The 57,671-nt window shown below is 46.7% G+C and carries 45 protein-coding genes, 1 pseudogene and 1 CRISPR repeat array (1 of these 47 running past the window's edge); of the genes and pseudogenes, 14 read left to right on the forward strand and 32 right to left on the reverse strand.

Translation table 11 applies throughout. The annotated features are described in order from the left end of the window. The 15 genes from WMO65_RS21725 to WMO65_RS21795 form a co-directional block, all read right to left on the reverse strand. Positions 1-607, reverse strand: a 607-nt coding sequence (locus WMO65_RS21725) for an ATP-binding protein (protein WP_349064665.1), incomplete at its 3' end; no start/stop codon positions are given. Further along, the gene (locus tag WMO65_RS21730; protein ID WP_187370722.1) at positions 513-1,205 is read right to left on the reverse strand and encodes a DUF6291 domain-containing protein; all 693 of its coding nucleotides are present in this window, start codon (positions 1,203-1,205) and stop codon (positions 513-515) included. The genes WMO65_RS21730 and WMO65_RS21725, both read right to left, overlap by 95 nt. Further along, on the reverse strand, positions 1,195-1,533 hold the full coding sequence (locus WMO65_RS21735) for a PDDEXK family nuclease (RefSeq protein ID WP_148394030.1): 339 nt from the start codon (positions 1,531-1,533) through the stop codon (positions 1,195-1,197). The genes WMO65_RS21730 and WMO65_RS21735 overlap by 11 nt, the downstream gene beginning before the upstream one ends. Then, entirely contained in the window at positions 1,490-1,867 is a 378-nt protein-coding gene (locus WMO65_RS21740) for a hypothetical protein (protein ID WP_148394031.1), read from the reverse strand. Before WMO65_RS21740 ends, WMO65_RS21735 begins: the two co-directional genes overlap by 44 nt. A gap of 94 nt (positions 1,868-1,961) precedes the next feature. Then, positions 1,962-3,509 (reverse strand): ATP-binding protein, encoded by a 1,548-nt coding sequence (locus WMO65_RS21745; protein ID WP_349064666.1) that lies wholly within the window; start codon positions 3,507-3,509, stop codon positions 1,962-1,964. Beyond that, entirely contained in the window at positions 3,506-4,258 is a 753-nt protein-coding gene (locus WMO65_RS21750) for a PD-(D/E)XK nuclease-like domain-containing protein (protein ID WP_148394033.1), read from the reverse strand. Before WMO65_RS21750 ends, WMO65_RS21745 begins: the two co-directional genes overlap by 4 nt. Then, positions 4,203-5,138, reverse strand: coding sequence for a hypothetical protein (locus WMO65_RS21755; protein WP_243128902.1), 936 nt, complete (start codon positions 5,136-5,138; stop codon positions 4,203-4,205). The genes WMO65_RS21750 and WMO65_RS21755 overlap by 56 nt, the downstream gene beginning before the upstream one ends. Before the next feature lie 33 nt (positions 5,139-5,171). Continuing rightward, positions 5,172-5,372 (reverse strand): hypothetical protein, encoded by a 201-nt coding sequence (locus WMO65_RS21760; protein WP_148394034.1) that lies wholly within the window; start codon positions 5,370-5,372, stop codon positions 5,172-5,174. Positions 5,373-5,420: 48 nt separating this feature from the next. Continuing rightward, positions 5,421-5,609, reverse strand: coding sequence for a hypothetical protein (locus WMO65_RS21765; RefSeq protein ID WP_148394035.1), 189 nt, complete (start codon positions 5,607-5,609; stop codon positions 5,421-5,423). Then, positions 5,606-5,779, reverse strand: coding sequence for a hypothetical protein (locus WMO65_RS21770; RefSeq protein WP_187370723.1), 174 nt, complete (start codon positions 5,777-5,779; stop codon positions 5,606-5,608). The genes WMO65_RS21765 and WMO65_RS21770 overlap by 4 nt, the downstream gene beginning before the upstream one ends. Continuing rightward, the gene (locus tag WMO65_RS21775; RefSeq protein WP_148394036.1) at positions 5,769-5,951 is read right to left on the reverse strand and encodes a hypothetical protein; all 183 of its coding nucleotides are present in this window, start codon (positions 5,949-5,951) and stop codon (positions 5,769-5,771) included. Before WMO65_RS21775 ends, WMO65_RS21770 begins: the two co-directional genes overlap by 11 nt. 23 nt (positions 5,952-5,974) lie before the next feature. Then, entirely contained in the window at positions 5,975-6,127 is a 153-nt protein-coding gene (locus tag WMO65_RS21780; protein ID WP_187370724.1) for a hypothetical protein, read from the reverse strand. 84 nt (positions 6,128-6,211) lie between these two features. Then, positions 6,212-7,072 carry an SPFH domain-containing protein gene (locus WMO65_RS21785; protein WP_148394037.1) on the reverse strand — a complete coding sequence of 287 codons (861 nt, stop codon included), beginning with the start codon at positions 7,070-7,072 and terminating at the stop codon, positions 6,212-6,214. Continuing rightward, positions 7,069-7,239, reverse strand: coding sequence for a hypothetical protein (locus WMO65_RS21790; RefSeq protein WP_187370725.1), 171 nt, complete (start codon positions 7,237-7,239; stop codon positions 7,069-7,071). Before WMO65_RS21790 ends, WMO65_RS21785 begins: the two co-directional genes overlap by 4 nt. Positions 7,240-7,511: 272 nt before the next feature. Beyond that, positions 7,512-7,646, reverse strand: a complete 135-nt coding sequence (locus WMO65_RS21795) for a hypothetical protein (protein WP_255611214.1) — start codon at positions 7,644-7,646, stop codon at positions 7,512-7,514. A 462-nt stretch (positions 7,647-8,108) separates the two neighbouring features. Between WMO65_RS21795 and WMO65_RS21800 the strand changes: the two genes are divergently transcribed. From WMO65_RS21800 to WMO65_RS21840, 9 genes and pseudogenes are all read left to right on the forward strand, one after another. Further along, entirely contained in the window at positions 8,109-8,435 is a 327-nt protein-coding gene (locus tag WMO65_RS21800) for a helix-turn-helix domain-containing protein (RefSeq protein WP_148394039.1), read from the forward strand. A gap of 14 nt (positions 8,436-8,449) precedes the next feature. After that, the gene (locus tag WMO65_RS21805; protein ID WP_148394040.1) at positions 8,450-9,046 is read left to right on the forward strand and encodes an ImmA/IrrE family metallo-endopeptidase; all 597 of its coding nucleotides are present in this window, start codon (positions 8,450-8,452) and stop codon (positions 9,044-9,046) included. 16 nt (positions 9,047-9,062) lie between these two features. After that, positions 9,063-9,374, forward strand: coding sequence for a hypothetical protein (locus WMO65_RS21810; protein WP_148394041.1), 312 nt, complete (start codon positions 9,063-9,065; stop codon positions 9,372-9,374). A gap of 44 nt (positions 9,375-9,418) precedes the next feature. Further along, entirely contained in the window at positions 9,419-9,829 is a 411-nt protein-coding gene (locus tag WMO65_RS21815) for a hypothetical protein (protein ID WP_148394042.1), read from the forward strand. Positions 9,830-9,883: 54 nt separating this feature from the next. Then, positions 9,884-11,035, forward strand: a complete 1,152-nt coding sequence (locus tag WMO65_RS21820) for an FxLYD domain-containing protein (RefSeq protein ID WP_187370726.1) — start codon at positions 9,884-9,886, stop codon at positions 11,033-11,035. A gap of 411 nt (positions 11,036-11,446) precedes the next feature. Continuing rightward, a complete protein-coding gene (locus WMO65_RS21825) occupies positions 11,447-12,643 on the forward strand; it encodes an IS110 family RNA-guided transposase (RefSeq protein WP_148394101.1) in 1,197 nt (398 codons plus the stop codon). A 167-nt stretch (positions 12,644-12,810) separates the two neighbouring features. Then, positions 12,811-14,379: a recombinase family protein gene (locus WMO65_RS21830; RefSeq protein WP_187370654.1), complete on the forward strand. Its 1,569-nt coding sequence runs from the start codon at positions 12,811-12,813 to the stop codon at positions 14,377-14,379. Between the two features lie 24 nt (positions 14,380-14,403). Further along, positions 14,404-14,850, forward strand: a pseudogene (locus WMO65_RS21835) (manganese catalase family protein); the annotation flags it as partial. Further along, the gene (locus WMO65_RS21840; protein WP_103732449.1) at positions 14,847-15,356 is read left to right on the forward strand and encodes a superoxide dismutase family protein; all 510 of its coding nucleotides are present in this window, start codon (positions 14,847-14,849) and stop codon (positions 15,354-15,356) included. The pseudogene WMO65_RS21835 and the gene WMO65_RS21840, both read left to right, overlap by 4 nt. Before the next feature lie 85 nt (positions 15,357-15,441). On the opposite strand, the gene WMO65_RS21845 is transcribed toward WMO65_RS21840, so the two are convergent. Beyond that, a complete protein-coding gene (locus WMO65_RS21845) occupies positions 15,442-16,191 on the reverse strand; it encodes a NifB/NifX family molybdenum-iron cluster-binding protein (protein WP_033139328.1) in 750 nt (249 codons plus the stop codon). A 130-nt stretch (positions 16,192-16,321) separates the two neighbouring features. After that, positions 16,322-17,506, reverse strand: coding sequence for an iron-containing alcohol dehydrogenase (locus WMO65_RS21850; RefSeq protein WP_148393266.1), 1,185 nt, complete (start codon positions 17,504-17,506; stop codon positions 16,322-16,324). Positions 17,507-17,763: 257 nt separating this feature from the next. On the opposite strand from WMO65_RS21850, the gene WMO65_RS21855 reads away from it, so the two are divergent. After that, on the forward strand, positions 17,764-18,888 hold the full coding sequence (locus WMO65_RS21855; protein WP_033139327.1) for an aldo/keto reductase: 1,125 nt from the start codon (positions 17,764-17,766) through the stop codon (positions 18,886-18,888). Between the two features lie 98 nt (positions 18,889-18,986). Next, positions 18,987-19,943, forward strand: a complete 957-nt coding sequence (locus WMO65_RS21860) for an alpha/beta hydrolase (RefSeq protein ID WP_033139326.1) — start codon at positions 18,987-18,989, stop codon at positions 19,941-19,943. Positions 19,944-20,009: 66 nt separating this feature from the next. On the opposite strand, the gene WMO65_RS21865 is transcribed toward WMO65_RS21860, so the two are convergent. Beyond that, positions 20,010-22,385: a glycoside hydrolase family 31 protein gene (locus WMO65_RS21865; RefSeq protein WP_148393267.1), complete on the reverse strand. Its 2,376-nt coding sequence runs from the start codon at positions 22,383-22,385 to the stop codon at positions 20,010-20,012. Between the two features lie 348 nt (positions 22,386-22,733). Between WMO65_RS21865 and WMO65_RS21870 the strand changes: the two genes are divergently transcribed. Together WMO65_RS21870 and WMO65_RS21875 are read left to right on the forward strand one after the other, a co-directional pair. After that, complete coding sequence (locus WMO65_RS21870) at positions 22,734-24,323, forward strand: DEAD/DEAH box helicase (RefSeq protein ID WP_033139333.1); 1,590 nt, start codon at positions 22,734-22,736, stop codon at positions 24,321-24,323. A gap of 158 nt (positions 24,324-24,481) precedes the next feature. Beyond that, on the forward strand, positions 24,482-25,357 hold the full coding sequence (locus tag WMO65_RS21875) for a hypothetical protein (RefSeq protein WP_148393268.1): 876 nt from the start codon (positions 24,482-24,484) through the stop codon (positions 25,355-25,357). Between the two features lie 74 nt (positions 25,358-25,431). Here the strand turns inward: WMO65_RS21875 and WMO65_RS21880 are convergent, their stop codons facing one another. The 4 genes from WMO65_RS21880 to WMO65_RS21895 all read right to left on the reverse strand — a co-directional run bounded on the left by WMO65_RS21880 (position 25,432) and on the right by WMO65_RS21895 (position 28,496). After that, a complete protein-coding gene (locus tag WMO65_RS21880; RefSeq protein ID WP_148393269.1) occupies positions 25,432-26,034 on the reverse strand; it encodes a peptidylprolyl isomerase in 603 nt (200 codons plus the stop codon). Between the two features lie 153 nt (positions 26,035-26,187). Beyond that, positions 26,188-26,643 carry a GyrI-like domain-containing protein gene (locus WMO65_RS21885; RefSeq protein WP_148393270.1) on the reverse strand — a complete coding sequence of 152 codons (456 nt, stop codon included), beginning with the start codon at positions 26,641-26,643 and terminating at the stop codon, positions 26,188-26,190. A gap of 121 nt (positions 26,644-26,764) precedes the next feature. Beyond that, positions 26,765-27,682, reverse strand: a complete 918-nt coding sequence (locus WMO65_RS21890) for a helix-turn-helix transcriptional regulator (protein ID WP_148393271.1) — start codon at positions 27,680-27,682, stop codon at positions 26,765-26,767. Between the two features lie 22 nt (positions 27,683-27,704). After that, positions 27,705-28,496: a nitroreductase family protein gene (locus WMO65_RS21895; RefSeq protein ID WP_033139321.1), complete on the reverse strand. Its 792-nt coding sequence runs from the start codon at positions 28,494-28,496 to the stop codon at positions 27,705-27,707. 75 nt (positions 28,497-28,571) lie between these two features. Here WMO65_RS21895 and WMO65_RS21900 point away from each other — a divergent pair, with 75 nt between their 5' ends. After that, positions 28,572-29,240, forward strand: a complete 669-nt coding sequence (locus WMO65_RS21900; RefSeq protein ID WP_033139320.1) for an MgtC/SapB family protein — start codon at positions 28,572-28,574, stop codon at positions 29,238-29,240. Between the two features lie 42 nt (positions 29,241-29,282). Here WMO65_RS21900 and WMO65_RS21905 read toward each other — a convergent pair whose 3' ends face one another. The 10 genes from WMO65_RS21905 to ppdK form a co-directional block, all read right to left on the reverse strand. Beyond that, positions 29,283-30,095, reverse strand: coding sequence for a DNA-3-methyladenine glycosylase family protein (locus WMO65_RS21905; protein WP_148393273.1), 813 nt, complete (start codon positions 30,093-30,095; stop codon positions 29,283-29,285). Then, positions 30,092-30,964, reverse strand: a complete 873-nt coding sequence (locus WMO65_RS21910) for a phosphatidylserine decarboxylase (RefSeq protein ID WP_148393274.1) — start codon at positions 30,962-30,964, stop codon at positions 30,092-30,094. Before WMO65_RS21910 ends, WMO65_RS21905 begins: the two co-directional genes overlap by 4 nt. A gap of 19 nt (positions 30,965-30,983) precedes the next feature. Continuing rightward, positions 30,984-31,661 (reverse strand): CDP-alcohol phosphatidyltransferase family protein, encoded by a 678-nt coding sequence (locus WMO65_RS21915; RefSeq protein WP_033139332.1) that lies wholly within the window; start codon positions 31,659-31,661, stop codon positions 30,984-30,986. A gap of 61 nt (positions 31,662-31,722) precedes the next feature. Then, positions 31,723-32,760 (reverse strand): lysylphosphatidylglycerol synthase transmembrane domain-containing protein, encoded by a 1,038-nt coding sequence (locus WMO65_RS21920; protein ID WP_033139317.1) that lies wholly within the window; start codon positions 32,758-32,760, stop codon positions 31,723-31,725. Then, the gene (locus WMO65_RS21925; protein WP_349064667.1) at positions 32,757-33,470 is read right to left on the reverse strand and encodes a phosphatase PAP2 family protein; all 714 of its coding nucleotides are present in this window, start codon (positions 33,468-33,470) and stop codon (positions 32,757-32,759) included. The genes WMO65_RS21920 and WMO65_RS21925 overlap by 4 nt, the downstream gene beginning before the upstream one ends. A gap of 175 nt (positions 33,471-33,645) precedes the next feature. Further along, the gene (locus tag WMO65_RS21930; RefSeq protein WP_148393275.1) at positions 33,646-41,553 is read right to left on the reverse strand and encodes a DUF5695 domain-containing protein; all 7,908 of its coding nucleotides are present in this window, start codon (positions 41,551-41,553) and stop codon (positions 33,646-33,648) included. 476 nt (positions 41,554-42,029) lie between these two features. Then, positions 42,030-43,067, reverse strand: coding sequence for a LacI family DNA-binding transcriptional regulator (locus WMO65_RS21935; protein WP_033139315.1), 1,038 nt, complete (start codon positions 43,065-43,067; stop codon positions 42,030-42,032). A 372-nt stretch (positions 43,068-43,439) separates the two neighbouring features. Next, positions 43,440-47,169: a CRISPR direct-repeat array (repeat unit 33 nt; unit sequence ATTTCAATCCACACCCTCCTCGCGGAGAGTGAC). Positions 47,170-47,460: 291 nt separating this feature from the next. After that, complete coding sequence (locus tag WMO65_RS21940) at positions 47,461-55,014, reverse strand: Ig-like domain-containing protein (protein WP_349064668.1); 7,554 nt, start codon at positions 55,012-55,014, stop codon at positions 47,461-47,463. A 142-nt stretch (positions 55,015-55,156) separates the two neighbouring features. Then, positions 55,157-56,383, reverse strand: coding sequence for a helix-turn-helix domain-containing protein (locus WMO65_RS21945; protein ID WP_148393277.1), 1,227 nt, complete (start codon positions 56,381-56,383; stop codon positions 55,157-55,159). A 131-nt stretch (positions 56,384-56,514) separates the two neighbouring features. Further along, positions 56,515-57,671, reverse strand: the final stretch of a protein-coding gene (gene ppdK / locus WMO65_RS21950; RefSeq protein ID WP_033139312.1) for a pyruvate, phosphate dikinase. It continues 1,468 nt past the right edge of the window; 1,157 of the gene's 2,625 nt are visible here — the last part of the coding sequence; its start codon lies off the right edge, out of view — the gene reads right to left on this strand; its stop codon occupies positions 56,515-56,517.

Raw genomic sequence — 57,671 nt, forward strand, 5'->3', positions numbered from 1 at the left:
TTGCTTCCTCCGTCCCGAAATCATCGATCACAAGGACCTTGACGGTCTGCAGCGCATCCAGAAGATAACCTTCTTGCTGCTTATTTCCATCCTGCCCCCAGGTATTCTTGATTTCCTGCAGGATGTTCAGTGATGTGGCAAACTTGACCTGTATACCATGTTCCAGCATGAGTGCATTAGCAATACTGGCTGCCATACGGGTTTTACCTGACCCCTTTTCCTCGCTCCATAGATACATGCCCATGCCCTTTTCCAGCATAGCATCCAGATTCTCGAGATAGAATTTAACGCCCCTACACGCCACGGCAGCTATTTGCTTTGCTTCCGGGCTTATGTATCTCCCCAGGCTGAATGTATTGAGCCGTATCGTTTTAAGGCTGTCAGGCAGTTCAGCAAATCGCAGCCGCCTGTCCATAACCTTTCGCTCCCGGCACTTACAAGGCGCAGCGTACTCAACTCCGTTCTCATCACGCTCATACACCCATTCTTCTCCGTGGCAAATTGGGCAGGTATCACCATTCAAATCCTTCTGCTCCGGCTCCCTGCTCAATTGCCCTTCGCACAATGTCTGTTTCATCCGGTTCAGTGTTTCTTCCAGGTTTCCCAACTGTTACATCTCCTCTCAGATAATCTTCAAATGGTGTGTTAGGGCCCAGGAATGTGGCTCCCTGTTTGATATATCTTTGTTCGGTCTTGTTCTTCCGGCACTCCTCTGCGTATCTTTTAACTGCTGTCATCAGCTCGTCCTCTGAAAAGCCATTATTAAGCCTTGCCAAATATTGCTTATATGCCATAGCTTTCTCTTTTTTTCTCGGGTACGCATCCCAGAGCGTTTCAAACGCACACGTATATGTTTTTTTATCCTTTACATTATCCTTTACCTTTTCCTTATCCTTTTCCTTAGGTTCGGTTTTGGTTTCAGGATGGTTTTGATTAGGTTTAATTTCGGTTACATCTTGGTTATCACTTGGTTTATCTTTGGTTTTTGGCCTACCACCTTTGGTTCCATTTTGGTATCTGCGATTATTGGCATCTATTTGTGGCTTTACCAGCAAGTAGATGGTCTTCTCAATCCCAGTGGATTCCGGCGCTTTTTCATCCAGTCCGTATTCCATGATTGCCTTAATAGAAGCTTTAAATTGCTCAGGTGGAAGGTCTTTAACTGCCTCGTAAAAACTGCGGTAAAATACCACGCTATCCCTCATTACCACCACCTGCCTCATACTCTCTGTACATCTCTATCCAGTCATCCAGGTACATGGTTACGAGCCAGTCACAGTTGTTTTTACGATGCATCACCACAGGTAACTCTCCTGCTCGCGCATCCCGCCTTGACTGCTCTGCGGCTCCATACAGATCCAGCCGCTCCACTCTCTTGCACTCAATATGTACCCCCGGGAGGCCGACTACATCAGCATCACCATTTGCGCCGCAGAACTGCTGTCCTCTGCGGCAGTCATATCCATGCCCCCGGAGCACTCCGGTAAGCTCACGCTCCCCTCTGGCTCCTTTCTCTCTGCTTTTCTTCCCCATGCTGCCCCTCCTTCCTCCAGTTACTAAACGTTGTCTTCATGCTGTATATTTTGTCCCAGAGCTTGCCTGCCCTGGAATCATCCTTACTTGTGTATTCCTTAAACTCCAATTCGTCCACCGGGTCCCCCGGTATGGGCCTGTAATAGCCGTTTCCGACGTTTATAATACAGTCACCGTTGTGGTTTGCCTCCTCCACTAAAATCCTTAACTGACGGTCAATAGATTCGTTTCCAGGCAGGCTCAGGTCTGGTCTGCTCACTGTATTTTTATGACCGGATGTGATCCGGTTGAAATATCCCCGCGCAATCTCACGAGAATCTGTCTGCTTACTCATTTGCCCTCCCTTCTCCCCGGCCGTAACCGGGGAAATCATGGCTTACAAAGTTTCAAATTGTGATATATTATTCAGGCACAAAGCCGGAACTTCATTAAATCTCCATATACTCCTTGATCTGCTCTGTATAATCCGTAGACCTTTTTTTCTTCCATTCATCCCAGAAATCTATGGTCCGGGACTGCGGGCGCTCCTTTGCAAGCTGTACATGGATTTTCAGTGGTATGGGGGATGCATCTCCAACAATCAGCACATCACCAGGTGAGAACATTGTGGTACTGTCAATCACGCTCTCATTGCCATCCGGCAGCATACCTTTTATCATCGTTTTGTCATTCTCGTTATTGAGCTTTCCAACAATAAAGTTCGCGCACTGGGCCATGATGGTCCTGTTAAGTTCAGACGGCCTCTGGCTGGCGACAAAAAGCGTGATGCCAAACTTCCTGCCTTCCTTTGCGATGTCCTCGAAGATTTCCACCATGCGCCGCTCTGATGCGGAAAGCTGAAAATTATCCGGGATATACACATGGGCCTCGTCACAGACAAGAGTGATAGGATTATATGTGCTGCCGGTCCTCTGGATATCATAGATGAGCTTGGTCAACGCACCTATGACTGGGATTGCCACATCATGCGGGATACCGGACAGGTCGATGTTCTTGACTGGTTTGTTCCCGCCCATGATCTCCTGCATGAGCTGATATAGATATTCCTGGCCATATGGTGCGAACAGGAAGGAATACCGCTTGTCACTGAGTTTGGCCTCCATAGCATTTACAGTTCCTGTCAGTTTGCCATTAAGCTCTCCTTTCACAGTCTTATACATCCCGGCTTTATCACCAGATTTGTACACGTCTCCGGTATTTACCTCCTGTGTATTTAACTCTTGCATCTTTGCCAGTAATGCATTGTAATCAAACCAGACCGGCTTGCCCTCATTTCCATCCGGACAGATCATATGGTAGCTCTTACGCAAAGCCGACATGGCTACTGTGGCGGAATCCTCTTTTATCTTTAAAATGTTCGCCGCCATGTCCCGTAGGCCGAACATCCAAATTGGGAAATCTATGTCTTCGCCAAATTTAATATTGTCCACGTATGAAATATGTCCATACTCTCCGTGGATATCAAAAACTATAATATTTGCCCCAGGAAGCTTCGCTGTCTCTTCCAGTATCCTGGCCACTGTCTCTGATTTACCGGATCCAGTATTTCCTACAATGCAGGCGTGCCGCTGGTAAAATTTATTTCCATCCACCATTGCCGGGCAATCATAGGCACAATAATTCCCAATCTGGAAGCCAGACTTCTTGCCACCTATCATAGCGACGAACTGTTTCGGGGTGATGCCTTCTGCCTTAATATCCGTAACCGGGTACTCGTCTATCGCTTTATTAAACCTTCCATTTTTCAAACTGCCGATAATGGAGCACTCGATCACCTTAACACTTTCTGACTGCACGATATAGTCATCATCCCCCAGTCCCGGGGATGCATCGGTATCTGTCAGGGATGTGACCGTGGTCACAAGGGTTACTTTCCCGTCAGAGACAGATATCAGGTCGTTAATACGGACGTCAGAAAACTCAAACTCGTCCGTCTTTATCTGTATCCGGTCACTTAAAATCTTTATCAGTTTCATTCTCTATCCTCCAACAATTCATTGTAATTTCGTATCCTGGCAGCCTTTATGCTCTTACAGTAATCGCACTTACCACAATATCTGGGCGGCTCCATACCTGCTTTAACAGCCAGGAAACGGGGCATGTTCTCTTCCATCTCTTTCAGCGCCAGATCCAGTGTGGATTGAGGCATCTGGAATATATCCAGATCAGGTACCCGCTCTTTCGTAGCCACCGCTAAATAAAACGGCAATATCTGACCCGTTACAATCTCCACACCTTTCTGGTACAGAGCTCCCTGCAGGTCGTACCGCCAGAATGGCATAGTACGGAAATTTGCAACCACTTTCAGATCTGTGATACATATCTCCTCCAGATAGCTGTCCATCTTCATTTTCCACGGGGTTCCAAACAGCTCAAATGTCATTATCCGTTGTTTTTCACCGCTCATGAACCTCATAAAGAGGGAGTCTGACTTAATCCTGAAAATAATCTCATTAGCCTTGCGGAACTCGCTGCGAAGTTCATTTTTACGAGTAAATACCGCAGGATTATCCCGGATAAACGCATCCAGTGTCCCCTCGAAATAAGAATCTACGAAAGAGCCTACCAGGAGTGCTTTTGTGACCGGCTGTTTGTAGGCGCCTCTGATCTTTGCCATTGCTGCAGCCTCGCACTTCATAAAATCTTTGTACTGCGATACCGAAAAGAATCTACTGTTCTGTTCCGGGGAGTAATAATTGTCCGCTGTCAGCTTCCTCTGCTCCATCTGTCACCGCTCCTTCACTGTTTTCTTCCTGTGACCCCTTCTCCGATTTTTTCTTCTTTTCCTGTGTCTTCCCTTCAAAGGGATTCTGAACATCTTTTTCATCAACAGGTGGTGTGATCTCGAAATAATCTTCACGCTTCGCCATTCCATCACGGAGGGAACGGTATACATTATTTAAGCGGAGCATATCGTTCTCACTGAATGCTTCTGTCTTACAGCCTATGTATTTCTCTATCATCTCTTTAGTGACTGAGAACTTATCCTCGAACAATTTGATACCTTTACGTACTCTGTCAATGAGCGGTTCCTTGTTTCCACTCACAAGGGTTTTATGGCATTCCTCCACTGCCGCGTCCACCACATCACCGGGAATGACACCCAGGATGCAGGCCCTCAGTCTTCTGGCTCCCTGGTTGGCGACCATTTCATAGATGTCACGAGGGTCAGTAAGCGGAACGTTGCCTCTTTTAGTTCCTCTCATATGTGGCACGCTGAATACTTTCGTCTGCCTGGTGTTCGTCTCCAGGTCCCAGGCGTAGGCCATCACCTGGCTCTCACCACTCTTCTGTTCCAGCTCCAGTATGCCGAAATCAATGTTTCCCCAGTTCTGGGCCATAGCCTCTGCAAGCCGGATGGAAGGGCCAGTGACCTTTGTGCCGCCCCTGGGATACTCATACATAGCTCCCTCGGCCAGTCCTTTACGCTGGCAGGCTCTCAATATCCGGTTGAAGCTCTCAACCTCATCCCGGGGAAACTTCTTGGCGATTACCATAGCAGCCTGTACCTCCTGTGCCTGACGGCTTATCATCATCTCGGTTTGAGTATTTCGGGTTTGAGGCTGTACCTGTGTAAAATCATTTGCATTTGTCATGTAATCCATTACGATTCCTCCTGTCTGTGGATATCATCTTTTTCATGCTTCTGGCAGCACCAGCATCTCTTCCTCCGGGCGGAGCACAAAGGTCTCATTCCCTACTTTTGATTCTGCAGTGAGCACAACCTTAGATTCAGTCGCATATACTGCCCTCACCTTAAATGGGACGTAATTATCTGGTACACCGTATTCCACTAAAACTGTGCTGCCTGCCATAATCTCAATTGCTTTTTTATTCATCTTGACTTTCCTCCGTTCTCATCCTATAATGAGGATGAATTGATATTTTCAAGTCCCTGAATGCTTCCCGGCGCCAGGGGCTTTTCCAGTTTTAATGAGTTCGTACAATTCTTTGATGTCTTCATCACCTGTCAGGTAAGCAAGAGCATATTTCAGGCGGCTGTCAGCATCCTCTAAATCATTGTCCCACGTGTCCTTTAACATACTGTCAATACATTCTCTTGTTGTCTTTTTCATGATTTTCCCTTCTCCGGCATTTCCCGGTCCCAACACGCTTTACATTCATCACAAGCAAAATCCGCACAATCCGAATAATCCTCATAACCAAAGCTGTCTGGGCAATGATGCAGCCAGTAAGCCTCCATTTGGTCAGGATGTTCTGCTTGTAACTTTTCTCTAAACGTCATAGTGTTTTCTCCTTTCTGTCCAATCTCTGGCGACCTCAAAGGCCACCACCAGCAGGATAAATATAACTATGTAGCACATAACTGCCTGCGGTGCGTCCCGTGGCTGCCACCATCCGGTCAGGGCGGCAAGAGCAGTGCATATGGCTGCGTCTTTTATTGTGGTGTAATGCATGGGCTTGTCCCTCCTCTCCCGCCTTATCCGGCGGCTTCTCTTCTGTAAAAATCTATTACCAGCCTTGATACCTCATCAACAATATGCTGCGTCTCTTCGGCTGTTTTGTCTTTTGAGTAGTCATCATGTATCCGAATCTCTCCGGAACCATATTTAATTGTTTTTATCAATGCCAAACAACCACCTCCCTTGATAGTATGGTATGTAATGCCGCTTGTACCTGTTCTTTGAGGACCTATCACGGGGACAAGCCCCGTATACTACTCCTCTTTGATTACAGTATCTGCCCCTTGAACAGTGACCCATCCATGCTCCTTACGGGCTTCCATCTCCATCATCTGTATAAGTTCCGGCGTAATACTTTCTGATTTAAGTCTATTCGCTTCTGCTTCGCCACGGGCTTTTTCAATTTCAACCGCAGCGGCTGATTCTGCTCTCACCTTATCTGTCTCTGCCTGCGCTATTGCGGTCTGCTTATCCAGCTCTGCTTTTTCAGCATCCTGCTTTGCCTGTTCCTTTGCCTGGACCTTTTCTTTCAGTGCATCATCTAACTGCACATCAATGATAAGAGCCGATGCAACGTTGATTCCGTATTCTGGTTCCAGTTTCTCATTCAGGTATTCTGTAATCGCCTTGCTCACCTCTGAACGTTTTGTGCTGTATATGTCCATAACGGAAAATTGAGGCGTGACTTCTTTTATGTAGGCGATGATGGAGTTCTGTACCATACTGTCCACAATGGCGTCCCCGTCCATGCCATTAAATTTTTCATACAGCCCCGTCACCCTGTCGGGAATGAAATTGTAGTTCATGGTCATGTTAAGTTTGACCATTCCTCCATCTGCAGGGGCATCCACATGCCAGTCAGCATGTTCCTTCTCGCCATAATCCGACGGATTATTACTGAGTACAAGCTGCTGCTGTGACACCGGATAATCTTTCACCTTATCGGTTGGGCCGACAAAATGAAAACCCGGTCCCAGTGTCTTGTCCTTTACGCCGCCTTTCATGGAGTAGACAACTCCTATTTCGCCCTGTCCTACGTGTGTCATGGACATGACCGTGTATCCTCCACCAATCAATGCCGCCGCGATAATAATTCCTACAATCACTTTTTTCATTCTGATTCCTCCTGAATCTCTTTTTTTATTTTTTCATAAGCCTTTTTCTCTACATCGAATACTTCTTTGTCTCTTTGCATCCGTATGTATATTTTGTGGCCTATAAACAAGATTAATAATGCCGCCAGCCCAAATGTTGCAGCAGATAACAAAAATATGACCCACATGTCTTTAACAACCTTTCTTCATTTACATTTTCTTCCATATCTCCTATAATCTAAGTTACAGGCCCCGCCAGGCCGAGTACATCAGAAAGGAGAATGCCCATGAATTTAAATGATACGACAAAGTACCAGCTTGCAAAATCTCTCACGGAACTCGCCATCCAAAACAACTTATTCTATAAGTATGAAGATTCAGTGGAGACTGCAAAGAGTATAACCGTCTTTTTTGATACCATCGTTAACACGGTCGGTAAATCAGACAAAAACGAGTAATGTCATAGGGACCTGGCGGACACCAGTTCTGCCAGGGCTCTAACCATGTTCGCTACCATATCATTGTTTACATCATTATCTAACTCTTTTTGTATCCAATCACAGATATCTTCGATTGTTTCGTCTACCTTTTTCATCTTCTCACCTCCTCATTTCTCATTGACACAAACGTATGTTCATGCTATATTTATTTTATCGAACATAAGTTTGTATCATTGGCGTTTAAACAGATATTCCATATCGTATTTCGGAAAAAATACCTTATGGATTTTGCACGCATCATCAAAGTAAAAACCTTTTTTAGTTACCCCATTGACTATGTCACTTACGGTTTGGTACCTACACTCCAGTAACTCTCCCATTTGTGCGAAAGTCACTTTTTCCGTTTTCATTAACTCAAGTAAATGAAAATACATAAATTATCACCTCCCTGTAATTCGTAATTCCGAATTTTATAATTGGATTATATTCTTAATTCGGTATTTTGTCAACTAAAAACATACTGAATTACGAATTTATTCGGTTTAACGAATATTTTATATTTACAAAATATTATTTTTCGTATATAATGTAAATATACGGAAATGAGGTGATGACGCATGGAAAAAGCCAAAATACTTGAACAATTAATTAAAGAACAGGGATATAGTTTAAAAGCATTTGCTGAAAAATGTGGGATACCATATACTACGTTATATGGTATTTTAAAAAAAGGTGTTGGACGCGCAAGCGTTGATAATGTTATACAAATATGTCAGCATCTTGGTATCACAATTGAAGAGCTTGAAGAAATGGCTACTGGTGAAAAGCAAAAACATGAACCGTCATATGATGATGTTGAACGCCTCATTGCCAGAAATGGTAAACAAATGTCAAAAGAACAGAAATTACGCCTGATACAACTTTTGTCCGAAATAATTGAATAATTCTGGAGGACAAAATGAATCCTGAAAAACTACATCAAAAGGTCTGGGAGGTCTGTACAGAGTGCGGAATTAAAGACTTCCCCTTTGATTGCATCGTAGTCCTGAAGCACTATGGGTTTAAAGTATTTACATACGAACAAGCAAAATACCGATGTCCCGAGTTATATACCTTGTGCCGGGATTTGTCAGATGATGCATTTTCGGATAAAATTTTAAAGGCCGTGTTTTATAATGATAAACTATGTATACAGCGTATCCGCTTTTCATTAATGCATGAATTAGGTCACTTTTTATTGGGGCATGAAAATGAAAGCAGAGAAAATGAATCGGAAGCGGATGCCTTTGCTGCCAACCTTTTAGCACCTGAAGCACTGATAAAGTACCAAAATTTCCACAGTGCCCCGTCCATCAGTAGTTATTTTGGCATTTCAATAGCTGCTGCCAACCATATAATAATGCGGACAAAATACCGCTCTTTCTGGAGCACGGATAAGTATGAGGCAAAGCTTTTGGCTTACCTATACCCAAATTCTTCGAGGATACATTTGAATGATGACGGTATGGTAACGTCCGTTAAATTTGATAACATATATTATCTGGTTAATAGTTGAAAGGGAGGACGAATATATGACATATAAAGAATTTTTAAATTACCTGGAAGAAAACTTTGATGGATACATGGTCTTTATGGAAAAGGCCACGGAATTTCAAGAAACTAAAAATCAGAAAAGGCCAGCTAAAAGCCGTTGGAAAGAAGCCAAGGTACAAAAAGCGGTCCGTGAGATGTGGACCAAAGCCATGCAGCCACTCTATGACAACCTGAAACGAGAAATAAAATCAGGTATCCCTTATAAGTGGATAGAGTACATAGAGCAGCACGAGGTGCTGGAAGGTCTGCGTGATGCAATGGCCGATCTGAGCTTTGGTGATGTGGATTAATTTGCTTCGGCATTTTAATATATTATTATAAGGGGGTCTCATCTATGAAGAGCCAATGTAAGATCATAGCAATTGTGGAACTAATTTTAGGTATTCTGGGAAGTTTTATCCTGGCAAAAAGTGGTGGATTGAATGCATATACAGGAGAACGTAACTGGACTACTACCATTTTCATTTTTTTAATAGGCGTTATAGTTTCTTATGTGTTCTTTGTTGTTCTTTATTCTATTTCAGAAATAATGGATAATCAGGAGTATATCATGAAACAATTAGAGCAAACAGATGCTACACCAGAAAGTCGTTCAGTTAAGAGCGTTGGCTCCAATAGTTCAGCTTCCCTGTTAAGTGGAACAAAGTCGAGCACAATGGATGAGGAAGGGTGGCTATGTACCAAATGCGGCAGATTAAACCCAAACAGTTCTTCCATATGTAGCTGCGGAAAGCACAGATTTTAAAACACCAACAGATTCGCTTCGGCGTTTTAATGAATTATAAAAGGGGGATATTTTATGAATAAAAAGATTGTAACACTATTTCTAACAGCTCTTTTATGTGCATTTGCTACAAGCTGCGGAAATAATGCAAGCGAACCAAAGTCTAATGACACGACAGCAAAGGAGGAAGTAAAAGAGCCTACTGATTTGACTGGTACTTGGGCCTCAGAAGAAAATGATGGGTCTTATCAGGAGGCAATAATTACAGAAAACACTATTGAAGTAAACTGGGTATCAGATGGAGGTAAAACAAAATCAATTTATTGGATTGGATCATATGATGCTCCCACTGATTCAATAGACAAATATACTTGGACGTCAGAAAGAGATAAAGAAAAAACAGATTCAGCATTATTAGCATCGCAGGATGACACGAAAAGTTTTACATATGAAAATAAGAAGATAAGCTATGAAGTTTCGGTCATGGGGACTACCAGCACAATGGAACTTTCACAAGTCTCAAAAGATATTCCTGAAAATCCAGTATCAGAAGAAGAACCACAGGCCGAAACAGCCGGTAATGAGACGCCTGACTCTCAAAGCCAACAGTCTGAAGCATCATACGAGGTTACATACCAAAACATTTCATTCCACCAGGATATTATTGGAAATATATGGTCTCAGGCAATCGTCGAGGTGGCAAATACCGGAAATAACGATTTGTACTTAGACCGCAGCTCCTACGAACTTGTGTCTGAGGATGGTACTATTATCCACACAACAAGTAATACATTTACTCCATATCCGCAAATATTAGCACCCGGTGAAAAAGGCTATTATTATGAAGAGGCTATGATGGACGCTGGTACTCCTACAGAAGGGATATCTATTACTCCGCATATCAGTGCTCAATCATCAAAAAATCAAATTGTCCGTTTAGAGGTAAGTGCCACCGAAATATACGATAAAGAAATGGGTGGTATTGATCTACACGGTAAAATCAAAAATACTACAGGCACGGAGCAGAGCAATATAAATGTTGTTGCTATTCTTTTTGATGGAAATGGGCAGCCCATAGGGCAGCTTTGGACCATACTTATGAATCCTATTCAATCCGATGAAGAAATAGGATTTGAATTAGAGCCCATGAGTTTACCAGATGATATAACAAAGGCATCTATAGCAGATTATAAAGTTTATGCCTATCCAGAACAGTACCAGTTTTAATCGTAACCCCAAAAATTAAGCTACAAAAAACCGCCCCGGTGTTACCAGCACCAGGACGGCATATACCTCCGAAGAGATATGTCATCGCAAATACATTGTATCATCTTCGGAGCAGCCATGCAAGCGGAACAAAAGTTCGCTGGCTGTTATTTGGTACTATAAAAGTGTAATTGTTGTACCGATACAAATATTGGTCACGCAGTTGCACTTATTCTGTATAATAAGGGTGTAATTGGCCAGACGGGGTGTTATTTGGGTTATCGCATCCGTTACAAAAACTGTCTGCCATCCCCTTATTATATGCATTCGGTTAGGCAGGTTGAGACTCTTGGAGCTTTCGTGTAACGAACCAAAATGAATGGTAATAAGTGTTGGTGGAAACAATTACAAAATTCATTGAGGAGGTCACATATGATAAGTGTTGGGATTGATGTTTCTAAGGGAAAGAGTACGATATGTATTTTAAAGCCATATGGGGAGATTGTCAGTTCACCATTCGATGTTGAACATACGGACAACTCATTATTGGAATTATCCAAAATGCTTCTGAGACTTGACGGCGAAACAAAAGTTGTAATGGAAGCAACCGGTGCCTACCACATGCCGATTCTGTCATATTTAAAGGATCAAGGACTCTTCGTATCTGTAATTAATCCTCTGGTTATGAAAGAATACAGGTGCAAGGGACTAAGAAAGGCGAAGACAGATCAATTAGACGCCAAGATGATTGCCAACTATGGAATTGACCATTGGTTTCATTTAGTTGATTATACTCCTGATTCTGAAGTTTATCAGACACTGCGGCTACTTGGTCGTCAGTATGCACATTACATGAGAATGAAAATAGAAAGTATTCAGGTATTGTCAAATATGATGGATTACACAATGCCGGGTATACGAACCCTTCTAAAAGGCTACAGCGATTGTAACGGAAAAAATAAGGTTGCCGATTTCATGGAGTATTATTGGCATTATGACAACATTACTAAAAAAACAGAAAGCCAGTTTGTAAAAAGTTATATTTCATGGGCGAAAAAAAGAGGATACCATCAAAGTGAATCTAAAGCCTTAAAGATTTATGCCTTAGCTAAAAATGGTGTTCCCACGTTGCGTTCTACTTCTCCATCGACCAAAATGTTAGTAGTAGAAGCGGCAAGAGTTTTAAAAGAGATAGAAAACACTCTCAGAACAATTCTAACACAAATGCAGGAATTAGCAAGAGACTTGCCTGAGTATCCAGTAGTGCGCGCTATGAACGGTGTAGGAGATGTTATTGCTCCTCGCTTGATAGCCGAAATCGGGGATGTACGACGGTTTTATAGCCGAAAGGCTTTGATTGCTTATGCTGGAATTGATGCTCCTCCATATCAATCAGGTCAGTTTACCGGAAGTAACCGTCATATAACAAAACGAGGATCTGCTACATTAAGAAAAATAGGATATGAAATCATGCAATGCCTGAAATCTTTTAAACCACCTGAAGACGCAGTATACCTATTCATGATGAAAAAGGAATCGGAAGGTAAGGCGCCAAAGGTCGCAAAAATGGCAGCATTAAATAAGTTTTTAAGAATTTATTATGCTAGAGTAACTGAAGTCTATACATAATTTCCAAACGACAAACATATTTATTTCTGATGCCAGTAGAAATAGTGGTCTAGTTAAAGTTTGTCTATTTTAACACTTGTATAGATGTGAACTTATAAATTTACCTGTTGATTTTTGTTAGCAGGTTTTTGTACCTATTTTTACATATTTTACAGAGAGGTGATACAATGAACACACTTGAAAGAGACTGTATCTATTTAAGAAAGTCCCGTGCAGACCGGGAAGCCGAAGCACGCGGCGAGGAGGAAACCCTGGCCCGGCATGAAAGAATCCTGCTTGACCTTGCCAAACGCCGCGGCTGCCACATTGGAGCCATTTACCGGGAAGTAGTATCTGGTGAAACAATATCTGCCCGGCCCGTGATGCAGCGCCTCCTGCAGGAAGTGGAATCTGGTATGTGGGACGGTGTTCTTGTTGTGGAGGTGGAGCGTCTGGCCCGTGGTGATTCCATAGATCAGGGTGTTGTTGCCAGGGCGTTCCAGTATTCTGATACCAAGATCATAACCCCCACAAAAACATATGACCCGAACAATGAGTTTGACGAGGAATATTTTGAGTTCGGGCTATTTATGTCCAGAAGGGAGTATAAGACCATAAAGCGCCGCCTCAATGCAGGCCGGGTATCGTCTGTACAGGAGGGCAAATATTGCGGTAACAAGCCTCCGTACGGATACCGCAGGGTGAAACTGGAACACACAAAAGGTTACTCTCTCGAGCCTATCCCTGAGCAGGCAGAAATTGTAAAACTGATTTATAACTGGTATACATACGGGATAGATGGCGAGCGCATCGGCATGTGCAAGATAACCCGTAAGCTGATTGATATGGGCGTCCCATCTCTATCCGGAAAATCATGGTCAACCGCCACAGTAGCAAATATACTGGAAAATCCGGTCTATACCGGAAAAATAAGGTGGAACAGAAGGAAGGGCATGAATAAGATTGAGAATGGAAATGTGGTAAAATCCCGTCCGCGTTGCGATGATTACATATTAACAGACGGTCTCCACGAGGCAATCATATCGCAGGAGATCTATGATCTTGCCCAGTATTACCGGAGCATGAATCCACCCAGACCGATAGGCGCATCAAACACCGTAAAGAATCCTCTGTCCGGTATAATAAAATGCGGGAAATGCGGTCATAACATGGTCAGGCGGCCGTATAACAGTCGGAAACAGGAAGACACGCTCCTATGCTCTTACACTGGATGTAATAATGTGAGCAGCCGGCTGAGTCTGGTAGAAAAAGCCCTCATTGCCGGCCTTGCAGATCTGGTACAGAGTTACAAAATCAATGACACACTAAATGATACCAACGGAGTAGACATCATAGCTGCAAAGGAAAAAATCCTTTTGGATAAGCGCGCCGAGCTGGAGAATCTTAACACCCAGAAGAACAGGCAGTATGAACTACTGGAACAAGGTATATACACCACAGAGGTTTTCCTGGAGCGATCAGGCGCTACGGCAAAGCAGATAGATGACTGCGCTGCTGCCATCGAGCGTATTGCCGCAGATCTGGCACATGACCGGGAACTCCTGGAACAAAAATTTAATTTTATCCCAAAATGCGAACACCTCTTATCCAATTACTGGGACTGGGACGCACCTACCCGGAACTCCGTGCTGAAAGAGCTACTCGAAAGAGTTGACTACTTTAAAGATAACAAAAATGACTTTAAGCGCGGGGATGAAATCACCTTTACCCTGGATATCTACCCCAAAATCCAATAGTAATATCATTGATAACCTCAATATACCAACGAACTGGCACACATGGAAATGGTAGCCACCATTGTACACCAGCTTACACGCAACCTTTCCATGGAAGAAATCGAGAAATCCGGCCTCGGTCCCTACTATATTGACCATACAGTAGGCATCTGGCCTCAGGCTGCCGGGGGTGTCCCCTTTAACGCCTGTGAGTTCCAGTCAAAGGGTGATCCTATCACGGATTTGTTTGAGGATATGGCAGCAGAACAGAAAGCGCGCACCACTTATGACAACATTCTGCGTGTCATCAGAGATCCGGATGTTGTGGACCCCATCCGTTTCCTGCGTGAAAGAGAAGTTGTGCATTTCCAGCGTTTCGGTGAAACCCTCCGTTCCGTTCAGGAAGAACTGGATTTCAAAAACTTCTATGCATTCAATCCCAGCTTTGACATGCCTGCCAAATGCAGCTGCGATTCAGGCTGCAGCAAATGACATTCATGCGCCGGGAATTATTGGAAGCCATGCAAAAGGTGATCACCACTGCACCGGAAGCTTACGCCTTTGTTTACGGTGGAAAAAAATATCCTCATATCAAAGGTTTCGTATACTTTTTCCCGCTGTGGGGAGGTACGGTTGTCCTTGCTGATGTTGCCGGACTTCCCACATCGGAAGCTGCCTGCCGGGAAAAAATCTTCGCCTTTCACATTCATGAAGGTTCTTCCTGCGAAGAAAATGCAGAAGGGGATTTCCCACTGACCGGCAGCCATTTAAATCCAAAGGATTGTCCGCACCCGGAACACGCCGGAGATCTGCCTCCGCTCTTTGAAAATGACGGCTATGCCCTTTCCATGTTTTATACCAACCGGTTCGTCCCGGAGGAAATCATTGGCCGGACGGTTGTGATCCACGAAAACCCTGACGACTTCAAAACCCAGCCCTCAGGGGATTCCGGCAGCAAAATAGCGTGCGGGGAAATAAAAAGCAATCTGGAAGATTAAAGCACCGCATTTCATTCCATGAAAATAGGCATCCGCAGATGAACCTTCACCTGCCGATGCCTTTTTCCTGACTTTGAGTATAAAATTAATTTCCGCAGTGATGGCCGCACTCATGGGAATGCTCACCGCAGCTGCCGCTTCCGTGCTCATGCTCATGATGTGCACAGACTGTATCCGGATCATAATTCAGGCTTCCTGCCAGAAATGCCTCCACCTGGGCATCCGCATCTCCGCATGCTCCGGGATAAAGCTGGATCCCTGCCTCTGCCAGCGCATTCCTTGCACCGCCGCCGATACCTCCGCAGATCAGCACCTGAGCACCGCACTGATTCAGAAATCCGGCCAGGGCACCATGTCCGCTGCCATTGGTATCTATCACTTCAGAGGATACGATCTTACCGTCCTCCACCTCATATACCTTGAACTGTTCTGTGTGTCCAAAATGCTGAAATACCTCTCCATTGTCATATGTCACTGCAATCTTCATGTTTGAATCTCCTCTCCTGAATGATTGAACGCACGCATTCTGCCGGTGTTCTCTCTGCCCGCAGATTCTGTAGCTCCCGCCGCTGATTTCCAGAGATGACGCCTCCACCAGAAAACGCGCCAGCTTCTTCCTGGCTTCCGTATAGACCGCCTGGACAGTGGCTCTTCCCACTTCCATCTGCACCGCACACTCTTCCTGGGTATATCCCATATAATCAATCAGCCGAATCGTCTCATACTCCTCGACTGTCATCCGTATCCGATGCGTAGGCTGACCGCCCTCACCCGGCACAAAAAAACCGCACCCCGGCAGCCTGCATATCCTCTTTTCCTTACTCGGCCTCGGCATCTCTCCACCTCCCGCAGCCTCTCACTTCTCATGCATTCATTATTAACATATGCTTATTATACTCATGTTATTAGCATATGTCAACTATGTATTCAAAAGTTTTTTCTCCCGGCCCGTCCGCATTTTCAACTCACAAATGATTTGCCCCTTTCAATATTTCATACACATCCCTCTGATGCAGCTCCCTAAACTTCGCCACCGTAAACGTATCCTTCCCCGTTGCCCTCTCAGCCATATCCACCAGTTCTTCTTCCGTCAGCACCCCGGCCTCCAGTTTTCCCAAACAAACCGGCATTCCCAGTTCCCTGAAATATTCCACCGTTTTTCTTATCCCTTCTCTCGCAGCAGCCACATCATCTTCCGCCTGCACACCCCACACCTTTCTTCCATACTGCGCAAACCGCCCCGGCTCCTCCATATACACATACAGTGCCCAGGACTCCCAGACAGCAGACAGGCTAGCTCCGTGTGCCACATCGTATTTTGCGCTGAGCTCATGTCCGATCTTATGGGGTGCAAAATCTTTTTCCGCTCCAAGCCCCGTAATTCCATTATGGGACAGACTGCTGCACCACATCAGCTCACTCATGGCCTCGTAATCCGTCTGGTCCTTCCACGCCTTTCTCCCGTTTTCAATGACAGTCCGCAACAGCGCCTCCGCAATCTCGTCTGTCATCTGATTTCCCTTTGTATGGGTAAAATACCGGTCCAGGGTATGCATCATAATATCCACGATTCCGCATGTCACCTGATATTTTGGCAGCGTGTAGGTAAGCTCCGGATTCATAATGGCAAATTTCACCCGGTTAAAATCCGTGCTCAGTCCCTGCTTCCTTCCAATGGCCTCATTTGTCAGCACCGCGGAATCACTCATCTCACTTCCCGCTGCCGCAATGGTCAGAACCACTCCCACAGGAAGGCTCTTTGTCAGAGGCACTTTCTGTGTCCAGATATCCCAGAGCGCAGTTCCCGGATTCGCCGTCCCGTGTGCGATCCCTTTTGCCGTGTCAATGGAGCTTCCCCCGCCCACAGCCAGAATAAAGTCTGCTCCAAAGGAAACCGCAGCCTCCACACCTGCCTGTGCAAAGGACAGCCGCGGGTTTGGTTTCACCCCGCCCCACTCTTTGAAGGCGATCCCCGCCCTCTCAAGTTCCGCTTCGATCCTGTCAAGCAGCCCGCTTCTTTTCACACTGCCTCCGCCATAGACAAGGAGTACCCTGTTCCCGCCCCATTTTTTTACTTCCTCTGCTGTTTTCTTCTCCGCGTCTTTTCCAAACACTACTTCTGTAGGTGCGTAATAAATAAATTCCTGCATAATTTCTCTCCTTTTCTCCCGTAATTCCTGTTCTTCCATGCGCTTTCCCAGGCGGTACGTGCCTGGGCTGCCCCTCCTTTTTGGGACATTCCTGCGCATTCTGGCCATTAAGTTCAGTATACTTTATTTTTTCACACATTTCCACGAAAAACCCCTAATAATTCAGGAAATCTCTTGTCATTCCCCTGCATAGAATGATAAAATAGATATCAGCTACTAATGAAACCATTTTGACTGAAACGAGGAGGTTTTACACTATGGAATACCGTAAATTTGAAAATCTGGGCGTATCTCCGTCCCTTCTGGGCTTTGGCTGCATGCGCTTTCCGCAGACACCTGACGGAAATATCGACGAGGCGGAAGCTGAGAGAATGCTGGACCGCGCACTTAAGGCCGGAGTCACCTACATAGACACAGCCTATCCATACCACAACGGCGACAGCGAACCCTTTGTAGGAAAAGTCCTGAAAAAATACGACCGCAAAAGCTTCTATCTGGCAACCAAACTGCCCGTATGGAATGTAAAAACCCTGGATGACGCAAAACGTATTTTCCAGGAACAGCTTGACCGTCTGGATGTGGATTATGTGGACTTCTACCTGCTTCACTGCCTGGACAAAGAAAAATGGCAGAATGTCCTGAATCTGGGTATCATCCCTTATATGGAAGAGCTGAAAAAAGAAGGAAAGATCAAGTTTTTCGGCTTCTCCTTCCACGATGATTTTGAAACCTTTAAAACCATAGCCACTTACCGCAAATGGGACTTCTGTCAGATCCAGTACAACTACGTGGACACAGACATACAGGCCGGTGACAAAGGCTACGAGCTGACACAGGAGCTGGGTATCCCTCTGGTGATCATGGAGCCTGTCAAGGGCGGCTCTCTCGCCACTCTGCCGGATTCCGTCACAGAACCATTCAAGGATTACAAACCAAATGCCAGCATTTCCTCCTGGGCGCTTCGCTGGGTGGCAAGCAAACCCAATGTAAAAGTAGTTTTAAGCGGTATGACCACTATGGAACAGGTGGAGGACAACCTGAGCACATTTGAGAACTTTACGCCGCTTTCCCTGCAGGAAAAGGAAATCGTAGCTGATGTTGCCACTGCTATCAAACAGCGCACCAAAAACGGCTGTACCGGATGTGCATACTGTATGCCATGTCCCTTTGGCGTGAACATCCCCCAGAATTTCCGCATCTGGAATGATTTGTCCATGTATGAAAATAAAGAACAGGCCAAACGTGCCTACTTTAATGACCTGGAAGAAGATGCCCGGGCTGACCACTGCCAGAAATGCGGCAAATGTGAGGAAGTCTGTCCCCAGGCCATGTCCATCCGCGACGATCTGGAGCGCGTTAAGGAAGCCATGGAGAATCTTTGATTTTTTATACAGTCAATGCACAGACCTGACCGAATAATCACCTCCTGATTTTCATATACTGTAAACGCCGGAAAGAGAAAAGGAGTATTGATAATACTATGAAGGAAAAATTATCTTCCAAAACTTTAAAACATGCCGCGGTCGCAGGGGCAGGTGTCTGTATAGGGGCCTCCTATGTGCTCACCAGTTTTCTGAGGCGTTTTGCCCTCTCCCGCACATTTCCCATGTACCGGACGGAGCGGAAAAATACAGACAAGCCTGATCCGCTGGGCGATTTCCTGCGTCCAGGCAAGGAATGGATCCGGAAAGAAGCTTCCTCAGTCACTCTGATCAACCGGGACGGCATGAAGCTGAACGGGCTATTTCTCCCCTCCATCCAGGCGGGAAGCACACGCTATGTGATTCTATGCCACGGCTACCGCAACAACTGCTGTGAGCTGGGCATGTATGCCAGACACTTCTGGCACAGAGGATATTCCGTGCTTCTTCCCGATGCCAGAGGACACGGGGACAGCGAAGGCAAATACATCGGTATGGGATGGCAGGAGAGAAAAGATGTGCTGGAGTGGATTGACTTTCTCCGCCAAAAGGACCCCAAGGCCCAGATAGTCCTGATGGGCATTTCCATGGGCGCAGCAACAGTAATGATGACTTCCGGCGAAAATCTTCCGTCCAATGTAAAGGCTGTGATCGAGGACTGCGGATACACCAGTGTCTGGGAAGAATTCAGCGTGCAGATCCACAATTATTTCCACCTGCCGCCCTTCCCCTTTTTGTACCTGTCCTCCCTGGCCTCCAGAATTCGTTACGGTTTTTCCTTCAAGGAAGCCAGTGCCATACGGCAGGTGGCAAAATGCAACCGCCCCATCCTCTTCATTCACGGCTCAAAGGACACCTTTGTTCCCTTCTACATGCTGAACAAGCTGTACCACGCGGCCAAATGCGAAAAGGAAAAGCTGGTTGTGGACGGTGCCGGACATGCGCTGTCCTGTGCCACTGACCCCAAACTGTATTTCCGTACCGTAGACAGATTTCTGGACAAATATATCATATAAAGAAGAGCTGCCGTACAGGATAAATTCCTGCACAGCAGCTCTTCTGTCTTTTTAAAAAATTTCTTCTCAGCAGGCGGTCAGCACTTCTGTAACCGCACACAGCAGCGGTTCCTCCAGCTCCATGGCAAAAAGGGCCGGAACTGCTCTCTCACCCAGCTCCTCCACAGTTTTCAGCACAGCCTCTTTTACATCATAGGCAATCTGCGCACGCTCCAGGATCTCATATACACTTCCTGTCATATCCTTTTCAGCCATCATGAGCCCTTTTATAAACCGAACTTTAATCTCACTTGTCACCGGTACTTCCTCTGCCCTGACCGTAAGGGTTCGTGTATCGGCATCATAGGACTGCACTGCTTCCATGGCCTGTCCGTCTGCCAGCACCTCTGCAGCAGCATTTTCCACGCCTTTAAAGCACAGTGTCCATGTCCTTCTCTCAGGCAGCACGGAAATATTTCCTTTCGCGGCAGAGATCAGGAAACTCTCCCCGTTTTTCTGTGTCAGCTCTGTGCAGACCCAGTTTTCATCTGCATCCTCCGGTGAATCCCCCTCATCCTCCCAGAGGGAAAAGCTGCCGTCAGCTCCCGGGAAGATACAGATTTCCAGATTCTGCGGATTACTCAGATCATTCATCTGCTCCGGAAGCTCCTGCATGGGCACAATGCCTCCGGCACGGACAAATACCGGCATCTCCTCCACACATCTATAGACAGAAAGCAGACGTCCGCCTTCATATCGGCGCCCGTTAAAGAAATCAAACCAGGTGCCTTTTGGAAGCCATGCCTTCGCGCATCCCATACAGGTGCAGGTATCTGCCGGATCTGTGATAGGTGCTGCGATCAGCTCTGTTCCGAAATAATATTCATTCGGCACATGGTAAGTCTCCTCCCTCTCCGGCTCCAGCCAGTACATAGGCCGCACCAAAGGCTGGCCGTCCCTGCTGGCGTAACGGTTCATGGTGTACAGATACGGCACTAATTTATGGCGCAGGCGAAGAAATTCTTCCATGACGCTCTGCGTAATCTTGTTATATTTCCATGGTTCCTTGCCATTGAAAGGATTATCCGTGCTGTGCAGGCGGTTCAGCGGTGAAAATACACCTAACTGCACCCATCGGGCAGTCATCTCATCATCGCGAACCCCGTGCATATGGCCTCCGATGTCGTGGCTCCACCACCCATATCCTGCATTGCTGGCAGTTGCGGTAAAGTAGGGCTGGAATCTCAGGCTCTCCCAGGAAATAACCGTATCACCGGAAAATCCGATGGGGTATCTGTGGCTTCCGATTCCGGCATATCTGGAAAAGGTGAGACGCCGTTTTCCTCTCCTGGCACTGTCCAGATAATGAAAATGGTTCAGCATCCAAAGCGGATCCAGTCCCGGAATCTTTGTGACGGTTCCCTGCTGCCAGTCCAGCCACCAGAAATCAACGCCCTCGTCCTCCAGAGGATGATGCAGCTCCTCAAAGTACACCTCCAGAAAATGCCTGTCCGTCACATCAAACGGCACCGGCTCCCCGCTTTTTGGATCTATTCCCATACGTTTCGCCACCCGCTCGTAGGCCTCCTCATAGGCACGTACCCCGTCCGCAGGATGTACATTCAGTGTGATCTTCATATTTCTGCTGTGAAGCCAGTCCATAAACTCTTTTGGGTCCGGGAAAAACTCACGGTTCCAGGTATATCCGGTCCAGCCGCTTCCGTATTTCGGATCAATATCCACCAGATGCCAGTCCATATCCACAACGGCCACCGAGAAGGGAATCCGCTCCCGCTCAAAACGCTCCATCAGCTCCTTGTATTCCTGCTCTGTGTATCTGTGATAGCGGCTCCACCAGTTTCCGAACACCCATCGGGGCAGCAGTGGTGTTCTGCCGCAGAGATAGTAGAGGTCCTTTACTGCCTCCTGATACCTGTGGCCATAGCCGAAGAAATAGAGATCAATACTTCCCTCCGGACGCAAGTCCACCCATCCATCCTCTGTAACTGCCATACTGCGGCTGTCATCCACAATGGAAAATCCGTTTCTCGACACCACACCGCTTTCCAGAGGAATAGCCCCGTCCGCCTCGTCCAGAGTGCGTGCTGTTCCTCCCAGATCTTTTACAGGGTCCTTATAATGCCAGTTCGTCTCATTGGATTTTCCGCCTGTCACTTTGATAAAAAGACCGTTTGGGGCAAATTCCTGTTTGTTGTAGGTAAGCTCCAGGGCACTGGTAAAGATTTTCAGTTCCCCCTCTGTCTCTGACACCTTGAATACAGGCACCGGAAAATCCCGGTTGAGAACTGTCTGGGTTGCCCTGTCCTCAAAACTTCCGTCTCTGCTGTATTCCAGACGCAGAAGAGATTCCGTCAGAACTGTGATTCTGTAGTTTTCCCCCTGAATAATGCTTTCTTTTCTGGCCATCGGCCTTGCCTCCAGCTTTTCATTGATTCCGCTCATGTCTGATCCTCTCCTGTAAAATTTTTTTTCTTCCGGAGTTCTCTCTCCGTTTTCCTTTATTGTAATTGTTTTGTATAATACCCGCAAAGGTTTTTTAAGAAAACCTGCTGTTTTTATGCAATATCGTCATTTTTGCCTCTTTATCCTGTCGATATCTTCTAATTGACATTGGTTTCTGATTCTGGTATGATGTAAGCTGCTGATTGTGTATAAGAGGGTGCCGCGATAAGCATTTACTGCGCTTATGCGACACCCCTTTTTCATGCAGCAGCACATTTCAGCGTGACGAACCTTTATATAATGAAGGATTCGGGGCAGTCCCCCGATAGAAAGGATTATTTATTTTATATGGAAACAACGAAATTTGAAGAATTGGATTTATTCCCGGAAATTGAAAAAGCAGTGAGATACATGGGTTTTGAGGAGGCCTCCCCCATTCAGGCCAAAGCGATTCCTGCAATGATAAGCGGCCGTGATATTATCGGCCAGGCACAGACCGGAACAGGAAAAACCGCAGCCTTTGGTATCCCTCTTTTGCAGAAGATAGATATTAAAAACAAGAAACTCCAGGCCATTGTACTCTGTCCCACAAGAGAGCTTGCCATTCAGGTGGCGGATGAAATCCGTAATCTGGCAAAATACCTGCACGGCATTAAAGTGCTCCCCATCTACGGCGGCCAGGACATCGTAAAACAGATCCGTTCCCTGAAAAGCGGAACACAGCTTATCATCGGTACCCCGGGCCGTGTCATGGACCACATGCGCAGAAAAACCCTGAAAATGGAAGATGTGCACACCGTTGTCCTGGACGAGGCGGACGAGATGCTCAACATGGGATTCCGCGAAGACATCGAGACCATTTTAAGCGGAGTTCCGGAAGAACGCCAGACGGTACTCTTCTCCGCCACCATGCCCAAACCCATCCTGGAGATCACCAAGAAGTTCCAGAAGGACGCTGAGGTCATTAAGGTGACGAAAAAAGAACTGACCGTTCCCAATATTGAACAGTTCTACTATGATGTAAAGCCAAAGAACAAGGAAGAAGTGCTCTCCCGTCTTCTGGACCTCTATTCCCCAAGACTCTCCGTAGTGTTCTGCAATACAAAGAAGCAGGTGGACCTCCTGGTCAATGCCCTGATCGGCAGGGGCTACTTCGCTGCCGGCCTGCACGGAGATATGAAACAGGCCCAGCGTGACCGCGTGATGCAGAGCTTCCGAAAAGGAAGAACCGACATTCTGGTTGCCACAGATGTAGCTGCCCGCGGCATTGATGTGGATGACATTGAAGCTGTATTTAATTATGATCTCCCCCAGGACGATGAATACTATGTTCACCGTATCGGACGTACCGGACGTGCAGGAAGAGAAGGCCGTGCCTTTACCTTCGCCAGCGGAAGGGAGCTCTACAAATTAAAAGAGATCCAGCGCTACTGCAAGACAAAAATCTATGCGCAGAAGGTACCTTCCTTAAACGATGTTGCCAACACCAAAATGGAAAACATTCTGGAAAATGTGGACTCTGTCATTGAAAGAGAAAATCTTTCTCTCATGATCGATGCCATTGATGAGAAAGTCAACAACTCTGACTACACAACTCTGGACCTGGCTGCTGCCCTGCTGAAAATGTACATGGGCATGGTGCAGGAGGAGCCGGACGAGGAAGTTGTGGATTTCGGTGACACCGGAGCTGAGGAGCCCGGCATGGTCCGCCTCTTCATCAATATCGGTAAAAAACAGCGTGTCCGTCCCGGAGATATCCTGGGCGCCATTGCAGGGGAAAGCGGAATGCCCGGCAAACTTATCGGTAGCATTGATATGTTTGACAAATACACCTTTGTGGAGGTTCCCAGAGAGTATGCCAAAGATGTGCTGAATGCCATGAAGACCGCCAAGATCAAAGGAAATACCATAGCCATTGAACCTGCAAATCAAAGATAAGAAAAACATCTGCCGTGATTTGCATAACACCCGAAAGGGTGTACAATCATCCGATCGTATGTTAAAATGTCTGTATCCTGATAAAATAAGGGGATACAGACATTATTTTTATGCCGAAATACAGCATTTACATGCTGCCGGCAAAAGGGGGTATACCAATGAAGAAAAAAATTGCAGCACGGATGCTCTCGGCCATCCTGGTTTCCGCCATGCTTTTTTCAGTAAGCGGCTGCGGCAGCCGTCAGGCAGAAGAAGCATCCAAGAAGACGGAGGCGGCCGCAGAGACGAAAAAGGATTCTCCTTCTGACAAAGATACGAAGGAAGAGAATACGGAAGCTCCGAAAAGCACCGTAAAAATACTGGACGGAAAGGGCATTACACTGAATAACGGGGAGAACAATGCCGGTACGCCGCAGTCATACGGGGAACCTTCCCAGGAGACAGAAGTCCCTGCAGAGTCAGCGGAGACAGAAGTTCCGGGCAGCACCCAGACCGGCCCTCAGGAGATTCCGGACCCTTTGGCAGGTACGGAAGAACGCCGTGATCTGACTGCAGAGGAACTGGACGCTTTCTCCGCCTTTGTCAGTGACATGGAGAATTACGGTTTTCTGTGCTCTACCTACAGCGTTCCTCAGGAGGTTGACCTGGATCAGGTTTTATACACCGGCGCAGGTATGAGTTCTGAACCGCTTACTTTTGAGGAAAGCGCCGCACTGCAGGCAGCGGAGGGGGAACCGGTCTTTACAGATGTGACACATCTGACCTCACAGCAGATCGAGGACTTTCTTCAGCGCAAGATGGGAATCAGCCTGAGCGAAGTCAGCCGCTTTAGCTGGACTTATCTGGAACAGTTTGACAGTTATTATGTCCAGCACGGAGACACCAACCGTGTGACCTTTCTCTGCACCAGCGGATGGACAGAGGACGGCATGTACTATCTTGACTGCCAGACTGAGAGCGGCGACATTCACACTGCGCTGACGCTGGAGAGAAGCGGTGACACGTATCTGTTCCGTTCCAATATCATGCAGTAAAAAACTGCCGTACCGGCTGCCGGGAAATATTCTTCCCGTCCGCCGATGCGGCAGTTTTTACTTTTCAATACAATCTAGTCCACCACTTCTACGCTCTCTATGACCGGCTGGTCCTCCGGCGCCACACTTCCGTTACTGTCCGTTGTTTTCACCTCATCACAGATTTTGTCCACAACATCCATGCCTTCTGTCACATGACCGAAAGCGGCATATTCCTTGTCCAGATGTGAGGATGTCTCCTGTACAATAAAAAACTGGGAACTGGCGCTGTCCATATCGCTGGAACGTGCCATGGAGATGGTTCCTCTCGTATGCTTCAGAGGATTGTTGACTCCGTTTTTGGAAAACTCACCTTTGATGGTCTGATCCGCACCGCCGGTGCCGTCTCCCTTCGGGTCACCGCCCTGGATCATGAATCCCTTGATGATCCTGTGAAAAGTCAGGCCATCGTAGAAACCCTCCCCGGCCAGATTCATAAAATTTTCCACGGTCACAGGCGCCGCCGAGCTGTCCAGCTCCACAGAGATGGTGCCGTAATCCTTTATATGGATTTTCACATGATGCAGGTCTTCAGGTGATGCCTGGCTGACCGGCTCCTCCTGCTGTCCGCCGCATCCTGTCAGCAGAACAGACAGTGCCAGAGTCACTGCCGCAAGTAAACAGTTCCATTTTTTCATATCTCATGCCCTTCCTGTTTTGACCGGAATATCACGTTCTCCGGCCATATTGTCTTATATTATGGTCTATATTTTGGCCGCAAAATGCATCTGCGGACAACAACGCCAGTATACCATATTTTTCGTCCTCGGAAAAGACTGAGCTTCTTATTTTTATTTCAGACCTATATAAATATAAATGACTGCGTTCTCCACATCCTGATTCCGGTATTCTTCAAAATCTGCGCCGAATGCCCTGTCCAGATCCATCTTCCACAGCTCCTGCCAGAATGCCGCCACTGCACGCTGCATATGGCCTTTTACTGTAAATCTGGCATATCTGCCCGCAGGAATCCGCAGGCTCACCATACCTTCCGGTGCCTCCCCTTCTGCATCTGTCTCGCACCCCACGGTAAAATCATAATCGTCCAGAATCCCTCCGGCATATCCGGAATAAATCCCCAGCGGCATTCCGCTGCACTTATCCGGTATCGTATCGTGGATTCCCTGCACAAAAAATCTATCCCAGAGTCCGCCGATCACGGCTCCCACATCAGGTGCCTGGTTATTCGTACGTGCTCTCAGGCCAAAAACCTTTTTCTCTTCTAATTCCACAATTTCATATTCCATTTATAACAGCCTCATCTCTTCTGATTTTCCGGCCCGGACAGAACCCACAGGAACCGCCGGATACGGGATAAGGCTACTATAACAGATGAACCATGACAACTGTCTGTCATCATTGCCGGGGTTATTCCGTTTCTTTTTGATAACGTCTCTGCATTCTGCCGAACATGTCCGCCAGTTCCTTCCGCAGCTCTTCCGGTTCCAGAAGCTCTATCTGTTCCCCAAAACTTAAAAGCCATCCATAAAGACTGTTCCTGTCCACAAAATCTGATTCAAACAGCAGGAATCCATCCTCCTGTTCTGTAAAACACTCCACCCCGTACTCTTCAATGAGACGCCATTTCATACCGGATGCACACCGTACCTTCACATGGATGGAAGCGGGATAGATACGCCTGGGGGACCAGTCACAGTCAGGGAGCTGCCTTTTTTCAAACTTCCCGCCTGTATCCCGAAGACTGTCCATACGGTTTAATTTGAACATCCGGTAATCGTTTCTCTGCCTGCAGTATCCCCACACATACCAGGAAGACCACTGAAAAATCAGAAGATACGGCTCAATCTCCCGCTCCCCCTCTCCCCTTGGGGAATAATACCGGAAGCTTATGAGGCGGCAGGCTTCAATGGCATTTTGTATCCGTTCTATCTTTGGCGCAAGGGCGGATTTATACCAGGAGGACAGATCAATTCTGATATGGTCATTGCTGGTGAGCACGTCCCGGCTTCCCACGGACAGCTTCTCCATTAGAAGCTGATACCGGTTAGTTCCCGCCACACTGTCCAGGCTCCTGAGCCCTGCCAGAATGGACTGCATGTCCCCGGAAGTCAGAAGCGTCTTATCCAGCCGGTATCCCTCCATAATGGAAATGCCGCCGTTCTGCCCCTGGGTCGTGACCAGCGGAATCCCCGCCTTGCAGATATCCTCCACATCCCGGTTAATGGTTCGTCTGGAAACCTCAAATTTTTCTGCCAGATAAGGGGCTGTCACCTTATCCTGCTGCAGCAATATAGAGAGTATGCCGATCAGCCTGTCTATTTTCATCTCTTTACCTCAGTTTTCCTTACTATTTCCACAGAATATCCGCTTTTTTCCTGGGCGCGGTGCGTCTGTATTTCACATCCGGATATCCCAGCAGCATACAGCAGGAAACCATCTTTTCCCCGATTCCCAGCCACTCCCGCAGAACAGGGCTTTCCTTAATAACACGCATCATATAGCCGCTGTAGAGCGCTCCCAGGCCCTGTGTAACGGCCATATTCTCGATATTGGCGGCTGCAAGGCCTCCATCCAGAGGATTTTCCGAAGCAATGACCAGAAATACAGGTGTATTGAAAAAGAATGTATCCTTCTCCCTGTCCCGCTCCCATAATTTATAGAATAAGGAAAATGCCCGGGCATAATCCGGCCCTGTCTCTTTTAAGGACCGGATGATCCCCGGCATTTCCTGCCAGACAAGGCTTTTAAACTCTGCCAGCCGCTCTCGGACCACCACGAAAGTACAGTCCTGCATATTTTTGGCTGTGGCTGTATAGCGGCCCGCCTCCAGGATCTTTCCTATGGTTTCTCTGTCCGGAATCTCCTTCTTAAAACTGCGGATGCTTCTGCGGTACTTTACAGCTCTTAAAAAATGTTCACCGGAAACGGAAAACTCACCCTCCCGATACTCCTCCACATCTTCCATATCAAATTCCGGGATGGACACCGCATTGACCGGACAGACCGCAACGCAGTGGCCGCACTGGATGCACGGACGAATGGCCGCAGCTATTCCCTCATCCAGATGAATGGCACTGCCCGGGCAGTCCTTCACACATGCCCCGCATCCCACACAAGTTTCCTGATTGATCACTATCATGGCAAAATCCTCCTTTGCTGGCTATTGAAATCATATTCTGTTATAATAGATGGAAATAGAAACGGAGGGATTTATATGGAACTTATTCTGCTTTATTTGAAGTATCCGCTCCGCATGCTGGGCGCCATTCTCTGTGGTGCCCTCATCGGATACGAGCGGGAAAATCAAATGAAAATGGCCGGCATCCGCACACATTCCATTGTGTCCCTTGCCTCCGCACTCATGATGATCGTATCAAAATACGGATTTTTCGATGTCCTGTCCTCCCACGTAAACCTGGACCCATCCCGTATCGCCGCGGGTGTGGTCACTGCTATCGGTTTTCTGGGCGCAGGGGTCATCTTCACCCACAAGATGAATATCAGCGGCCTGACCACCTCAGCAGGGCTGTGGGCAACGGTCGGCGTGGGCATGGCACTGGGCGCAGGTATGTATGTTCCCGGCATCACTGCCACTGTCCTGATACTGCTTCTGCAGTTTTTCTTCCACCGAAATTTCCGCTGGCTGAAATCCTCCAGCATTGAGCAGGTGACCCTTATCATGGAGCAGGAGGATGATCTGCGCAGCATCCTGGAGAATACCTTTCACCTGGATGAGATCAAGATCACCAGCATGAAGGTAAAACGCCTGAAAGACAATCAGGTGGAAGTGAAGCTTTTCGTAAAGTTCCCGGACAGCTATGATATCTTCCATACCCTGGAGCTTCTCAGGAAAAATCCCAAAATCACTTCCATCGATCTATAGCTGTTATCTGACAGCAGGCTATGTATAAGGCCTGCTGCCTTTCTATGCCGCGGCATTTAAATCGTGATAAAACATGTACTGCTGCAGGATTCCCGCATATCCCTTATACCTTTCATGGGGAAATCCTCCCGGATAATGAGCCTCCAGAATCTTTTTCACATGAGTATCCACCGGAAATGCCTCTATATGGTAAAGTCCGAAAAGGCAGATACAGTCTGCCACCTTTTTTCCGATCCCATACTGTTTTACCAGCTCTTTGTGGGCAGTCTCATAATCTGCCAAACGCAGCATTTCCAGGTCCAGACTGCCGTCCAGGACAGCCTGCGCTGCACCTAAAATGTACTTATCCCTGTATCCCAGTCCCAAGGTGGAAAGGACTTCCATACCTGCATGCGCGATTGCTTCCGGTTCCGGAAATGTATCATACCGCAGCCCTTCCTCTGTATACTGTTCTGTTCCTACGGTACTGCACAGCAGTTCAACGCTTTTTCTGATGCGGGAGATATTGTTGTTCTGGGATACTAAAAAGGTCACTATCATTTCCCATAAATCCTGACGCAGGATCCGTATACCCCATCCTTCCCGCACCGCTTCCAGAAGATAGGTATCCTCCGCATCTACCAATCTTTTGATCGCGCCGTAATCTGTATGCAGGTCCAGATAATCCTCCCAGATTTCTCCAAACGCTTCCTCTGTGCAGGAAAAAGAAAACATGTCTCCGTTCTGTTCTATTTCCAGATACTTTCCAAAAGCGGTAAGGGCATACACATTTTCCCTTTTCCGGACCATTCGGAAGCACTGCCCGGACTCTGCGATCTGCCGCAGATCCAAATCTGCTATTTTTCTCTCTGTCATTCCCTTTCCGTTTCCTCCCCCAGTCTCTCTCCCATTTTCACAATGGTCTCATAACCGTTCTCTGTATTTTCCAAAAAACGCCGGTCAAACTTCACCGCATCCTTCTGAAAGAGCAGGATCACAGTGGAACCGCCGAACTCAAAGCGTCCCTTTTCCTCTCCCCTTCTCACGCTGCCCTCCTCATGATAATTGGTGATACGCCCCACCATGAGTGCACCTACTTCCATCATGAGCACCACCTTAAAATGCTCACTCTGCAGCAGAGAGAATTCTCTTGTATTTTCCTTATAGATGGGACAGACCTCATTTGCCGCCGGATTCACCGTATGAAATACACCCGGTATCCTGATATTGACGGATTTGACGCCGTCATCCACATAGCAGTAGCGGTGATAGTCATCTACGGTCAGACGGAAAATGCACGCGTATCCTCCCCGGTATCTCCCGGCAATACGTCCGGAACGCAGCAGGGAATCCACGGTATACTCTGTCCCTTTAATAGAAAAGCGTCTTTTCCCGTCAATGGGATAGACGCTCAGCTTTCCATCACAGGGACTGATCAAAGTGCCTGCATCCCCCTCTATGGGCCGGTGTTCCTTCTTGATCTGTCTTGTAAAAAAATCATTGTAGGAGGCATATTCCCGCCCCTCATACAAGTCAAGGTCGATGCCCTGCCGTTTCACAAAGGGTTTGATGAGCACTCTGGAACACCTGCTGTCCAGAAACCATCCACCTGCTTTGGAAACTCCGGGCAAAACCAGGACCTTTAAAGCCAGACGTCCTGCCCTGTGGGTATACATCCACCGAAGGAGTCTGTCCTGCCCGGAATCCTCTGTTGTGATCTTTCCTTCTCTGTCTATGTATTTCATCCCGTTATCCTCCTGTATCTTACAGCTTTCGCAGCCAGGGAAGCCATGGCCAGCCGTGTCTGAATTCTATGCGGTATCTGGTCCTGAGAATCATAATGCAGAGAGCCACAGCCACCACTGCCACCAGAACTGCCAGCGTGGAGTTCTTTGGCTTTCTAAACCGGAAATTCACCACGAACAGTGTCCCTACCACCAGAAGCGCCAGGTGCAGGCATATGATGAATACAAAATCCGGTACAAAAAACTGTATCATGAACACCAGCGGAAGCACCACAGCCATGGAGGTGATGGGAAGGCCCTTGTAGTATTTCTCCCCCTCCTCGCTGACCAGTGCGCCTTTCATTTCCATCACGTTAAAGTAAGCGAGCCGTATGACAGAGTTGACACAGTACAGCGCTATGATCACCAGCCCCACAGGCCCCCTCACGCCTAAAAGGTAACATATCATAGCCGGAAATATACCGAAACAGACCACGTCACACAGGGAATCGATCTGGATGCCAAATGATTTCTCATCCTCTGTCCTGTTTTTCATGGAGCGGGCGATTTTTCCGTCAAACATATCACACAGTCCTGACAAAGCCAGGCAGAACACTGCCACCTTAAATCTGCCGTGTATTGCCTGCGACATTCCGAATACGGAAGAAATCAGGCTTATATAAGTCAATATCACTGAATAATTATAAAATCCTATCATCTTTTTTCTGTCCCTCTTTTCTTTATCCTTCCCGGTACATAAGGCGCCGGTTCTCAAAACCCTACGCGGCACTGTCCTGGACTTTACGTCCTATTGTAAAATGCGCAACTGCAGTCATACCCGCGCTGAAAAGCAGCTGCACGTAAAAAGCGATCCCTCTGCTTAAAACCATGCCGGGCAGCAGCAGGCTGCCCACAAAAATCGTCTTGAATATGATCAAAAACAGATTCTCACTGATTCCCATTCCTCCCGGCAGAGGCAGCATATCCACAGACACAGACACTACCGCCTGAAGCATGACCACATCATAGACACTTGCCCCGTGCAGACCGAAGGCCCGGTAAACAAACCATGTCACAAAAAACAGGGCAAATCTCTGCAGAAATGTGATCAGCAGCACATTTACGATCACTTTCCCATGTCCTTTCAGGTAATCCGAAGTAACCGTATAGTGATTCATGGACTCTTCCAGTTTCCTGGTCCTCTCCTCTTTTTTCCTGAAAATCCGCACATGTTCCAGAATCGCAAGTCCCTTCATCATAATGAACTTTGCCAGTGAGGGACACAGCACCAGGACAGACATGGCAATGCAGCAGAATACATTTAAAGCCACTCCCAGATAAAAGACCGGAAGAATTCCTTCCAGATATTTATGTACAAACCCTCTCTGGAAAAATGCAACAAAAAGGCCGATAAACACCAGCACCGATTTGTACGTGATGGTAACGATCATAAGCACCAGTGTAGCCACCGGAACGGGAATCTTGTTTTTCCTCATATAATAAATCTGCATAGGCTGCCCGCCGCTTGCGGACGGCGTGATACAGCTGAAGAAGAACCCGATACAGGAATACTGGAAGCAGGTCCTTTTCTTTGTCCTGATACTCAGTGTTCCCAGCATGTAATGGATAATGATGGATTCTCCCCAGATAAAAATGATCACGCCCAGCACCGCCGGAAGAAGATACCAGGGGTTCACCCTGACGATGGCCTTCAGCACAGCATGGAGATCCTCCCCGTGGAAAACACTGTATATGGTCAAAATGAAAACCGCTGCAAGAAACAGTCCGTTTCCTATTTTTTTCTTTTTACTTGTCAAACTTCACTCTCTTTCCCGCAGGCACTTTTTCTCCTGCTAAAAAACATTTCATATAATCTGTCAAATACTTTTTTAGACAGCCTGTAAATATTCGTATGGAATGCAATATAATAAGTAATTTCCGCTATGGCGATCCCGCCGAACACATCCACTATGTAATGCTGTTTTGTCACCTGCGTGGACACACATACCAGCAGGGCAAACAGGCAGGAAAATACCCGGTACGCCTTCGGAACCGATTTTCTTCCCCGAATGCCGATAAAACAAAACCAGCTTACCAGGCAGTGGATGGAGGGGAAGAGATTCACCGGCGCATCCATGTTATATACAGCCTGCAGCAGAGTCACCCAGATGCCCTCCCCTTCAAGCGCAGGCCTGACATTCGTTGTTGGCAGCACTAAAAAAAACACACAGCAGACCAGCCTTGACATCATGTCTGCCGTGGCAAAACGGATACAATGTTCCTCGCCCTGCCTTGCGATCAGTATGTAATTTATAATCCAGAACAGATAGCAACCCAGATAGACGGATACAAATCCGGGAACCAGAGGTACCGCCCTGTCAAAGGGCAGCGTCAGGTCATAATGCTTCCATTCGCCGGCAAGCTTGGCAATCCCAAAATACACAATACAGTTCACTGTCACACAGGAAAGCAGCGGAAATACTGCGTATGAGGGAATCCATGCATTCTTTTTCTGTTTGTTCTGCATAGTCTGTCTCCTTAATACATCTAAAAGGTATTATAACAGATTTCAGCAAATAGTCTAATAAAATTATCTTAATAACAATATTTTACTGTTTTGCGCAGGTTAATGCAAAAGAGCATCTGCCGGCTCAGTCGCCGCAGATGCTCTGTAAAAAATTCTTATTTTATTTTGTTATTTCTTATTCTGTCCGTCTTCTCTTGAGAAGACACACGATTCCTGCAAGGGAGAGCACAGCAACGCCTGCAAACGGAAGGATTGGTGTTTCATCTCCTGTTTTCACACTTTTGGCACCATTTCCGGAACCGGAACCGCTTCCTTTGCCTGAACTGCCTTTTCCTCCAGTGTTTCCGGGCGCCTTGGGTCCGGAACCTGATTTTTTCTTCAGATTCTTCATGGCTTTTTCAAGTGCCTGCGCTTTTTTGTCTACATCACTCTGTGACGCGCCGTCAGCGTCCAGGATTGCCTTTGCCTCCTTTAATGCCTGGCTGAAGGTTTGAAAGCTTGCTGCTGTGTAATCTTCTTTTTCCAGCTTTTCCGCCTTTTGGATCAGGGCTTTGATGCGGCTCAGATCCAGGCTGCTTTCGTTGTTTACCTTCACAAGCTGATTCATTGCTGCCTGCAGTTCTTTACCTGCCTTGTCCACAGTCTCCTGGTCCGCTGCTTTGTCAGCCAGAACTTTCTGGGCGTTTACCAGTGCCAGGTCAAAGACTGCCCATGTATCTTCCGTATAGTCAGCTCTTGTAAAACCATTGGCCTTCTCCACAAGCTTTGCAAGTGCTGCCTTGTCTGCCTCCTGCTCCGGGTCTTCCGGATCTTTTTCCCTTAATACCAGGGCTGCCATGGCTGCATTCAGAAGAGCTGTCTGCTCCTCCACCTGCTCCGCAGTGGCGGCCTCATTCTCAAAGACTTCTTTTGCTGCCTTCCAGGCCCGGGCAAATCCTTCCCAGCTCTCTTTTGTATATTTGGATTCCTCTTTTTTCTCTGCCTCCTCAATCGCTGCTTTCAAAGCTTCTTTATTTACCACATCTGCATCTTTTTTCTCCAGGTTCTCCATAGCAGACCGCAGGGCATCTCTTGCGTTGTCGGCTTCCTCCTGTGTGATATCTTCTTTTTCCGCCGCAGCTTTCGCTGCTGTCAGAGCCTCTGCAAACAGATTCCAGGTTTCCTCTGTGTAAGCATCCTCTGTCTTCTTCTCAGCCCGGGCGATCATACTGTTAAGCTCTGTCAGATCTGCTTTTTCGGTCAGGCCTGATATGGCATCGTTCAGTTCTGCCAGTACAGCATTCACAAGTGTCTGGTCCGCATCTGTATCGGCATAAATATCTTTTGCCTTTTCATAAGCTTTTCGGAACGCTTCCCAGCTTGCTCCTGTGTAATCTGCCTGCTGTTTTCCTGCCGCCTCAGCCAGTGCTTCCTTCAGCAGTGTTTTATCCGCGTTTTCCTTGATTTCATCTGCGTACCGGCCCATTGCCTGCCATTCAAGGACTCCGGTTCCCCTTGACGGGTCTTCCTCACTGCCCTCCCGCAGAGCCGGTTTCATAATCATCCGGATGGAGGTTGTGGTAATCTTGTCAAATGTTATCGTGTTAAATGTATCCGCATCGCATCCCATACGATTTTCAGAAACAGGAAGCCATGTACCCTCCTCACTGAGATACTCAATCTGTGCGGATGCAGGAAGGAAATCCCCGTTTCCATTTTGGAAGAAGTATACACTGCTGCCTTCCAGAACCACCGGTTTCTCCCAGGTATAGGATACCCAGCCGTCTTGTATGCTGCCGTTCTCATCGTAGCGGTCTAACCAGTTGTGCCATGCACCGTTTGCTGTATCCGCAGAATTCTCGGGTACTGCGCCGTCATTTAAAGCTGCAAGTCCGCCCAGATCGTATGGTCTGCCGTCCTGTCCGTCATAGCTGCATAATCCCTCTGCCGCCGCACAGGCCGCCATATTTCTGACCCCTGATTCAGTGCTGGCTTCTGTAAGGTTTTCCATGGCCTCCATAAGGCTGTCAAGAGCGTTGTCAACCTGCTCCTGATCCGTATATATGTCATTCAGAACTTCTTTTGCATTTTTCAGCGCCCGGTCGAATATTTTCCAGGAGTCCTCTGTATAATCTGTCTCCTGTTTCTCCTCTGCCGCCTCTACAGCTTTCCTGAGCGTATCTTTGTTTGGCAGTTCTTTTGCGTAAATGCCCATTACCTGCCATTCAAGGACTCCGGTTCCTCTGGAAGGATCTTCCTGATTCTCTTCCCTGAGGGCCGGTTCCATGTTCATACGAATCGCTGTGGTGGTGATTCTGTCAAATGTAGTGGTATTGAATCGGTCAGCTTCACAGCCAAGTCCCTCTGCACCTGTAACCGCGTTCCAAATGCCTTCCTCATCCAGATACTCAAACTGTACTGCTTTTGGAAGGAAATCTCCGCTTCCGTTCCTGAAATAATAAACGTTGGTGCTGTCAAGAACCACCGGTTCATCCCAGGTGTAGGATACCCATCCGTTAAGAACCTGGTTTTCACTGCCGTAACGGTCATGCCAGTTGTGCCATACAGGGCTGCTCTGGTCTGCAGAATTTTCGGGTACTGCGCCGTCATTGAGGGCTGCAAGGCCGCCCAGATCACTGAGCCGTCCGTCCAATCCGTCATAATTGCACAGGCCGTCCGTCTTAGCTCCCAAGGCCAGATTACGGATACCATCTCCGCCCTTTTCTTCCAGATTATTCTGTGCTTTTACCAGCCTGGAAAGGGCTAACTTCACTTCCTCACTGCTTACATCCGGATCGGCAAGGATAGCCTTAGCATCTGCCAGTGCCTTTTCAAAGGCTGTTTTTGTCTCCTGTGTATAAATCTCTGTTTCAATGCCTGAAGCCTCCTCCACAGCTTCTGTGAGAGCCGTCTTATCTGCTTTTGCTATGGTGCCGTATACCTTCCATTCCATCAGGCCAACACCATTTTTACCATTTTTATCTTCATCCTGTTTTACCATGGTCACCCGGAAAGCTTTCGTTGTCACAGGCTCAAAGGATGTAGTGTTGAAACCGTCAATTTCTGTTGCGTAAGCGGTCGGTTCTGTTACCTCATTCCAATTTCCTTCCTTGTCCAGATATTCATATTTATAAGATTCCGGAATATTAATACCACCGTTTGTGGTGGTGCTTCCGTCATACCAAAAATAAATATCACTTTCGTTTAATGTCACATCTGTATCCCATGTGTAAGTAACCGTTTCATATTCACTTTCATTGCCCCATGTACCGTATCTTGCGTACAATGACGGATCCGGATCCTGTGAACTTTCAGGTACAACTGCGTCATTTACCGCCGATAACTTTTCCCAGTCGGATATAAAGCTGGTTGACGGTGTTGCACTGTACGCCAGATTTGCATCCATTACAGGAAGGGTGATCATCACTCTCTCCAGTCTGGCTGCTGCCGCATCCACCTCATCCTGGGATGCTTCTGTATTGTCAAAGACAGCCTGCGCCTCCGCTATGGCTGTATTCAGGATTTCCTCAGCACCTTCCTCAAAAATATGGAGATTCAGGGCTTTGGCCTTATCCAGAGCTGCCTGCAGAAGTTTTTTATCTGCTGCGGATTCATCAGAGTAACCGTATACTTTCCATTCGATCACACCGCATCCCAGTGTCTTCGGGTTCATGATCATGCGGAATGCTGTGGTGGTCACAGGTGAAAAGACGGTTTTATTATACTGATTTAATTTTGTATCAAAGCCGTCCCCGTTCTCCACATCTCTCCAATTACCTTCACGGTCAAGATACTGGAAATTGACGGAGGCCGGCGCAAAGTTGCCGTCTGTAAAATAATAAGCATCCGTGCCTGTAATGGTAACCTCTGCGTTCCAGGTGTACTGTACCCAGGCTTCTCCTTTCTGGTCTCCCTGCCAGTTGTGCCATACACCGTGTGACTTGTCATTGGAGTTTGCAGGGTCAAATCCATCGTTTAAGCCTGCTACACCGCCCAGGTCATCCGGATTATCAAAAACAGCTGTGGGTACGGCCAGCAGAGCGATATTCTGTTCTTTTCCCTCCACTACCTGAACCATTGTGGAAATTTCCAGTTCCAGGGCATCAATTCTTCCTGAAACCTCAAATTCCCCTTTCTTTGCGTAGGAAGATTTGTCAATCTCATTCCATGTTACCTGTTCATATTGGCACAGACCGTTGGAATACTCCACCTTGGCTGTTTTCGGCATTTCAGGTGCTACGCCTACAGAGGTGATGACTGGTGATACCACAACCTCTGTCACGGTAACTGCCTCATCGGATCCATACGCCGCCTTGATTTCCTCTGCGCTCATGGCTTTTGACAGCATTTTAAAGTTATCATAGGTACCGTTCAGCCATGGAGTGCTTTCAGAATAAGAACGTCCCAGGAAGCTGCGCTGGGTGGTACCCAATCGGCTGAAATCAAATTCCGCATCCTCTATCTCTGCGTATGCTTCCCCGTTGATATACAGCACTGCCCTGTTGTCTTTCAGGGTGACTTCAATATTCTGCCATGCATCCGGGTTGAGGAGCACACCTGATTTTGCTGTTATGACCTCTTTTGTCTTCTGGTTTGTTATATTCAGCGACAGTTCGTTGGCGCTTTCGCAGGCAGCGTAGAACAAATTATCATCCATATCGCCGAATTCGAAAAGTCTCGTCCCGTTTGTCTGTTTGCCGTTCAGTTTTATATCCATGGATATGGTGGCCTCTTTGGTATATTTTGTAAGGCCGCTTTTCAGCTTTACGTATCCGCCGATCTCTCCATCCATGGAAACACCTCTGCCGTCTTTTCCTTCGGAAAATTCCACATTTGCTTTCAGTTCAGCATTGATACCTGAACCGCTGATATCTTTTACAGTTTTATTCTCTGTATCAACATTTGCCTCCTCAAAATCATAAGAAGCGATGGTTTCCGGAAGCTGCGGTATGCCTTCCACTGTAATCTTTACCGTATCACTGGCTGTATTGCTTCTGCCTTCTGCTGTAAGTTTCAGGGTGTATTCCCCCGCTTTGTCAAATTCCACTTTTGTGGAAACCGCTTTATCGTTTGCAAAAGTGACTTTTGCACCGGCTGGCGCCTCCTCTGCTGTCCATGTCACATCAGGGGTTCTGTGCAGCCATGCGGCATCTCTTGCCATACCGTGGAGAACCGTTTCTTCCTCCATGGTAACCCGGGTATCCTCCCCTGCATCCACAACAGGTGTTGTATCATTCAGAAGCTCCCCTGGCTGAATCCTGATCCCGGCGCTGTCACCTTCCGGAATAGGCAGAGCCACGGTCGTGGTCTGATCCTGAGCTTCAAAGCTTCCGGCTGTCTGACCGTTGACAAAAACCTGATAGGTACCTGCCGGAATACCGGTAATGTCCAGATTTGATTCATGTTCCTGTCCCGTCACATTTACGATATCCAAAGAAATACTGCTTCCGTCTTTGGAAACTACTGCGCTGCTGTACTGATCTCTGTACAGTTCCAGGGAAACCTGCTCATTGATCAGGTTCAGTCTGTGGTATACGCCGTCGAGAGGCGTCACCTCATAGCTGCTGCCATTGTCAGAGACTTCACAGCCATATCCAAGAAGTCCGAATACCGGGTCTTCTGCCACATCAGAGGAAGCGATCCTGATTGCTCCAAACAGGGCCAGATCTGCCTCTCCTGACATCTGTCTCCATCCATTGTGGAGTTTTCCGCCTCCGGTTCCCAGTGCCGTATCATTTCCCATCTCTGCCTGATATGTCCAGGCAGCCGTGCCCACATTTTCCGCATCCGCGTCAATCTGGCCGGAGTTGATGACAGTGAAGTTAGCCAGTTTACCTGCATAGTTAATGCGCTGTGCAAGTCCTGCCTCCTCAGATGACATGCCGTTATCCTGCCTGCGCAGCCAGTCATCCATGCAGTATCCTGCCAGGGAGGCTGTATACTGGAAGTTGAACCAGTTTTCGCCGCAGATGGTAGTTGGATTTCCGTAATGGTACCAGATTGGCTGTACACCGCGGCAGGCCCTTGTCTTTTCGTTTACTTTTGCCATGACCTCCTCGTTTCCGAACATTTTTGCCATGGTATATACAGCTTCCTCACTGGTATTGTCATATGGGTATTCTGAAATGTACGGATATTTGTCATTGGCAAAGTTATTAAATTTTTTCTCCATGACAGATTCCAGGTTTTCTGCCTCTTCCTCATATCCTCTCTCTTTAAGAGCCTGGATAATAGATGGTGTAGTGGACTCTCCCATAAGTCCTGTATTCCAGTTGTATCCTACACTTCCTTCGTTATAGAGGGCATCCATAATATGATAACATCGGAGCAGATAGGTGTCCGCATCCTCTTTGTACTCGATCAGATCCGGGTACTGCTCTGCGATTTTATACATGGAAAAGTAAGTATTATAAATATGGGGGTATGCGAATCCTCTGTATGTCGGTGTACCGTTCGGTTCCGGCATCAGGAAATCGTGTATCAGGAAATCTTCCTGGTGTTCCTGCATCAGATTCTCCCAGATAGCTGTATCCAGATATTCGTCCAGGGCCTGTACCTGCTCTTCCACAGGATTATAGGAATTCATTTCCGCCAGATACTCTCCATGGACATATCCCCAGTCATCACCCCAGCCCCAGTATCCGTCAAAGGAACCGCGTTTTGACTTGCTGTCCATCATCCAGTCATCAAATACTTTATCCTGGATAGCTCCCGGCGCGTCCCACTGTGTTTTCAGCAGAAAATCCGAGTGCAGATTCAGAGCGGACTGTAAATCATCCATCATATAGAACTGCAGCATGGTTGTCTTCTCTTTCCCGTTCTGTCTATAGTTCACAATGATATCATTCTGTCCCAAATCTCCGAAAGCGATATTATAAATATGGTACTGCTCACCGTCAACCACTTTTGTCTCTGTAAACTCTGCATAGGTGTTATCCTCTGTCTTTTCGCAGGGCAGGTTATTGGATACCGTATTGGTGCCCCGGTGAAGGTTATTGGTATGAGGACAACGGAATTCAAAGGATATATCCTCTGACGGAACCTTTGTATGCAGATACATTTTTGCCGGCATATCCCTGGCGAATGTCATGCCCGGGACTGCCACTGCATCCATGATGCCCTCTTCATACAGGGTATCTTTCATCTCTTTTTCATCCGCCACACCTGTGAATTCAAACGCGTAGGTTTTGCTTTTTCCGGCTTCAAGCGTCATACTGGTACTGTCCATATAGCCCTTATTGCCTGATTTCTCATCTGCACTGACAGCATCTGCGTGAATATAAAATACATTCAGACCATTTGCCCAGTCAGCCTGATCCATACACCACTCTTTTTCTTCTGCTCTTCTCTGTCCCACCTGCCAGTGGTCCTGGTATTCAAATCCTGCACCTGTCTCCGTATCCGGAGTCATGAGCAGAAAATGCCCCTCACCGCTTGGTCTTGTGGCATACACATAGGAAGAGTCTTTTCCCACAAAGCTGTGGTCCACAGTGCAGGTTTCGTATGCCTCTCCCTGGTTTACCCATATTTCATGGAATGCCAGAGGCACACCAAAGTCACCGAAAATAAGATCTGAGTCCGTGGTATTTTCTACGGTGATTTCCCAGCGAAGCTGGTCATCCGCCAGGGAATAGGTCTCCACCAGCCTGAAATCCCTGATGGCTCTCTCCCCTTCCGTTTTCGTGTTGTCGTAGGTTACAACAATCTTATTGTCTTTTAACTCCACGCTTCTTCCCGCATCAGAGGAATTTGTCAGCGCTTCTGTCCAGTTCTCCTCCCCGCTCTTCTTTATCTTGAACATCAGGTCACCCATCCATTCATGGGCAGGCGTGTCCTGTTTTGGATTGTCATTGACGTTCATGACATAGTTGGTATCATATTCGTCTCCGACAATTTTCAAGGATGTAATTTCCCCGTACCTGCCGGTCTCTACATCAAAATATTCATTGCGGAGATGATATCCCTTATCTGTCTTCTCTGCGATGAATTCCCGTGCTGCTGCCTTTATCTCTATTGGGCCGAGATACGGCAGACAGGTTCCAAGAGTCATGGCTGCTGTCAGGGCTAAAGACAATCCTGAGAGTGCATATTGATTCTTTTTCATCTTATTCTCCCTTTCTTTAAAACGTTTTACTAACTATGGAAGAATTATACTTTATAACAATACCGTGTACAACATTTTTTTCTTATTTTATATGGTTTTTGTGATAAATAGAAAATTTTATCGCCCTATTATTGTACATTTTATACAATTTTAATTCGTTTTACTTTGGCAATAGGAAACAAAAAAGGTACAAGTCTGCAATCATCAGGCTACTTGTACCTTTTATATTATTTTTCCTATTTACGCTACTATTTTGTCTAAATAACAATACAATTTAAGGAACTTTGTGTATGAAATTTTATATTTTAGTATAACGTTTTACTTGTTTCACCTGTTTATATCACTGGATGGTACCGTACTCTTCTGCAATTGGATAAAATATCGGCTGATGTCAGTGTGATATACCGGTTTTTTGACTGTTGAATCGAGATATGATATTTTTGTTCTTTGTAGATTTTATGAAACAGATGATAGTATTACTGAATCCTGCAAATGGAATTGCGGTATATTACCTGGCAGGGTATTTTATATTCCCTCTTTTCCGCCTCTCCTGCCTGATTTTCTAACTTCATGGTCAAAAGTTCTGCCGCTATATTTCCCATATAGCTCAATGGCAGTGCAACCGTAGACAGCGTTGGGTAAAACGCTTCACTAATTTCTCTGTTATCAAAACCAATAACTGATAAATCCGTTCCTATCTTCAAACCTTTTTCATTGACATAGTCATATACGCCGCCTGCCATAATGTCATTCATAGCGAAAATCGCAGTGACTCCCTGCTGAATCAACTGTTCCGCAGCTGTATAGCCGTCCGCACGATTCCACTCTCCACTTATTTCCCAACACGGATTGAATGGGATTCCGTTGTCAAAGAGAGCTTTCATAAATCCTCTCATTCGTTCCATTGTATGGTGGCTTTGATGATTTCCTGTGATGACTCCTATTTTTCTATGTCCCATGGAAATAAGTGTTTTTGCTGCCTCATATCCGCCCTGTTCATCATCATAAATAACCGAAGGTACCTCACTGCTGTCCACTTTTCCATATACTGCTACTGTTGGGACCGCTAACAGTTCCGGAAATTGTTTCATCACATGGTAATGGCCTTCCACATATATGATACCTTCCACTCTTTTCGCAAGCATCTCCTGCATTTCGCCCTGAACCAGGCTGCTGTATTCTTTATACGTATAGAAAGCGTTGCCGTATTTCTGATACATTCTCATGTTGCCCATAAGCAGAGCATAGCCCTTTTTTTCCAGACAGGCGCTTATGCCGTCCACAATGGCAGGGGTATGGAATATAGTCAGATCTTCTGCTATGATTCCGATTGTTTTGGTATTTTTTTGTTTCAGATTTTTTGCCATATAATTTGGCACGTAATTCATCTCTTTTGCTTTCTGCAAAACCAGTTCCTTTGTCTCCTGTCTGGCCTTTTCCTTGCCATTTAGTATATTAGAAACCGTTGAGATTGAGACGTTACATGCCTTTGCAATTTCCTTGATTGTTGCCATGTTCATCCTCCGACAGTTATATTCTCCCAAATCCAAGAATAAATCCTGCATAACAAAACAGCGCCAGCCCAACGACCAACGCTGTAGGTAAATTACCGGGTTACTGTGCCATTATTATAGTTAGATTTTTTGCTGGTGTCAATGGGTTTTGTCATGATGGTCAAGGGGATGTGCGTAATCGGGAGATTGGTTGTTTGTGAACAACTACGGTATCTCCAAATGCAGCGCTGATATAAATGGCTCTATTCTGCACTTGATTTGTAAAGAGTGGATTTTTCCTTTGTTGGGTATTTGGTTTTATTGCTGTTTCAGTTTACATCCTTCTTGCGGAGAGGGACGTTTCCCCGGCCGTATTCTTTGTCTGGGTGTCATATTTCAATCCACACCCTCCTCGCGGAGAGTGACGTTGTTGTGGTCAGGTGTATGCTGAGATGATACATTTCAATCCACACCCTCCTCGCGGAGAGTGACAGCTGTTCACTGCTGTAAAGGTCTGGTATCCCATATTTCAATCCACACCCTCCTCGCGGAGAGTGACCGATTCTGGGTTTATCACATATAGCTTTTTACCGGATTTCAATCCACACCCTCCTCGCGGAGAGTGACATGGCTGCTGTAAAAAGGCAGTATAGAGATGTAATTTCAATCCACACCCTCCTCGCGGAGAGTGACTATTCACTTTCTCATGGCTGAAATCAGCCGCCGATTTCAATCCACACCCTCCTCGCGGAGAGTGACATGAGCATATTTGATTTCCCGGAGGTGATGCCATATTTCAATCCACACCCTCCTCGCGGAGAGTGACTCATTGAGGCTTCCCCGGTATCCAGGTTGATATAATTTCAATCCACACCCTCCTCGCGGAGAGTGACGCTGCCAGCAGGCGGATTTCGAGTATCAGAACCGGATTTCAATCCACACCCTCCTCGCGGAGAGTGACGGGAACAGTGGCAGACCCTGCAGCTCAAAGCCCTGATTTCAATCCACACCCTCCTCGCGGAGAGTGACGTTCGTTTTCAATAGTTACCGTTCTTACTTGTCCATTTCAATCCACACCCTCCTCGCGGAGAGTGACTCGGATCTCAAGGTATTCAAACACGTTTCCGCCGATTTCAATCCACACCCTCCTCGCGGAGAGTGACGAGGACAAGCAGGAGTTTAAGGAGATGCTTGTGATTTCAATCCACACCCTCCTCGCGGAGAGTGACGCCATCCGTCCTCGTCAACCTTGTCTGATATGCAATTTCAATCCACACCCTCCTCGCGGAGAGTGACGGAGGCAGGACGCCGCTCCCCTGCTCCCTGGGCGATTTCAATCCACACCCTCCTCGCGGAGAGTGACGGTATCAAGGCTGGTAATGGATTTTTACAGGAGAATTTCAATCCACACCCTCCTCGCGGAGAGTGACGTGAGACGGGTGCAGGTAAGACACGGACAGTCATGATTTCAATCCACACCCTCCTCGCGGAGAGTGACGTGATGGTATGACATGGATTATCAATAAAATCATTATTTCAATCCACACCCTCCTCGCGGAGAGTGACGTTATGCTGACAGATGTATCAGACAGAACATGTATTTCAATCCACACCCTCCTCGCGGAGAGTGACACTCTTTTTTTAAGTTCATCAAAAACGAGTATTGATTTCAATCCACACCCTCCTCGCGGAGAGTGACTCATAAAGGTCAGGACAGGGGGCGCAGGGTACGATTTCAATCCACACCCTCCTCGCGGAGAGTGACAGCTTTCATCCCTGATTTCCGGGGAGTATACATTATTTCAATCCACACCCTCCTCGCGGAGAGTGACTCTCATGTTCGACTTACGCAGTACATCATCCCCCAATTTCAATCCACACCCTCCTCGCGGAGAGTGACTCTGTACTCTGCTTATTCCAAGCTTTACATCGTTATTTCAATCCACACCCTCCTCGCGGAGAGTGACCGGATGGCACAGCTCATGGCGTTCAGTGTGCCATAATTTCAATCCACACCCTCCTCGCGGAGAGTGACTAGAAATAATTCAGCCTCTATTTTGTATGTACTGGATTTCAATCCACACCCTCCTCGCGGAGAGTGACAGGAATCCGGTCAAATGGTTTTGCTTTACGTGGAATTTCAATCCACACCCTCCTCGCGGAGAGTGACGAAAAAAGATAGGGAGAAGGAGAAAAGGAAAATATTTCAATCCACACCCTCCTCGCGGAGAGTGACGCAGCGCGTCCCATCCACCCAACCAGTAGGCCAGATTTCAATCCACACCCTCCTCGCGGAGAGTGACCTCTTCACGTCGTTTGTCTTTTACCGAGGGAACACAATTTCAATCCACACCCTCCTCGCGGAGAGTGACTCTATCTCATCCATAGTAAACACACAATCTGGGATATTTCAATCCACACCCTCCTCGCGGAGAGTGACGCGCTGGGTCCTCTTCGGCATCAATCGGCACATAGATTTCAATCCACACCCTCCTCGCGGAGAGTGACTGCCCTTTAGGCTATGTCTTCTCTCGGCAGTCCTGATTTCAATCCACACCCTCCTCGCGGAGAGTGACTTTCATACTATCCTCAACAGCATCCTGTATACCCAATTTCAATCCACACCCTCCTCGCGGAGAGTGACACTTAAAGCAGTCAAGTGGATATTCACAAGCATGATTTCAATCCACACCCTCCTCGCGGAGAGTGACGAAAGCAATTGTAAAACAGATGACACTGGAAGAATTTCAATCCACACCCTCCTCGCGGAGAGTGACCCGCAAAATGCTGGACAAATTCGTTCTGGCTCAGATTTCAATCCACACCCTCCTCGCGGAGAGTGACCGTCCCTGTCACGACTGAAAGATAAAGGTATCGGTATTTCAATCCACACCCTCCTCGCGGAGAGTGACCGGAAACGGATACCATTACGAGGCGCTGGAGGTAATTTCAATCCACACCCTCCTCGCGGAGAGTGACTGGTTTCCGTGATATCTCCAAGAAAAGCTCCGAGATTTCAATCCACACCCTCCTCGCGGAGAGTGACAAAAGCAGTCCCATGATCCAGAGTGAGATTTACATTTCAATCCACACCCTCCTCGCGGAGAGTGACCTCCCATCTGCACCGTACCGGTGGCTGTGTCCCGATTTCAATCCACACCCTCCTCGCGGAGAGTGACGGAAATCGATGGCAGCTCTCGCTCCCAGGTAGGAACCATTTCAATCCACACCCTCCTCGCGGAGAGTGACATGACAATGGATTCCACACCGGAAGAGACATACAGATTTCAATCCACACCCTCCTCGCGGAGAGTGACGCCAGCTTACCGCATGGATTGGCTCTGCCGAAGAATTTCAATCCACACCCTCCTCGCGGAGAGTGACCCATTGCCAGTGTGATCATATGTTTATTTATAGATTTCAATCCACACCCTCCTCGCGGAGAGTGACATTAGAAGCCATCAAAAAATCATTACCTGTAAAATTTCAATCCACACCCTCCTCGCGGAGAGTGACTGTCCTTTCCCCGCTGCCTCTCTGCAGCCTTCTTTATTTCAATCCACACCCTCCTCGCGGAGAGTGACCTTGCGACTGCGATGGAATGCTTCAGGTCGTCAGAAATTTCAATCCACACCCTCCTCGCGGAGAGTGACTATCCTCAATTAGGCATGGGTATCAAATATATTAAATTTCAATCCACACCCTCCTCGCGGAGAGTGACAGGCGCATACTGACCTCCAGGCGGTAGGCGTTCAATTTCAATCCACACCCTCCTCGCGGAGAGTGACGTGCCGTCTCCCTTCGGGTCACCGCCCTGGATCATATTTCAATCCACACCCTCCTCGCGGAGAGTGACGGCAAGATCGACCCGCTGATCGGTCTGAAGGAATTTCAATCCACACCCTCCTCGCGGAGAGTGACTCAGGGAGAGTTTCTGTGTATAGTTCCGGTATATATTTCAATCCACACCCTCCTCGCGGAGAGTGACTCACGGAAAAGGTCTATATCACTGATCAGGAGAATTTCAATCCACACCCTCCTCGCGGAGAGTGACAGCAGGGAATCCACGGTATACTCTGTCCCTTTAATAATTTCAATCCACACCCTCCTCGCGGAGAGTGACAGCAAAATCTCCCAAAATACCAACATCGTTTTAGAACATCTTGCACAAATATTACACATATATAATTCCTTATTTTTTATTTTAACATAATTATCCTCCTTTTTCCATAAAAATATAGGTGCGAATCTCCCTGGAATTTTATGTTCACTTGGGATTCGCACCTATTGAAATTATATTTTCTTTTTTAAAAAGGGTACTTTCTCCTTCCTGATTTCCCCCGGCCCCGGCAGATGAACTTTTGTCATCTTCCGGGGGATAAAAGAACTGCGTTTTATGCTGTTCTGTTTTTGATTATGACCTTTTTCTTTTTCTCAAGATACTGAGTGTGCAGGCAAATATAGCGATCAGTGCAACGGCGCCCAAACCTGCAAACATGCCGATTGGTGTCTCATCCCCTGTTTTTGCAGAAGAGGTACCTTTCTGGCTTCCACCGCCGGATGGTCTGCTTGGATTTTTGCCTTTGTCTTTATTGTTGTCAGTCGGCGGTTGGGGTTTTGGATTTGGTCCGGCTGTAACTTTTTCAAGCTGGTCCATTGCTGCCTGCAAAGCTGCCGTGGCTGCATCAATCTGTTCCTGTGTTGCGGTTTCACTTTCATAGATATTTGCCGCATCATCAAAGGCTTTCTGGAATTTTTTCCATGTTGTTCCTGTATAGTCATCTTTTTTCAGCTGTGAAGCTTCATCTATCAGGGCTTTTAATGCGGATTTATCTGTCTCTTCCTCTGTCTTTGCAGGATGTTTTTTAAGCTCTGCCATGGCTTCTGCCAGTGCAGTAATCTCTTTATTTACATCCTTCTGAGATGCATCTTTGTTATCATAAACAGCTTTTGCCTTGTTAAGTGATTCTTCAAAAGCCTTCCATGCTTCCTCTGTATAATCTTCTTTGTTCAGCTGTTCTGCCTGCTCGATCACTGCCTGCAGTCCGCCTTTATCCACTACGGTAACTTCCACCGGAGTAAGGCCATTATACGCCTCAGACAATGCCAGATCTGCTGTGTCTATTTCTTCCTCTGTAAGTCCTGGTTTATTCTGAAGTGCTTTTGCTGCTGCAAGAGCATTTTCATATATTGTCCAGCTTTCCTCTGTGTAACTTTCTGCAGAAGAAACATGGGATTCATAGCCTTCTATCATAACGGCAAGTTTCTCTTCCAGTGTTACAAGTTCAGCCTGAGCCTGGGTCAGTGCTGTCACTGCATTGTCAACATCGAGCTGTGTTGCCAGTTCACTGTCACGTACATCGATTGCATTTGTAAGTACATCTGCATATAATGCCCAGGATTTTGCTGTATACAATCCTGCCTCTTCTTCTGAAGGCGCATTTTCAATTGCCTCCGTAAGAACTGTTTTATCTACAACATGTTCAGGTTTTTGTTCCAAAGCATTTTTTGCCGCCTCAAGTGCAGCGATTGCATCGTTTACAGCCTGCTCATCATTTGAGCCTATCAATGCCTGCGCAGCTTCCAATGCTGCCGCATAATCAGCCCAGCTCTCTTCCGTATAACTGTCTTTACTGCTCTCCGGAACTGTATTTGCGGCAATGCCTTTTTCCAGAACGGACTGGATCGTAACTAATTTTTCCTTGCCTGCGTAAAATGCTGCGCGCAGTGCTTCCACTGCTGCATCAATTTCATCTTTTAATGCAGCCTTATTGTCTGCCACTGTCTGGGCTTCTGCTCTGGCAGATTCTACTGCAGACAGATATTCTGCCCAGGACGCAGATGTATAAATGGAATTATCCATGGCATCTACTTCAGCGATAAGGTTATTCAGCGCATCTTTATTTGCAGTGCTTTCCAAATCTTCCAGGGCTTTTGCAAGAGCCTTTGTCACCTCATCAATGGCTTTCTGGTCAGCTTCTTCATTTCCGGAAGCTATTCTTGCTTCTTCCAAAATAATGGACAGCGCTTCCCAGGTTTCCTCTGAATAATTGTCCTTTTTCAATGCATCTGCGGCAGTGATCAGAGTATTCAATTTGTCTTTATTGACAGCAGCATCATTATGAGTTACACCAATCCAGCTGATTACAGGATCCGGATTTCCGGTCTTACTGATTGTAACTGTGACCTTTCCTTTGGTTTCTTCTGTCACTTCAAATGTCTGATTTACCTGAAGGTCTGTGCTCGTGTTATAAACGGTAAATGCTTTTTCTGCCAATAAATTATCGCCGGAAGTAATCGTCATTTTTGAAGGTCTACCTGTATTCCACCATTCCTGGAAACCGGCCGATACGGTATAGGTACCCGGTTCCAGATCAAAGGCATATACGATATCTTTTCCGCTTGCGGCCCACCATCCATTAGACAGGTAGGTATCACCAGCATGATGTCCCAGATCAAATTTATCTTTGTCAACTAAATTTGTAACACCGACATATCCGGCGCCGTTTTCTTCCGTATAGGCTTCGTCCGGTACTGCATTTTTCAGTCTTCCCAACAGATTTGCATTGACAGTGTCATAGTATTCTGATGTATCTGCTCCACTGTCGAAGAAGTAGATCAACTTGGGATTTACAATGCTGATCTCGTGTGTAAACTCTCTGTTTCCATCAGTCAAAATTCCTGTCACTGCGGCAACACCCAGTTTGTTTTCATCAAGACTGCCGATATCCCATGTCACTTCTTTCTCAACGGAACCACTTCCGAAGTCTACCATAACAGTACCCGGCAGAACGTCTGCAATCTCGGATACGGAACTGACAACTGTCGGAAGTTCACTGGTCACTTCAAAGCTTGCCTTATTCTCCAGTTCGTCCAGTGTCCAGTCTGCATAATTTTTCAGCTGAATCTGATTGCCCGGAAGGAATTCTACCGGCAGCCATACATATCTGGAATCACTTAAATCCCCGCCGGAATCCGGATTGAACCAGCGGTCACCCATGTAAATAAATTTGCCGTTTGCTGCATCCACAGGGAATACACAGGTGCTCTGCGTATCAAAGGTAGTACCTTTTGTATCGCCAACGCAGGGATCTCCCATAACGGTCCACGGTCCAAGAGGATGATCCGCTACTGCATACTGTGCTTTATTCGGACTCCATCCTGTACAGCCGGAGTTGATGATATAATATTTGTCTTTGTACTTAAACATAGCCGGAGCTTCCCTGGAAGCATCGATAAAGTTTCTTGTATAATCCGATGCTGTCAGTTCCTCTCCCTCTTTGCCTGTTCCTTCCACTGCATCCGCAGGGTCTGTGATCAGTCCTGTGTAATCTGCGTTTAATTTTGCGATATAAGTTGTCAGGTTTCCATCAGAAGAATAGATCACATACGCCTGTCCGTCATCGTCTTTGAACAGATTCATATCACGCACGGCTCCGCCCACATTATCCCAACTGTGGTTTGCATCCGCGCTGTCATGCAGTTTGTATGTACCTAAAAGCTTAAATGGACCTGTCGGGCTGTCGCTGATGGCAACACCAGCTCTTGCTTTGCCGTAGTCTGCTGTGTTGGTCGGTGTACGTCCGTCTGCATGGAACCACATGACATATTTTCCTGTTGCGTCATTGTACAGAACTTTCGGACGCTCAATAACGGTTCTGTCCTCAGCCAGATTCCAGTAAACCTCTTCCAGTTTGCTGCTGTAATTCTCTGTATCATCTGGTGCCTGGTCTTTATAATCTCCGTACAGGCTGCTGAAATATTCGTCTGTCTCAAAGATAGAAAGATCGGCCTCATAGCCCTCTTCCTGGTCTTTGCCGTAATCCTCTTCGGATACCGGAATACTCTTGAGAACGGCACCTTCATCTGTCCAGTTATACAAATCTGTAGAGGTATACAGATGAACACCTACTACCGGACGGTATCCATTTGTCTTATCTTCGCCGTACCAGTAATATTTGGTTTCTCCATCGATGGTGAACTGCTGAATCTGTCCGCCGTGTGCCTGTATTTTATTACCGTTGTTGTCAAAAAGCTGTGCTCCGTTCGTTCCTGTGATAGAGCTGTAGGTGAATACTTCTTTCAGCGCATTATATGCTTCTTCCAGTGCATTCAGCGCATTTTTAATGGCTTTCTGGTCTGTTGACTGCTCTTCGATCAATTTTCTTGCCTCTGTCACAGCAAGATCAAAGTCTTTTTTTGTCGCGTCAGAATAGCTGTGTCCATCCATTGATGCCTCATAGGAATTGATCTTAGCCTCAAGGCCCTCCACCGTATAAGCTGCAACTGCCTCTACCATAAGATAACTGAGAACCGGGTCTCCGTACTGGTTCGTACGTTTTGGGCTGTGAACCATCACATTCAGTTCTCCGTCATGAACCTCAACTTTATAGGATTTCTCAACTAACTGGCCTTTTGTGAGTTTCAGATCGCTCTCAACAGTTTCTCCTTCCAGCTTAATATCCACATTTCTGGTATCCCACGGATTTTTGAAACCGGCTGTTACAACATAATCATTATTGGATCTCTGAGGAACTTCAAATTTATATTTGAATCCACTGACATCTTTGATAAACGTTACGCCTGTGTCGGCCATATAGATATAACTGCTTGTGATATCCGCTGCACCGCTGCCGCCTTTAACGATCTTTGAATTTTCATCATTCGGCTCATATCCCCAGCTTAAGCCTGTTTCCGCATCTGCACTGTATTCCTGGTCAACATTTGACTGATATAAACCACGTCTGTAACCATCCGGAACGACAGAGGCATCAGAGGTTCCGCAGTTTACAAGATAGAGAACATAATCATTGGCTGCGATCTGTTCTTCCGTATAGCCTTCTCCTAATCCTGTAATGGCATCCTGAATTGCCGCTGCGCCTTCTTGGATCTGGTCCTGTGTTGTTGCAGATTTCAGCATCAGCTCTCTGCCTGCTGCTACTGCTGCATCCAGAACTGCCAGCTTTGCTGCCGGGTACTGGGCTCTGTCCACTTCACCCGCTGCTGTTATGGCATCCTGCAGTTCACTTAAATCCAGAACCTTTTGAATCTGGATGAAGGAAAGTACAGGATCGTTATTTTTCTGCTTTGCCACACAGAATGTTACATCCCCGGCATTTTCAATTGTAATATCTTGTGAGTATGTGTTCCACGGGTTGTTTCCATTCCAAGTGTTGGTTTTTCCAATCTCTACAGTTTTTCCGTCCTGTTCTGCAGTAATAACCATTTCTCGCTGCTGATTCCACCACTCCTTAAAGCCAAAATTAACTTTGTAATTACCCGCTTCCAGCGGAATGGTATACTTAATTACCTGATCTTTATTCGCATACCAACCTGTATCATATTCATCCGTCACCGTTCCGTTATACTTACCATATTCATCCAGGTATCCCCATGAACCTTCTGTATACGCCTGATCTGCTGTTTCATTTAAAAGATCTGCATACTGGTCCATAGCTGCGTATTTTGGAGATTCCGGGCTGTTACAGTCAATGAAATAAATCATGTTTGGTGCCACAACCTGTACGTTAGCGGTTGCTGTCATTGTGGTGCCTTCCACGGTACCTGTAACTTTTGTATCTTTTGTCAGGTCAACGCCTTCCAGATCCCATGTAACTTTTTTCTCCAGCGTATTGTTTTTGTTTGTAACCACTTCTACCGTATCCGGCAGTTCTGCTGCAACGCCTTCCACAGTATATACATTTACATCATCAATCCTGACGATTTCTTCTGTACTGCTGTCATAAGTCACACCGTCCACAATATAAGTTGTGATGGAATTTGCCTTCAGTACTGCAGTAATACTCTTCTTTGCAGTGTCTGCCGCAATGGTATCTTCTGAAGACACATCAGCCCAGTTTTCACCGTCTTTTAATGTTCCGCTTGTACGTATAGCAGTCACATTGTCGCCCATGGTACTGAAGCTGGACAGATCAAATTTCCATGTTTTGTCCTCTCCTGCTGTGTTCACTGCCACAACGACAACTTTTCCGCTTTCCGGATCATATGCTGCCAGTGTGTCATCGCTGGAACCGATAATTGTATATCCGGGACGAATATATCTGGATAACTGGCCATATGCATAATATTTCTTTGTAAGCAGTATTTCCTGATTGTCATGATCGCCGATGGCGATTCCCCAGTATCCGCTGTTCATGTTAACACGGTTATAGAGCTCTTCCAGACTGGCATAATCCGCATCGCTGCTTGTTTTTATCTCTTTATCCACATGCATATCAATGGCATTCCATAAAATCCATGCATTTGCTTTCAGTTCGTTTACATCTGTCATCATTTGTTTTGCCAGACCAAGGGCGGCGCTCATCTCTCCTGCATCTGTTCCTGCAGTATAGGCACCGTCAACCTCTGACATCCACAGATTCTTGTTTTCCTTCTCTGCCAGTTCTTTCAGCTCAGCACGTCTGGAACCGCCGTATGTATGTGTGTCGATTCTCTGGATGATTCCTTTTGCTTCATCAGAAAGAGCATTGTAGGAGGTAATGGCCGTATCAATACTTGTCTCATCTGTGCCGCAGATTATGATATTGATTTCCCGCTTCTTCAGCTCTTCATTCAGCATCTCAATAATCTTTGACTGGGATTCTCCCTGGTCAAAATGGCAGCCTTCCTGCTTATTGCTGTAAGCTCCCCAGTAACTTGTATACGGCTCATTCATAGGTGTTGTGCTCTGAAAGGTGATAACACCCTCCTTGTTCCAGTGCTCGATCACATCAGCCATATAGACTGCAAATGCACGATAAGAGTCAGTCCTTAGATTATCCTTATTGGAATCTACTGCCCCTGAACTGCATCCGCTGTTTGTCATAAAATACGGCGGGGAATTGGAAAATGCCTCGGCTATGAAGTCTTCACCGCTGGCCTCAGCTGCTGCTTTCAAAATATTGATCTGATTTTCATCTGCTTTCCAGTTATAATTCCAGGCATAGCCGCAGCTTGCGTCGGCTCTGTCGTAATTCTCTTCATACCATGCAAGCTCATGTTCACTTTCATTTATCTTTGTTACATCCGTTGCATATCCCGGAATTGCGGAATCAGAACGGGTGATATGCTCACTGTGAAGGAATTCTTCCCCTTCCGGCAGTTTGCCCTCCTCACCGGATTTGATGACTGCCATTTTTACAAAATCAAGTGTCCAGTCACTTTTACCGGCGATATTAATCGTATTGTCTCCTGCATTCAGCGCAACATCGGAGATTGTTACAAGAAACAGCATATTATTATTGCCTGAAGCAATGATATGACTGTTAATGGTATCTGCATCGACCAGATAATCCTTTTCATCGTTAACACGTATTGCTACATCACGCTTATTGCTTCCGGTAAGAGTAAGAAGCAGTTTAACCGTATAATTTCCTGTTTCCTCGGCTTTAACGGTATAACGCAGATTGTCACCATCGCCTGGCTCGTCATCCAGTTTGTTTATCCAGCCAATCGACTGAAAGCTACCAACCTCACTGCCTTTTGTAATACCGAAGTCCGCGTCAGATACTGTGTATTTCAGGCTTTTCATTGCTGTATTTGTTCCGACAGTCATTTTTTTGCCTTTGTACTCTGGTTTGCGTCCTTCTGTCTCCAGGTCGTAAAATTCTGCTTTTTCGTTTACCGGCACTTTTGTCGGCTCTCCTACCAGATCACCACCGCCCACATTGTAACGGCCAATGTTCATATCCAGGCCCTCATCACTGAAGAAAACCCTTGCCGCTTCCTCTGTCATCTTATCACTGTAGCCAAGGCGGTTTGCCCACCAGCAAAGTGATGTACCCCATCCCTCAAATTCACCAAGTCCATCCTCATTGGTGTCATGAAAGGTAGATGCCAGGCCCGGCTGAAGCTTGATCACTCTGTCCGCGTCCGCTGCAGAGACCAGTTGAAGTCCGCCTAACGGTATGGATGTCAGGCAAAGTGCTGCGGTAGTGGCTGCAGCAATCCCTCTTTTAAAACTTCTCATTCTCTTTCCTCCTTTTTTCTTTTTGGTACACCCAGATATTTCCCGGGCTGCATGTCCTGCCGGTCATGCTGCCTACCATTTCTAATTATAAATAAAAAAACGGCTAAAATATATCACATATCTTAGCCAAAAGTCACATATCTTATTTCATTTTCCATTTTTTCCTATTTCCGAATTTCCTTCTGTACTCATTGGGATTCATACCCACCACCTGCTGAAATGCCCTGGCAAAATGGCTTTGGGAGCAGAATCCAAGATAAAAGGCAATTTCCTGTATCCGGTAATCCGAATACTTTAAAAGATTTTCTCCCCTCCGCACTTTCTCTCTGCGGATGTAATTGGTGATGGTGATCTTTTCCTGAGAGCTGAAAAGATGGGACAGATAGTCTGCATTGATATCCATATGTTCCGCAATGTCGGCTACCTGAATGGGATCATGCAGATGACTGAATATGTAATCCTTTACCTGTCCGATCAGAGGATTTGTCTTTGTCTTCTGCTTCTCTCCTCCCTGTGTGTTCTCTTCAACCACAAGCCTAGCATAGACAAACTGCGCCTCGCGCTTAAATGCCTCCACCTCAGGAACATTATCAATCTCCTCCACCTGCTGAATGAGGCTGTCCGCCAGGGAAAAGGATTTTTCCACGCTGATCCCTCCCCGGATGGCGGCTCTTGATGCCAGCGTGATATTGCCAACCGCCACATTTTTATGGGAACGGAGCGGATCTTTTGCAAGGACTCCGATTTCTCCCTCATAAGTCTCTGATATACTCTTTGTCAGAGCCTGGATATCACCCTTTTCAATGCTGTCCAGTTCCCGCAGTTCCTGCTCATAAGGGTTATGCAGACCCGCGCTTTCCTGCCGTTCAAAAATATCCCGGGAGATGCGGTTCTGTAAATTCATGGTGGCTGTATAATTTTGCTGGTTTCTTTTCCACAGCCGGGCCGCCGACAGCTCTTCACCGGTGAGATGCCAGTGCAGAAGCAGAACTCCGGAAACGAACTTGTCCAGAGGACAGACAGGAGGTATGTAACCGCTCTTCCTTCCCAGGTTATAGTATCTGCGGATTTGAATGAGAATTTCCTGGCTCAGAGGACCGATCGTTACCGGACCGGCTATGATTACCGCTCCCTTTGACAGCCCTTGGGCAAATATTGCATAGACCAGGCTGCTCTCCGTGAAAATAACCGGATGCTGTTCACTTTTTTGGGAAAATACTTTCTCCACAAATTCCGGATTTTTCTCGAAAATCAAAGTTTCTATGTCCCTGGCACCGAATTTCTGTATAATTTCTTTATCTGTACTAAATAAATGAAACGGAGTATGGATCAGATTTACCATATGCTCTAAAAAGTATGGCTGCAGCATTTTATAGTCCTGCCTTTCGTGATTCCTGTTCTCTTACTGACATGAAATAACTCCCCCGCATTTTCATACGGGGGAGCCTCTGCTTGGACACAATACGCTTTCGCGTACATTTATTCTATTGGCAAAATAGATTATTTATTATTCAGCGCTGCCTGTGCTGCTGCAAGTCTTGCGATTGGCACACGGAACGGTGAGCAGGAAACGTAGTTCAGACCCACTTTATGGCAGAACTCTACGGAAGACGGATCTCCGCCGTGCTCGCCGCAGATACCCATTTTCAGAGTCGGGTTTGTCTTACGTCCTTTTTCTGCAGCCATCTGTACTAACTGGCCTACACCTGTCTGATCCAGTTTTGCAAATGGGTCAGATTCGTAAATCTTGTTGCTGTAGTAGGAACCTAAGAACTTACCAGCGTCATCACGGGAGAAACCGAATGTCATCTGAGTTAAGTCGTTGGTACCGAAGGAGAAGAATTCTGCTTCCTCAGCAATCTCATCTGCTGTCAGAGCTGCACGAGGAATCTCGATCATGGTTCCTACATGGTAGTTGATGTATTCGCCTTTCTCTTTCATAACTTCCTCTGCTGTTGCAACAACAACATCTTTCACGAATTTCAGCTCTTTCTTCTCGCCTACTAATGGAATCATGATCTCCGGAACGATATCATATCCCATCTCTTCTTTTACTTCGATAGCAGCTTCGATCACGGCTCTTGTCTGCATCTTGGCAATTTCCGGATAGGTAACAGCCAGACGGCATCCACGATGACCCATCATTGGGTTGAACTCGTGCAGTTCATCACACTTAGCCTGTACTTCTTCTGCTGTCAGACCCATATCGTCAGCCAGTGCTTTAATGTCTTCCGGATCTGTCGGAACGAACTCATGAAGCGGCGGATCTAAGTAACGAACAGTCATCGGGCGTCCTCTCAGAGCTTTGTACATAGCCTTGAAGTCTGCTTTCTGGAAAGGAATCAGCTCATTCAGGGCTGCTTCTCTTGCTTCTACATTGTCAGACAGGATCATCTTACGAATCTTCGGAATACGATCCGGCTCAAAGAACATATGCTCTGTACGGCAAAGTCCGATACCTTCTGCACCCAGTTTTACAGCATTTTCTGTATCAACCGGTGTATCTGCATTGGTACGAACCTGCAGTTTACGGAACTGGTCAGCCCATCTCATGATGCGGCCGAAGTTTCCGCCTACAGAAGCTTCCTCTGTCTGGATATCACCTTTATAGATTTTACCGGATGTTCCATCCAGGGAGATGTAATCTCCTTCTTTGA

Source organism: Blautia caccae (genome assembly GCF_040095955.1).
GTDB lineage: Bacteria > Bacillota > Clostridia > Lachnospirales > Lachnospiraceae > Blautia > Blautia celeris.

Excerpts from the sequence above, each read along its gene's own strand:
- WMO65_RS21840 (WP_103732449.1), top strand. The coding sequence starts at position 14,847 with ATGACATTCATGCGCCGGGAATTATTGGAAGCCATGCAAAAGGTGATC.
- WMO65_RS21925 (WP_349064667.1), bottom strand. The coding sequence starts at position 33,470 with ATGCAGAACAAACAGAAAAAGAATGCATGGATTCCCTCATACGCAGTA.
- WMO65_RS21915 (WP_033139332.1), bottom strand. The coding sequence starts at position 31,661 with ATGATAGGATTTTATAATTATTCAGTGATATTGACTTATATAAGCCTG.
- WMO65_RS21945 (WP_148393277.1), bottom strand. The coding sequence starts at position 56,383 with ATGCTGCAGCCATACTTTTTAGAGCATATGGTAAATCTGATCCATACT.
- WMO65_RS21810 (WP_148394041.1), top strand. The coding sequence starts at position 9,063 with ATGACATATAAAGAATTTTTAAATTACCTGGAAGAAAACTTTGATGGA.
- WMO65_RS21865 (WP_148393267.1), bottom strand. The coding sequence starts at position 22,385 with ATGAGCGGAATCAATGAAAAGCTGGAGGCAAGGCCGATGGCCAGAAAA.
- WMO65_RS21820 (WP_187370726.1), top strand. The coding sequence starts at position 9,884 with ATGAATAAAAAGATTGTAACACTATTTCTAACAGCTCTTTTATGTGCA.
- WMO65_RS21730 (WP_187370722.1), bottom strand. The coding sequence starts at position 1,205 with ATGAGGGATAGCGTGGTATTTTACCGCAGTTTTTACGAGGCAGTTAAA.
- WMO65_RS21830 (WP_187370654.1), top strand. The coding sequence starts at position 12,811 with ATGAACACACTTGAAAGAGACTGTATCTATTTAAGAAAGTCCCGTGCA.
- WMO65_RS21735 (WP_148394030.1), bottom strand. The coding sequence starts at position 1,533 with ATGGGGAAGAAAAGCAGAGAGAAAGGAGCCAGAGGGGAGCGTGAGCTT.
- WMO65_RS21795 (WP_255611214.1), bottom strand. The coding sequence starts at position 7,646 with ATGAAAAAGGTAGACGAAACAATCGAAGATATCTGTGATTGGATACAA.
- WMO65_RS21760 (WP_148394034.1), bottom strand. The coding sequence starts at position 5,372 with ATGAATAAAAAAGCAATTGAGATTATGGCAGGCAGCACAGTTTTAGTG.
- WMO65_RS21850 (WP_148393266.1), bottom strand. The coding sequence starts at position 17,506 with ATGCAGGAATTTATTTATTACGCACCTACAGAAGTAGTGTTTGGAAAA.
- WMO65_RS21740 (WP_148394031.1), bottom strand. The coding sequence starts at position 1,867 with ATGAGTAAGCAGACAGATTCTCGTGAGATTGCGCGGGGATATTTCAAC.
- WMO65_RS21755 (WP_243128902.1), bottom strand. The coding sequence starts at position 5,138 with ATGGATTACATGACAAATGCAAATGATTTTACACAGGTACAGCCTCAA.
- WMO65_RS21745 (WP_349064666.1), bottom strand. The coding sequence starts at position 3,509 with ATGAAACTGATAAAGATTTTAAGTGACCGGATACAGATAAAGACGGAC.
- WMO65_RS21885 (WP_148393270.1), bottom strand. The coding sequence starts at position 26,643 with ATGGAATATGAAATTGTGGAATTAGAAGAGAAAAAGGTTTTTGGCCTG.
- WMO65_RS21875 (WP_148393268.1), top strand. The coding sequence starts at position 24,482 with ATGAAGAAAAAAATTGCAGCACGGATGCTCTCGGCCATCCTGGTTTCC.
- WMO65_RS21775 (WP_148394036.1), bottom strand. The coding sequence starts at position 5,951 with ATGCATTACACCACAATAAAAGACGCAGCCATATGCACTGCTCTTGCC.
- WMO65_RS21750 (WP_148394033.1), bottom strand. The coding sequence starts at position 4,258 with ATGGAGCAGAGGAAGCTGACAGCGGACAATTATTACTCCCCGGAACAG.
- WMO65_RS21870 (WP_033139333.1), top strand. The coding sequence starts at position 22,734 with ATGGAAACAACGAAATTTGAAGAATTGGATTTATTCCCGGAAATTGAA.
- WMO65_RS21930 (WP_148393275.1), bottom strand. The coding sequence starts at position 41,553 with ATGAAAAAGAATCAATATGCACTCTCAGGATTGTCTTTAGCCCTGACA.
- WMO65_RS21860 (WP_033139326.1), top strand. The coding sequence starts at position 18,987 with ATGAAGGAAAAATTATCTTCCAAAACTTTAAAACATGCCGCGGTCGCA.
- WMO65_RS21890 (WP_148393271.1), bottom strand. The coding sequence starts at position 27,682 with ATGAAAATAGACAGGCTGATCGGCATACTCTCTATATTGCTGCAGCAG.
- WMO65_RS21910 (WP_148393274.1), bottom strand. The coding sequence starts at position 30,964 with ATGAAATACATAGACAGAGAAGGAAAGATCACAACAGAGGATTCCGGG.
- WMO65_RS21800 (WP_148394039.1), top strand. The coding sequence starts at position 8,109 with ATGGAAAAAGCCAAAATACTTGAACAATTAATTAAAGAACAGGGATAT.
- WMO65_RS21880 (WP_148393269.1), bottom strand. The coding sequence starts at position 26,034 with ATGAAAAAATGGAACTGTTTACTTGCGGCAGTGACTCTGGCACTGTCT.
- WMO65_RS21825 (WP_148394101.1), top strand. The coding sequence starts at position 11,447 with ATGATAAGTGTTGGGATTGATGTTTCTAAGGGAAAGAGTACGATATGT.
- WMO65_RS21855 (WP_033139327.1), top strand. The coding sequence starts at position 17,764 with ATGGAATACCGTAAATTTGAAAATCTGGGCGTATCTCCGTCCCTTCTG.
- WMO65_RS21805 (WP_148394040.1), top strand. The coding sequence starts at position 8,450 with ATGAATCCTGAAAAACTACATCAAAAGGTCTGGGAGGTCTGTACAGAG.
- WMO65_RS21785 (WP_148394037.1), bottom strand. The coding sequence starts at position 7,072 with ATGAAAAAAGTGATTGTAGGAATTATTATCGCGGCGGCATTGATTGGT.
- WMO65_RS21900 (WP_033139320.1), top strand. The coding sequence starts at position 28,572 with ATGGAACTTATTCTGCTTTATTTGAAGTATCCGCTCCGCATGCTGGGC.
- WMO65_RS21935 (WP_033139315.1), bottom strand. The coding sequence starts at position 43,067 with ATGGCAACAATCAAGGAAATTGCAAAGGCATGTAACGTCTCAATCTCA.
- WMO65_RS21940 (WP_349064668.1), bottom strand. The coding sequence starts at position 55,014 with ATGAGAAGTTTTAAAAGAGGGATTGCTGCAGCCACTACCGCAGCACTT.
- WMO65_RS21905 (WP_148393273.1), bottom strand. The coding sequence starts at position 30,095 with ATGACAGAGAGAAAAATAGCAGATTTGGATCTGCGGCAGATCGCAGAG.
- WMO65_RS21845 (WP_033139328.1), bottom strand. The coding sequence starts at position 16,191 with ATGCCGAGGCCGAGTAAGGAAAAGAGGATATGCAGGCTGCCGGGGTGC.
- WMO65_RS21765 (WP_148394035.1), bottom strand. The coding sequence starts at position 5,609 with ATGAAAAAGACAACAAGAGAATGTATTGACAGTATGTTAAAGGACACG.
- WMO65_RS21895 (WP_033139321.1), bottom strand. The coding sequence starts at position 28,496 with ATGATAGTGATCAATCAGGAAACTTGTGTGGGATGCGGGGCATGTGTG.
- WMO65_RS21770 (WP_187370723.1), bottom strand. The coding sequence starts at position 5,779 with ATGACGTTTAGAGAAAAGTTACAAGCAGAACATCCTGACCAAATGGAG.
- WMO65_RS21790 (WP_187370725.1), bottom strand. The coding sequence starts at position 7,239 with ATGTGGGTCATATTTTTGTTATCTGCTGCAACATTTGGGCTGGCGGCA.
- WMO65_RS21815 (WP_148394042.1), top strand. The coding sequence starts at position 9,419 with ATGAAGAGCCAATGTAAGATCATAGCAATTGTGGAACTAATTTTAGGT.